Source organism: Vibrio sp. 99-70-13A1, from assembly GCF_013114625.1.
Taxonomy (GTDB): domain Bacteria; phylum Pseudomonadota; class Gammaproteobacteria; order Enterobacterales; family Vibrionaceae; genus Vibrio.
On the sequence record NZ_VTXD01000001.1, the window covers coordinates 1 to 57671 of the forward strand.

Here is a 57671-nt window from a genome sequence, read left to right on the forward strand (position 1 = left end):
CCATCAATCAATATTTAAATATAAACACAAACCCAAAGAACTACCTATAAAGTACTAGGCACTAATAACAATAGGCATCTTAGTATGACGAATAAAAAAGAATCTGGGGTAATGAACCTTACTCGAAGAAGTTTTATGAAAGCTTCTTCAGCAGTAGGGAGTGCAGCCGTTCTCGCAAGCGGTGTTAGCTTACCTTTTAAATCAAAGCCGGTTGCTGCTGCGGTTTCTGAAAATATTGAAGAAAAAGTCGTATGGAGTGCATGTACTGTTAACTGTGGCTCTCGTTGCCCATTACGTATGCATGTACAAAACGGTGAAATCAAATACGTTGAAACAGATAACACTGGTAACGATGTGTTCGGAGAAGATGTTCAAGTTCGAGCTTGTTTACGTGGACGTTCAATGCGTCGCAGAGTCTACAATCCAGATCGCTTAAAGTACCCAATGAAACGTATTGGTGCGCGTGGTGAAGGTAAATTTAAACGCATTACTTGGGAAGAAGCCTACGATGAAATTGGCGGCACAATGCAACGCCTCATCAAAGATTACGGTAACGACTCTATTTACCTTAATTACGGTACTGGCACTCTAGGTGGCACAGTTACAAAATCGTGGCCACCAGCTCAAACACTGATTGCGCGCCTGATGAACCTATCTGGTGGTTACCTAAATCATTATGGTGACTACTCTACCGCACAAATTGCGAAAGGCTTAAGCTACACATATGGTGGCTGGGCACTTAACAATTCATTCTCTGATCTAGCCAATACCAAGCTGAATATTCAATTTGGTAACAACCCAGCTGAAACTCGTATGTCTGGTGGCGGTTTAATCCATCACTATGTTGAGAGTAAGAACCTATCTAACGCTAAGACCATTATTATTGACCCGCGTTACACCGATACAGCCGGTGGGCGCGAGGATCAATGGATCCCAATTCGCCCTTCTACTGACGCGGCACTGGTTGCAGGTCTTGCACATGTAATGATCACTGAAGACTTAGTCGATCAACCTTTCCTTGATAAATACTGTGTGGGTTATGATGAGACAACGCTTCCAGCATCAGCACCTGAAAACAGTGACTACAAATCTTACATTCTTGGCAAAGATGAAGATGGTGTAGAAAAAACACCTGCATGGGCATCAAAAATCACTGGTATTCCAGTAGATACCATTATCAAGCTTGCTCGTGAAATGGGAACCAATAAGCCATGTGCGATACATCAAGGCTGGGGCTTACAGCGCACCGCTAATGGTGAACTAGCTTGTCGCGCAATTGCAATGCTATCTCTGCTTACGGGCTCTGTTGGTGTAGCGGGCGGTTCAACTGGTGCACGTGAAAGTGACATTAATATTCCATTTGTCCGCTTCCCTACTGTACCAAACCCAATTAAAACTTCGATTTCAATGTTCATGTGGACAGATGCTATTTATCGCCATGATGAAATGACAGAAACAACCGATGGTGTGCGTGGTGCTGAACGCCTAGCGAACCCAATCAAAATGATTTGGAACTACGCGGGTAACTGTTTGATTAACCAACATTCAGATATCAACCGTACTCACGATATCTTACAAGATGATAAAGCCTGTGAAATGATTGTGGTCATCGATAACCACATGACTTCTTCTGCAAAATACGCAGATATCATCCTTCCTGACTTAACAACATCGGAGCAAGATGATTGGTGTATGGATGGGAAAGCATCGAATGCTCCTTACTTCATCTATGCACAAAAAGCGATTGAGCCTCAATTTGAAGCGAAAAGCATCTATGAAATGTGTTCGCAACTGGCTAAACGTATGGGTGTAGAACAAGCCTTTACAGAGGGTCGTACGCAAGAAGAATGGGTTGAACATTTATACGCAGAAACGCGTAAGAAAGATCCATCGCTGCCGACCTTTGAAGAAATGAAAGACATCGGCATCTACAAGCGTCAATACAACCGAGATTACATCGCTTACGAAGATTTCCGTAAGGATCCACAAGCCAACCCTCTAAAAACTCCTAGCGGTAAGATTGAAATTTACTCAGAGCAATTAGCGGAAATCGCAAGTACTTGGAAGCTGAAAGAAGATGAGGTTATTCACCCACTTCCTATCTATGCGGATTCATTTGAAGGGCACAATGACCCACTGGCTGAGAAGTTCCCCCTTCAGCTTACTGGCTTCCACTTCAAGGCTCGATGTCACTCCACTTATGGCAACGTTGCTGAAATTAAAGCAGCCGCTCGCCAAGAAGTGTGGATTAACCCAATTGATGCGAATGAAAGAGGCATCAAAAACGGAGACATGGTCAGTATCTTCAACGACCGTGGAGAAGTACGTATCGCAGCGAAAGTAACACCACGAATTCTTCCTCGCGTGGTTGCGCTAGGTGAAGGTGCTTGGTATACGCCTGATGGTCAGAAAGTTGACCATGCAGGTTCAATTAACGTGCTGACAACTCAGCGACCAAGCCCACTTGCTAAGGGTAACCCTCAGCATACGAACCTAGTTCAAATCAAAGCGCTAAATAAAGCATAAGGTAGGTTGGAATGAAACAATACGGCTTTTACATTGATTCAAGTAAATGCACTGGTTGTAAAACCTGCCAGCTTGCTTGTAAAGATTACAAAGATTTAGATATAAAAACGAACTACCGCAGAGTATACGAATACGCAGGCGGTGGATTCACTCAAGATGGCGATACCTGGGTACAAAAAGATGTCTTTTCTTACTACCTGTCTATCGCTTGTAACCACTGCACTAACCCAGCATGTGTAAAAGTATGCCCTTCTGGCGCAATGCATAAGCGAGATGAAGACGGTTTAGTTGTGGTTGATGAGAGTGTTTGTATTGGTTGTCAGCATTGTAGCAATGCTTGCCCTTACGGCGCTCCACAATACAATGCGAAGAAAGGTCACATGACAAAATGTGATGGTTGCTACCAGCGTGTTTCTGAAGGGAAACAACCTATCTGTGTTGAATCTTGCCCTCTTCGAGCACTGGAATTTGGTGAAATCAATGAACTCCGTGAAAAATACGGCTCAGGTGCAGATGTTGCACCATTGCCTTCTTCAACTGAAACACTGCCAAACATAGTGATTAAGTTGAATAAAAACGCGAAACCAACTGGTGATACTAGCGGTCACTTAGCAAATCCTATGGAGGTGTAAGATGATTTTTCATGAGTGGTCTTTGATCTTCTTTACGGTATTGGCTCAAACAGCCGTGGGTGGTTACTTATTGATTAGTGCACGCGCGTTGGTGCTTGGGCATGATGAAGATAAGCTGAACAGCTTTAAAGTTCCAATGTTCATTTTATGGGCATTAATGGGGCTTGGTTTCATGTTCTCGACAACGCATCTTGGCTCTCCTTTGCGAGCCTTTAATGCTTTTAATCAACTAGGTACTGCTTGGCTATCTAACGAAGTATTCTTTGGCGCAGCTTTCTTTGCGGTTGGTGGTCTACAGTGGCTATTATCAGTATTGAAAAAAGGCGGCGTTGCAATCCAGAAAATTCTGATGGTTGCAGCAATGGTACTCGGTGCAATTTTCATGAATGCCATGATTAACGTGTACATGATCGATACCGTTCCAACTTGGAACAACATCTACACACCACTAAGCTTTGTAATGACAATAGTTGTCGGCGGTTTATTGCTGTCTCAATTTGTCATTGTTTTTGCTAGCGACAGCCGCTTCGCCCTAGATCATAATATTACTATGTTAGCTATCATCGCGATTGCAATTAGCCTAGTGGTTACTATGGGTAAAGCTAGCCTAATTGGGGATATCCAAACCTCTGCTGCGAAAGCTTCAGAATTAGTGGACGGTCTTGGCTGTTACCTAGGCATCCAAATTGCCCTGCTTATGACTAGCCTGTTGTTCTGGATTCTTCCAATGCTAAATAAAGCAAAGGTTAATCCTGTCAACCTTGGTTTTGCATTAGTTCTGTTCTTAGCTTCAGAACTAATTGGCCGTGGTTTGTTCTACAGCTTACATATGACAAGCGGTCTGTAATAAGCTAGTACAATCAGAACATTACAACCAAGACATTAAAGCTTGTGTGAATAGCAGAAAAATTAAAAAGCCCCTGAGCAACTTAAGTTCAGGGGCTTTTTTTAACTATTCAGCTTTGTTTAAAAACTCTAACCAGCGAATAATAAAACGAAACTACTTGATCACAACGGCAGGAATAAACATCTCTTTGATTCGATTAAGTGAGCTGTATGATCCAAAAATCGGCTTATTTTCAATGTGTCTTCTCAGCATATCAGCTGCAACAGTCACAATCACTTTTCGAGCATCTTGTCGGCTGTACTCTCTATGGAATTCAAGGATCTGCCCCCACTCTCCCGCTTCACTGGATAGAGCAACTGAAAAGCGCTTGCCTTCTAACTTACCAGTTACTAATGCCAGTTCAGTTGAACACTTTTCACGAGTTGCACCAGCTAATGCAAAGGTTGCTGCTAATGGATCAGTATAATCAATATCAGAACCTTTCGAATCTGCCATTATCCAAGAATGCCCGAAGCAACTTTCAATATTTTCATCCGACTGTAGCCAAGAACATAATGCCCCTTTTGTTGCCTGTTCAGACACAGAAAGCGTTTTATGCTTATCCACCATCAAATGCCCTAAATGCTCTAACATAGGTTCATCAACACTCACTACATTGGCTTCAAGTAATTTATAGACCATCTGCAGCAGTTTAACTCGCGTTTCTAAATCCGATTTAGGACCGAATAATTTCACTTCAATAAAAGGTAAATATGAGCGATAACCTAATTCGTACCCTTCTGGTAATTTCAGCTGATCCAGAACATCTGAAATTCCAGATTCAGATAAGCCAAACGTATAGATCTTGCTGCATTCAGAAGCCTGAACTTGAGGGTAACTACGAGATAAATCAGGAATAATTTGCGAAGTCACCATGCGCTTAAATTCACTCGGTACACCCGGAGTAAAATAAAAAGTAGCATCATTAATTTTCAGTTTAAAACCACAAGCTGTACCAATAGGGTTATCCACGACTTCAGAACTCGTAGGAAGCATCGCTTGCTTTAAGTTACTGTCTGGCATTGGCATACCACGTTCGGCATACATACTTTCTAGGCGAGATAACCACTCTGGAAATAGCACGAGTTTTTCATCTGCTGCCACTGCTGCTGCTGCTGCGCTCATATCATCCGTTGTTGGGCCTAACCCACCATTAACAATCACAACGTCATAGTTAAAGCTAAGCATCAATAACTCTTCGACCAAGGCATTCATTTGGTCGCCAACCGTTGAACGCTTCGCTAGAGCAAAGCCGTATTGATAGAACTCAGCAGACATCCAAGCTGCATTTGTATCTACAATGTCTCCATGAAGAACTTCTTCACCAGTGCTTAACATTGCAATTTTAATCATAATTAAATCCTTCGCCGCCTGATTTGGTCTATGGCTTATGTTAAAAAAGACCCTTGTAAAAAGTATAATAGGTCTGCTTTTTCATACAGTAAGACAACTATTTGTTAAATATAGTTTCTGAAATCAATCAATTTCTAGTTCCCATAAAACCGTATTTAATAGATAATTGTGAACCTGATCCATTATTAATATTCTCACGGAGAGCCTTGTGTCCAAATCACCAGTACTTAAGAAGGTAGCCGCTGCATTTACTATGCTAATGTCAGCCAACTCTGTTGCAAGCCAGTATGACTTCAGTCAACAAGTTGAACTTTCGTACGGTACTGAATGCTCACAAGAGTACTGCTTTAACGATAATATGTACACTTACAAGCCAAGCAAAAATTATGCCTTGAGTGAAAGCAGTGACCAATATGATCTATCAGCAGAAAAGCAACCTCTATATCTAACCGTTAGTGATGGGAAAGACTGGGATTACCTAATGGGTCAAACTTACACCATACTAGGTCTAAGTGTTGCGACTGTTGGTTTGATGACTCTTCTTCCTGAAAGTATTACTAAATGGGATGATGATCAGCGTGACCTGAGCAAGCTAGGTTCAAAGTGGAAAGATAACGTATCTTCTGGTCCTACATGGGACAGAGACGAACATTTTCTTAACTACGTGATGCACCCATATTTCGGCGGTGTTTACTACACAGCAGCAAGACACGCGGGTTACAACGAGTTTGAATCGTTCATGTATTCTTTCACTATGTCGACATTCTTCTGGGAATATGGCGTAGAAGCTTTTGCTGAAGTGCCATCATGGCAAGATATTTTCATCACACCGTTTTTCGGAGCAGTTGTAGGTGAACTGATGCTAGAAGCGGAACAAGACATTGTCGCTTCAGGTGGCGAAGTAATGGGTTCACAATCTATGGGTGACGTATCACTATTCTTCTTAAACCCTGTAGGTCACATTCATTACTGGGTAAGTGATGCTTGGGGTGGTGAAGCTGAAATGAGCTTCAATGCCGACCCATGGTGGAACAACCGTGACGCCGCTCAGTTTGCTTATGATGCTGGTGCAACTTACGATTCACAATTCGTTGGGATGAATTTTAAAGTTAGCTTTTAACTGATACAGTTCTAAAGCATAAAGCTTTGAAATCGAGCTATAAACGAAGCTTTAAAACAAAACATAGTTTTCGCAGCGGTTCTAAAAACCGAAAACGAACAACCCAACTTTCTAAAGCGGCTTTTTTGTGCCCTAAGTTTCATTCTGCAACTTCTAACCGTTTGTTAGATCCAAAAATTGACCCACGTCAAACATTGTTCAGCCTAACCTCCTACACTGAATACAAAGGGATTTTATCGTAGCTATTTCAACCTGTTAATTACGGTTATTAATACACATATTATTACAGTATGTTTGGGGGCAATTATGAACAGTACGTTTATCGCAAACTTTATAGGGAAAGCATCTCCCACCACAATTAAACAACTCGCGGCAATTACTCACGAAAATGATGGTAAATGGCTCATCAGTAAAGTTAACTTCATTGAAGATCAAGTTGCTGGTGTGATTAAAATTCAGTTGCCTTCCGCTAATGAATCGATTGTCAAAGAAGCTTTCAGCAACCATGCAGAACTAACCGTACAGTTTCTCGATTCAGACCACTCCGTTCATAGCCAAGATACTATTTTCCAACTTCGAGTCGACTCAAATGATCGCGCAGGTATTGTGAATGAAATAACGCACGTACTAGACAACCAAGGGATCAGTATCCTTGATATGGACTGTCAAAGGGTCTTCATTGCTGGGGGCGGAGGTGTAAGTTCAAGCTTGTTTACCGCGAAGATAGCTCTGAAGCTTCCTATGGAAGTTCAAATTTCTGATGTGGCGAATGAGTTAGAGACATTAAGTGAAGATACACGCGTCATTTTAGAAAGTTAATATCGACCAATTGCACCACGCATAAATACAAACGTTCTCATTGCTAGAGACGTTTGTATTTCATGTTACATCTAGTTTTCCCTTAACTCTCCCTGCCACCTCTATTCATTCACAACACCTCGACAAGCAACTGTAATATCTACTTTAAATATGCAACATGCTATATTTCTACAGGTTTATTTTTGTTAATATTTAGTTTTCGGATAGCTAATAATTTAGGTCTGCTTCATGCGCATACAAAAAAGTCACTGGCAACTTAATAAAATCTCAGCAGCGTTACTGGTTCTTGCCATTGCTGGCTGTAAAAGTGGTCATGAAGGAAGTGGTGATGACGGAACTCCTACTGATCCAGATCCAACAACTCCTGTTCAAGTTTCAATTCCAAGTACTGCTTCCTTTTCAGAGCCAACCTCAGGTTCAAACACAGAATCCATTACTGTTACGCTGTCAGAAGCGCTTAGTTCAGAGCTTAACCTCACAATATCAACCAGTGATATTACTGCGCGGTCTGAGGGGGCATTTAAGAACTTCGACTCTATTAGCGCACAAGTTATTACGATACCCGCAGGTTCGACATCCGCCTCTTTACCTTTGAACATTCTTCATAACAACCTGCACGAAGCCAACAAAACATTACAATATTCAATTAGCGCAGATAGTTCAGATGACTATGAGTTAAGCAATACTTTATCAACTGTGACTATTACCGACGCAGACGCTGAACCGACAGTAAGCTTTAGTCATAGCAATAAAGTGGTGTTAGAAGGCGATACAGCACAATCCAACATTGAGCTGAGCCATTATTCATACAAGGATATCACCGTCACTTTAGAACAAACGGGAATCGCAACGGATGATGACTACACCAGTAACTTAACCAGCCTGACAGTACAAATTAATGCTGAATCGTTATCTTCTCCTATCAGTATTACCGCTAAACAAGATGGGCTTAGTGAAGGTGGTGAAACGGTTATTTACAAGATGATTGCGAGCGGAAACGCAGTAATCGATACGAGTAGTGACACGTTATCTTTTTACATCCCAGGTGATAACCAAATCAATGATACGGGTTATGTAAACTACTTTGACGGTGCTAACTTCGATTCTCAAGTTGCCCCAACCTCATACCCAAATCAAGATGCTGAATATGGTTTAGACTCTGCTGATGGAACGAACCATGCTGACGGTCAACATGGCTTCAAGTTCACCAAATTAGATTACAGCGGCAACATTCTACCTAATAACGCCTCAGATTGGTCTTGTGTTCGAGATGAACGAACAGGTATGTATATTGAAGCTAAGCAGCAACCAATTGACTTACCAAACCAAAGTGTAATAGATCAATGGTTAGAAGATTACGCCGATGATCCTGATGCAAACCCATACCCTTATTCGACAGAGTCAGCTTACTGGCGCAGTTCGGCATATCTTTACACTTGGTATGATTCAGTTTCCACAACGAATGGCGGCTCTGCAGGTCATAAAAATGATGAGCTTCTAGCAGACGGTCCTATCTCTTCTGCGTGTGCATATTCCACTGTATCTGGTGGTGATCGTCGCTGTGATACAGAAGGTTACCTGGCAAACCTAAATAGTTTTGGTGTGTGTGGTATCAATAACTGGCGCTTACCTTCCCCGGCAGAAGCTCGTTCATTTATTAACTATAATGTGGGCACTATCGACCCAACAACGGTTGATTTCTTCTCATATATCAATAATGCAAACTCTGTTGATACGATTTACACACAATCAACTTCTGCTGGAGCCACTAGTAGTGCTTGGTGTATGAATACTCAAACAGGGCAAATGAAGCTTTGTAATAAAGGAACTTACCGAGGTGTGATCGCTGTTAGTGGAGTAGTAGAATAATGAAACTTAAATATTACGTTATTGCGGCACTGGCTGTTTCAAGCTCAAGCTATGCTCAGACTTGTGTTGAAAATCAGCCAGCTTCACAAAATGATGGTCAATTCATCGACCGCCAAGATGGAACGATTTTAGATATCGACACCAACCTCTTATGGGCAAAATGTAGCCTTGGTGAAACCTACACTGCTGAAACCAACTTATGCAGTGGCGTTCCAACAAGCTACACCACCTTTCAAGAGGCTTTAGTTGTGACGACTGATAGCGCATTAACAACAATTGGAGAGCAGAGCGGATTCCGACTGCCGAATATCAAAGAACTGGGTTCTATTGTTGATTATCGCTGTACCCAACCAGCCATTAATCTAAGTTACTTCCCTACGACTATTAATGCCCCTTATTGGACAAATACTCCTGACAATAATGGCATCAATAGCAATCATGACGGGCTAATCATTGACTTTACTGAAGCTCAAGAAGTGACAACAAATTCAAGTGGGATGACACTTATCCGCTTAGTGAAAGAACTGAACTAATCGGTGAGTCAAAACTAGGCTGGATATGTTGCAGCCAGTATATAAATCAAAAAGAGCAGCCTAATCGCTGCTCTTTTTATTTGTGACTGACTTATTTAGACTGGCGGAAACGAAAACAGCTAACTTAGCTTACTGACCACTGAGATAATGAACGTTTGAAATCTTCATATCCAAATTCATTCAATTTTTGGATGTCACCATTACTGCGTTCACAGTAGATAGACGGCATTTTCAAACCATTAAACCAGTTTAATTTCACCATGGTGTAACCTGCGCTATCAAGTAGGTGCAATCTTTGACCGATTTGTAGTGGCTGCTCGAAACTCGTTTCGCAGAACTGATCGCCAGCCAAACATGAGCATGAACCAATTACATATTCATGCTCGCCATTTTCAGACGCTTCCTGTACCGATGCTGGCTCATTATAGATAAGCGTATCTAGACGGTGTGCTTCAGTCGCTGAATCTACAATCGCCGTTTTCTTCACGTTCTCAACAATATCAACCACAGTCACGACTAAGTCTGTCGTCTTAGTAATGATCGCTTCACCCGGTTCCAGATACATCTGAACACCGTGTTTTTCAGAGAAAGCTTTAAGTGCAAGGCCCAGCTTTTCAATATTGTAACCAGGCCATGTGAAGAATACTCCACCGCCCATGCTCACCCAATCCAACTTATCTAGATGTTCACCAAACTGTTCTGAAATTGAATCCAGCAAGCTTATAAATGCATCCACGTCTTTGTTTTCGCAGTTCATGTGAAACATCACACCATTGATCTCATCGAAGATCTCAGGCTTGATGTGATCAGCTTGAACACCTAGTCGTGAATATTGGCGAGCTGGGTTAGCTAAATCTTGTCCTGCATAGCTAACACCAGGGTTTAAACGTAAACCTAATGAAGCTTTACCTTCAACAATATGGCGATAAGCTGCAAGCTGACTTTGCGAGTTAAAAATCATCTTGTCGCAAATATCAGCGACTTCTTTTACGTCATCTTCGCTGTAACCCACACTGTATGCGTGAGTCTCGCCACCGAAGGTTTCATGACCTAACTTAACTTCGTAAGGACCAGAACTGGTCGTTCCGTCTAAGTACGGTTTAATAATGTCAAACACACCCCAAGTAGAGAAACACTTAAGTGCCAATACAAGCTTTACACCTGAAATCTCTTTAAGCTGCTTAGCTTTCTCTAAGTTCGCAACTAACTTATCTTCGTTGATCATGAAGTACGGGGTTTTTAGTTCGTTTTTCATTTTATTTATACCTTGAGTTCAACACTCTAAAATCGAACAAAGCCGACGCTAATGCATCGGCTCAGAATTAAGCTTTGCTACCAATCATGTGACTTTGTATGTAATCCGCAATGCTTTAGCTTTGTCGCTAGAACTTCGTATCCATTCACCAAAGCAAATAGACACGATGAACTTAGCAATAAGGCAAAGAGCAAAAAATTACTTCAAAGTATTAATAACAGGTAAGCCTTCAGTTGGCTCAAGTTCTTGAACATGCCAATCTAGACCAATTTCAGGCATTGTTGCTAGGAACGGGTCTGGGTTTAGCTGTTCCATATTGAACACGCCTTTATCAGCCCACTCACCACGGAAGAACTGAAGTGCAGCTGTAATTGCTGGAACACCAGTAGTGTAAGAGATAGCTTGGTGCTCTACGTCTTCGTAAGCCACTTCGTGGTCTGCGTTATTATAGATAAATACGCTACGCTCTTTTCCATCTTTCTTACCTTGTACCCAAGTACCGATACACGTTAAACCAGTGTAACCCGGAGCTAGAGATGTTGGATCTGGTAGTAATGCTTTCAAAACATGTAGAGGCTGAACTACCGTTCCATCATGAAGAGTAAGAGGATCTGGGCTTAGAAGACCAATATCACGCATGCAGTTGAAGTAGTTTAGGTAAGCATCACCAAAGCCCATCCAGAATTCGATACGCTTAGCTGGGATGAATTCTTTCATTGAACGAACTTCATCATGCGCCATTGAGTACACTTTGTGAGAACCACAGTTAGGGAATTCAAACTCAAGCATACGAGAGTGACAAGGTACTTGTTTCCACTCTTCATTTTCCCAGTAGAAAGAATCGCCTTGGATCTCAAGCATATTCGTTTCTGGATCAAAGTTTGTCGCAAACTTCTTACCGTGGTCGCCAGCGTTTACGTCCATTACATCAATTGAGTCAATCTCATCGAACAAGTGCTTAACCGCATACGCTGCAAAGATTGATACCACACCAGGATCAAAACCAGCACCAAGAATACCTGTGATGCCCGCTTCAGCGAACTTCTCACGGTAACCCCATTGCCAATCGTAAGCTTGTGGGACTTGTTGACCTTCAGAACATAGATCAACCGCTACCGATGTATCTAAGTAAGATACTTTCGATTGGTAACACGCTTCCATGATTGCCATGTTGACCCAAGGAGGACCCGCGTTAATCACAAGATCTGGCTGAATTTCTTTAATCAAAGCAACAAGTTCATCAACATCGTCAGCATTCACTGAACGTGCTTCTAGTTTCTTAGTAGAATCTTTAAGGTTATTTTTGCCTTTGATTGATTCGATGATTTTTTCACATTTCGCAATTGTGCGAGATGCAATTGTAATATCACCCAGTACTTCGTTATTTTGTGCTGCTTTATGTGCAACAACCCAACCAACGCCGCCTGCACCAATTTGTAGAATTGCCATAGTATTAATTACCTTTGTTGTTCTGCTAGCTCAGCCGCTAGAGTATGAATTTTGTTAATTAAAGACTCAAAATCAGAAATCTTCAAACACGGGTTCAAGATAGTAAATTTCAACGCACTGTTGCCATCAACTACCGTTTCTCCAAGCACTGCGACACCACGAGTGAGCGCCTCCAATCTTAGAGTCTGATTAAGTTTGTCTAAATCCGTGACATTGTTTCCTGAATGATCGTTACTACCCACCGCTCTGAATAACACTGTAGAAAGTGCTGGTTCGGCTAATAGCTCAAAACCTTCATGGTCTTGAATAAGATCTGCGACCTGCAGTGTTTGCTCAAGGAGGTGATCATACATCTCCCCTAACTGCTTTGGTCCTACGCTTTGCATCGTCATAAAGACTTTCAATGCATCAAAACGTTTAGTTGTAGCAATTGACTTATCGACTAGGTTTGGCAACTCATCATGCTCACGATTCAAATAATCTGCATGATGAAGTAGATACTTGAAGTTAGTTTTATCTTTTAGCAGCACTGCGCCACAGCTGATTGTTTGATAGAAAAGCTTATGGAAGTCGACACTCACTGAATCCGCTTTTTCTATGCCTTTCAAGCGATCTTTATGGCTACTTAAGATAAGTGCGCCACCGTAAGCACTATCAACATGGAACCAAAGCTCTTGATGACTTGCGATTTCTGCAATTGCATCTAAATCATCAATCGCACCGTGGTCAGTTGTGCCAGCAGTACCAACTACCGCAAAAGGAATTAATCCTTCTTCTTTTAATTGACGGACTTCAGCTTCTAATAAATCAGCTTTAATTGTGCCATTTGCATTAGCATCAACACAGCGTACTGAATTTTCGCCCAATCCTAACAAAGATGCGGATTTTTGCACAGTGAAGTGAGACTTTTTAGAGCATAGAATACGTAATTTTTTTGCGTACTCTGGCAAGCCTTGTTTCTGAATAGAATGGTTACTCACTTTGTCTGCAATCCAATCACGGGCAAGTAACAAGCCCATTAGATTACTTTGAGTACCGCCGCTCGTGAATACACCATCAGATTGTTCACCCAATTCGTATTTCTCACACATCCAATCAACAACACGTTGCTCCACATACGTTGCTGAAGATGCTTGATCCCAAGAGTCCATAGATTGGTTTAGTGCTGCAATAATAGATTCAGCAGCCACAGAAGCCATCAAAGGCGGGGTATGCAAGTGAGCAATACAGTCAGGGTGCTGTACGAAAATAGAATTTTTAGCGATAAGATCTGCAGTATTCCCTACGACATCAACTAATGAACTTTGATTGTTATCAAGATCAACAGAACTGATTGCCGCTTCAAGCACTTTTGGATCAAGCCCTGAGTAAGGAGCATCGACTTGCTCAAACACTGACTTCATTGCTTGAGTTGTGTGGTTCATTACCTGTGCAAATTCATCGCTGCCGTTTACACCAGTCTGAATGAAATGTTTCTTCCATTCACTTCCTGATTCGGTGCTTTCTTGCAAAACACCACCGACAGCAAGAATGGCTTCTTCCATCACTCGCAATGCAAAATCTATTTGTTCAAACGAGATAATCATTGGTGGTAAGAAACGGATCACAGAGCCATCACGCCCACCTTTTTCAACCATTAAACCGCGTTCTAATGCCGCTCGCTGAATAGCTAATGTAAGTTCACCGTCTGATTTCGGCTCACTAAACTTATTCAGTTCACCATTTACTTGCTGAATCTCAACACCAAGCATTAAGCCTTTACCACGAACTTCAGCAATACAGTCCACGCGAGATTGGATTTTTTCCAATCCATGACGTAAATACTGACCAGCAATGTTCGCGTGCTCAACTAAGTTGTCTCGCTCTATAATTTCTAGTGCTTTTGCACCAGATACCATTGCCAGTTGGTTGCCACGGAATGTGCCTGTGTGTTCACCCGCTTTCCACGTATCAATGCTTTTATCGAACACAAGCAATGACATTGGAAGACCACCACCAATGGCTTTAGACAAGCATAAAATATCAGGATTAACCCCCGACTCTTCAAATGCAAATCGGTAACCTGTTTTACCAACACCGCATTGAATTTCGTCGAAAATTAATAAAATACCGTGTTCATCACAGATACGGCGTAGACCTTGTAACCATGACGCAGGGGCTGGAATTACTCCACCCTCACCTTGTACAGGTTCAACAATCATCGCAGCAGGCTTCATGATGCCCGACTCATCGTCGTTCAGCATGCGTTCAATATAACGAATGCTAGCTTTAGCTCCGGCTTCACCACCAATGCCAAATGGGCAACGAAGGTTGTATGGGAAAGGCATAAAGTGCACATCGGACATCAATCCGCTACGGCGCTCTTTAGTACCTAAATTGCCCATCATGCCCATAGTACCGTTGGTCATGCCGTGGTAAGCACCACGAAAAGCAAACATCGTATTACGACCAGTTGTCTGCTTCGCCAGTTTGATTGCGGCTTCAACAGCGTCGGCACCTGAAGGACCACAAAACTGAAGTACTGAGTTCTCCGAGAAGTCGCTAGGAAGAAACGCCTTTACCTTTTGGATAAAGTTTTCTTTAGCTTGTGTCGTAATATCAAGTGTTTGATATGGAAGGCCTGAATCCAATTGGTCTTTCAATGCTTGGTTAATTTCTGGGTGGTTGTAACCCAAAGAAAGCGTACCAGCGCCAGCAAGACAATCGAGAAAGATCTGACCACGAGTATCTTCGACCAATGCTCCGCATGCACGTTTAATGGCAATGGGAAGACGTCTTGGATACGAGCGTACATTAGATTCATTACGCTCCTGCTCCAACAAAATGGCATCAGGCGTTAAATCATAGGTTCCATCAACAATTGGAACCATAGTAGAAAAAGAGTTTGCGATAGTATGAGTATCGACTTCAAAAGCAGTTGTCATAGATTTACCTAGAACAGTTATCGCTCCATTCTCAACTACACGAGAATGAAGAATAGCAAAACGCGCGCATTAGCTAGAAGCTAATACGAAAAACTAATCACCGGATGGTGGATAAATTTTTAGCGAGTGTTCAAGGTTCAGTAATACTACTGTTTTGAAGGATCGGGCAGTTATGCAGCGCTGCCTGTGCTGGAAGTGTAAAGCTGATTAGCAATGTTGTTTTTAGTGAGTTCAATGTTGGGTTTCCCATTAGCATGGTGGCACTTCACCATAAGTATCCCGTCTATCAACTAAAGGCTTAGCTGATACCTACCCTACGCAATGTCACAATCAGCTTGAATGGTCACTACGCGTATCCCCCAGAAAGCGATGAACTTGCCCGAGATTGCGCAGGAAAATATCATAAATTGAAATGAACGATCAATACTTTTTAATAACAGGTTTATAAATACAAGTTACATGATGGTTATTTAACCAAAAATTAAAGGTCGTGATTGATCTTTAACCCTTTCATCTACCAACCTAATCACCAACTCAGAAGGTACCTACTACAAAATTTACTGGAGAGCGAAGTAAATGGAATCACTATGAGCGTCGTTAGCTCTCACTAGGTTTCTAAGATTTACTGAGCTTTTGAGCTTTTGAGCTTTTGAGCTTACAAAGAAAAACATGAAAATGGCGATGATGAATAGTGTAGATACAAAAAAACCTCGTCATTTCTGACGAGGTTTAATGTTTGGAGCGATACATCGGGTTCGAACCGATGACCTCAACCTTGGCAAGGTTGCGCTCTACCAACTGAGCTAGTATCGCATTTGCTACATTCGTTAAAACGTAGACTTTAATAGATGGTGCCCCGGGCCGGACTTGAACCGGCACAGCGCGAACGCCGAGGGATTTTAAATCCCTTGTGTCTACCAATTCCACCACCAGGGCACGCAATTCTTTATTGCGATGCCGATTACTGAAAAGTAAAACACCATCTTAATGTCGAAGCCAATCAACATTACAAATTTTGGAGCGATACATCGGGTTCGAACCGATGACCTCAACCTTGGCAAGGTTGCGCTCTACCAACTGAGCTAGTATCGCATATTATCTATCTTTCAAACAAAGAAGAAAGTGATAATGGAGGCGCCTCCCGGAGTCGAACCGAGGTCCACGGATTTGCAATCCGCTGCATAGCCACTCTGCCAAGGCGCCTTAGTAACTCCAATCAAACTGCTTAACGCCTTCCTCTTGGGTACGGGATGCATTTTACGGATTCGAGCGTTTGAGTCAACACTAATTTTATCATTTCGAATCGTTTGAACGGATTTTGTACTAAAGTGCTTGAATTAATGAGTTTACCCGTAGAAAAGCCTCTATACATAGCCACAAGATAGATGCAGATCACATTTTCTAATTACTGCTTGATAAACCTTTATTCCATAATAAAAAAGCGAGCCTAAGCTCGCTTTTCACTAATGATGTTTTTCGTCCAATAAATCGTCTTTGGCCGCCATTAAGTACTGTGCCATAGACCAATAAGTTAGGATAGTAGCGATATATAATGCCCCATACCCCACCCAAATCATCCAATCATCATGGCGCCAAATAAGCACCCATAATGCGAACATTTGAGAAACGGTTTTAACTTTACCAACCCAAGAAACTGCAACACTCGCTCGCTTTCCAATTTCAGCCATCCACTCACGTAAGGCTGAAATGATAATTTCGCGAGCAATCATAGTGACCGCAGGAATAGTTATCCAAATTGAGTGATAATGTTCAGTCACTAAAATAAGAGCCGTTGCGACCAATACTTTATCTGCTACTGGGTCAATAAACGCGCCAAAACGAGAGGTTTGCCCTAGCTTTCTAGCAAGCATGCCATCGAGCCAATCGGTAAAGCCCGCGACCCAGAAAACCATTGCAGCTGCAAATGGCGCCCACTCATAAGGGAGATAGAAAACAACAACAAATACTGGGATTAGAAATAATCTCAGTAACGACAAAATGTTCGGTATATTCAAACGCATATTATTAGGCTCTTATTCATTGCGCGTTTATGGTGCGGGATTTTTGCTATTGTTTCAATGCTTGATAAATGTTTTCTGCCAAAGAATGACTGATGCCCGGTACTTTGGCTATTTCTTCAACAGTTGCACGCTTCAATTCTTGTAAACCACCCATATTTTTCAGAAGTGCTTGTCGACGTTTAGGACCTACGCCTTCAATACCTTCCAAAGCACTTGTTTTACGCGTTTTTCCACGCTTGGCTCTATGACCTGCAATTGCATGGTTATGGCTTTCATCTCGGATGTGTTGAATTAAGTGTAAAGCTGGTGCATCACTTGGTAAATTAAACTCTTCTCCTTCTAGAGTGATCAGAGTTTCTAAACCAGGTTTACGTGTAACACCTTTTGCTATACCCATCATTCTTGGTCGTTTCGGCCAATCATCCCAATATCGTGAAATGATTTCATGAGCTCGATTAAGTTGCCCTTTACCACCATCAATAAAAATAATATCTGGAATTTTATCGACTTCTAGCTGCTTTGAGTATCGGCGCTCTAACGCTTGTCCCATCGCAGCATAATCATCACCTCCAGTAATGCCTGATATATTATAACGGCGATATTCTGGTTTAAACGGACCTTCTTGGTTAAACACAACACATGATGCGATAGTGCTTTCACCCATGGTATGGCTAATATCAAAACATTCCATACGTGTAATAGAATCCATACCCAGCACTTGACGCAGCTCTTTGAACCTTTGGTTAATCGTCATTTTATGATTAATCTTGGTTGTGATTGCCGTCAGAGCATTAGTATTAGAGAGTTTTAAATAACGCCCACGAGTCCCTGAAGGGTTGGTATGGAAATGAATTTTCCGACCTGCGACTTCTGTTAGCGCTTGTTGAAGAGGCTTCACATTATCGATAAGCCCATCATTAAGAATCAGACGAGTAGGTATGGTTCGGGACTCATTATGCGCCAGATAATATTGGCTTAAAAAGCTTTCAAACACTTCTTCTCGAACCGTATTGTTCGGTATTTTAGGGAAATGACTTCGGCTACCTAAAACCTTGCCTTGCCTGATCATCAAAATATGAATGCAAGCAATACCATTTTCTTGAGAAAAACCTAAAACATCCATATCTTCCATGGTGTCTTCAGAAACAAACTGCTGTTCTTGAACACGACGAATCGCTTGGATTTGATCTCGAAAAGTCGCTGCTTGTTCAAAACGAAGTTCGCGACTTGCCTTATCCATTTTCTCAATGAGATTTTCTAGAACTTGGCTGTCTTTACCTTGTAAAAACAAACGAACATAATTCACCAGCTCTGCGTATTCCTCATCAGAGATAATCGAACTGACACAAGGCGCAGCACATCGTCCAATTTGATACATCAAACATGGTCGGGTTCTATTTGCATAAACCGTGTCTTCGCACTGACGTACAGGAAAGATTTTTTGAATAAGGTGTAGCGTCTCTCGAACAGCCCCTGAGTCAGGGTACGGACCAAAATATTCCCCTTTCTTCTTTTTGGCTCCGCGATGCATAGACAACCTAGGGTGTTTATGGCCGCTAACAAAAATATAAGGGTAAGATTTATCATCACGGAGTAACACATTATATTTAGGCAAATATTGCTTAATGTAATTGTGTTCCAGAATGAGAGCTTCGGTTTCTGTATGAGTGACAGTGACATCAATTTTTGAAATGTGACTGACTAATGCGCGAGTCTTTTCACTATCTACTTTTTTACGAAAGTAACTGGAGAGGCGTTTCTTGAGGTCTTTAGCTTTTCCGACATAAATAACAACAGCCTCAGCGTTATACATTCGATAAACGCCAGGCTGTTCTGTTACTGTCTTAAGGAAAGAAACTGAGTCAAACGTTGTCACTACAAGGTCTCAGTATCTAGCATTCCATGTCTAATCGCTAAATGGGTAAGCTCTACATCACCACTGATGTCTAACTTACTGAACAGTCTATAACGGTAGCTATTCACTGTTTTAGGGCTTAGATTGAGTTGTTCTGAAATGTCCGTTACCTTTTGACCTTTTGTAATCATCATCATGATTTGAAGTTCACGTTCCGACAAGTCGGCAAACGGGTTTTCAGACGCAGGAGAAAATTGGCTAAGTGCCATCTGCTGCGCTATTTCTGGTGATATGTAGCGTTGACCACTATTCACGACGCGAATCGCATTCACCATTTCATCAGGACCAGCGCCTTTGGTTAGGTAACCAGCGGCTCCAGCTTGCATCACTTTAGTTGGAAACGGATTTTCCGTATGAACAGTTAAAACAATGATTTTAACATCAGGATTGAAGCGAAGGATTTTCTTCGTTGCTTCTAAACCGCCAATACCCGGCATGTTCATATCCATCAAAATGACGTCTGTATGATTATTACGACACCATTTTACTGCATCTTCACCGCTTTCAGCTTCCCCTGCTACGTTCATTCCACGGACGTCTTCAATAATACGTCGTATCCCTGTGCGAACCAGCTCGTGATCATCTACAAGGAAAACATTTATCAAACTTGTATCTCCACACTATTAATTGGCTCTGCAACCACCAGAGTGTTCTATTTAACTAAAACAAAAGTGGATCGCAGCATAGCTGTATATATTAACTTATTTTGTTATAAAAGCTTACTCTGAATATGTGCCCAAACGCAAACTTTAGCAAGAACTTATTTATAAATAAAAGCTCTATGAAGTAGCTTTTATGATAAGCAACTAGTTAATCATACAAACACTAAAATTACACAAGATCATGATATTTTCAATATCAATTTATGGAGTTTCGCATCTGATACAAGCTTCCTTGAAAGATTAAAAGGTCAGATCAATCAAAACAGTTCGCCTTAGAGTCTTGCAGAACTGTGTTATCAAAAGGCGAAATGATATTATCCAGCCGTCACTCTCCCATCAGGTTACAGCATTGAATATTCATGAAGGATTTGTACTCACCAGGCAAGCACGCGATTTCTCAGGTAAAACGCATATAGATCTCTGGCTAAGTACCCCCAATGGACCGACTCTGCTGACCATTCTCGAAGAAAAGCCAGTTTTCTTCATTGAACAAAGCGATATTGAAGACTGCCGAAAGTTAGCAGATGAAGAAAGCATACCTCTATCTATAAAAGAGATTGGCCTATCAACCTTCGAGCAAAAACCACTTGCAGCGTGTTATTTTTCATTAAATCGCTCAGCCATAGCCTTATCTCAACGCTTACATAATGAAGATATCATGACTTATGAGAGTGATATCCGCCTTGCTGATCGATACTTGATGGAGCGATTCATTAAAGGCAGCATTGAATTTACTGGAAAATTGGTCACAAAACCCAAGCATACCTGCTTCTCTGAAGTTCAGTGCCGTTCCGGTAGTTACTTACCTTCTTTGAGCATTGTTTCTTTAGATATTGAGTGCTCAGAAAAAGGAATACTCTATTCCGTGGGGTTAGATTGCCCAATGGATAGCCGAGTCATTATGATTGGTGACGCTCAACCATCTGAGACAATCATTCAATGGGTTAAAGATGAGAAAGCATTATTAGAAGCCATAGTCGATTGGTTTTCTACCTTTGACCCTGACGTCATCATTGGGTGGAATGTCATTGATTTCGATTTCCAACTTCTTCACAAACGTGCGGAATGGAACAACGTAAAACTCAAAATTGGTCGAGATAACCAGCCCAGCTTTTTTAGAACATCAGCACAAAGCCAGCAAGGGTTTATTACTATTCCCGGTAGAGTGGTTTTAGATGGTATTGATACACTCAAAACAGCGACTTACCATTTTCGATCTTGGTCCTTAGAATCCGTATCCCAAGAACTTCTTGGAGAAGGTAAAGACATTCATAATGTTCATGACCGCATGGCTGAAATTAACCGAATGTTTAAGCATGACAAACCTTCTCTTGCAAAATATAACCTGCAAGACTGTGTATTAGTAAATCGTATTTTCCAGCATACACATTTGCTCGATTTTGCCATTGAACGCACAAGGTTAACCGGTGTGGAACTTGATCGAGTGGGAGGATCTGTCGCCTCTTTCACTAATCTGTATCTGCCGCAAATACATCGTGCTGGGTATGTTGCACCTAACCTCACACCTGAAAACTGGATTGCCAGCCCTGGCGGTTATGTGATGGATTCGATTCCAAACCTATACGATTCTGTGTTGGTTCTCGACTTTAAAAGCCTCTACCCTTCCATTATTCGCTCTTTTCTAATTGACCCAATGGGACTTATCGAAGGCTTAAAGCTTGAAGTTGGCGCAGAAGAAGACCAAGCGGTACAAGGCTTTAGAGGTGGTCAATTTCATAGAGAAAAACATTTCCTCCCTCAAATGATCGAAGATCTTTGGGCTGCGCGCGATATCGCAAAGAAAAACAATGAGAAAGCTTTCTCTCAAGCCATAAAAATCATCATGAATTCCTTTTATGGTGTTTTAGGTTCATCAGGCTGTCGATTCTTTGATACTCGTTTAGCTTCATCTATCACTATGCGTGGGCACGAGATAATGAAGCAAACAAAAGTACTCATAGAGGAAAAAGGCTACCAAGTCATTTACGGTGATACTGACTCCACATTTGTTTCTTTGAATGGAAACTATAGCCAGCAGCAAGCAGACCAAATTGGCGAAAGTCTTATTAGCTATATTAATGAATGGTGGACTGCACATTTAAAAACGCAGTTCAACCTGGCGTCAATTTTAGAGTTGGAATATGAAACTCATTATCGAAAGTTTCTTATGCCAACCATTCGTGGTTCTGAGACGGGTTCTAAGAAACGTTATGCCGGTTTGATTGGAGAAATTGGTGACGAACGAATCATTTTTAAAGGATTAGAAAGTGCCCGAACAGATTGGACACCTCTTGCCCAGCAGTTTCAACAACACTTATATGAGATGATTTTCCATGACCAAGATCCTTCAGAGTATATTCGAAGCTTTGTCGATGCGACTGCCGCAGGTAAACATGACCATCTGCTCACCTACCAAAAAAGGTTGAGGCGCAAACTGCACGAATATCAAAAAAACATTCCACCTCAAGTGAGAGCAGCGCGAATGGCTGACGAGATAAACAGCCAATTGGGGCGACCACTGCAATATCAAAACAAAGGTCGAATTGAGTATTTAATAACCTTGAATGGTCCTGAACCAAAAGAGTATTTAAAACATGCTATTGATTATCAACATTACATTGATAAACAACTTAAACCTGTGGCTGACGCAATACTTCCATTTGTCGATCTAGATTTTGAAAGACTTAGCGGTCAACAATTAGGGTTATTCTAACATCAACGTCATGGCTAGGGTCTAGGGTCTAGGGGTTATGATAATGCTGCAAGTCATCGCCACCAGCCCACTAACTGGCGGTGGCTCTCATATGCTTACTGCTGCAATATTCTAAATACTTTTCTTTGCTAAGAGACTTACAAAAATACCAACCTTGCACCGAAACATCTGGTACCTCGGGAATGTAAGCAAGTTGTTCTTTGGTCTCTACCCCTTCCACTACGACTTTGAGATCAAGTTGATTTGCAATTGAGAGGATACTCGAAAAAACTTTCTCTCCTTTATCATTATTCAAAGCGAGTACAAACGATCTATCGATTTTGATGGCATCAATATTAAAGCGATTTAAGTAACTCAATGAAGAATAGCCCGTCCCAAAATCATCAATATAGATCTTTACTCCAAGGTTCTGCAGTCGATTAAAGGCAGCCGATAACTTCACTTCATCAACCAGTAATGTTTCTTCTGTGATTTCAATATGGATTTGCTTTGCTACCGGGGCAATCGAATGAACTATCTTTGTCATCACTTCTTCATCGACCAAAGATTTCGGGGTAATATTTATACTGACTGGGGTATATATACCCTTTTTGTTCCACTGATGGATATCTCTAACCACTTGTTTAAATACCCATAAATCTACATCCTTCATAAGCCCTGATTTTTCAAACCAAGGTAAAAATGAACCAGGATAAATAATATTCCCATTGTCATCTTTCGCTCTTATCAATGCTTCACAACCCACAACACTATCCGTTAAGTGCGAAATTTGTGGCTGATATTCAACGCAAAACTCTTTATTACTGATCACCTCCAAATGTTCTTCTACTTGAAGTGCATTTTTTTCCTCTTGCTGGCTTAAAAGAATCGGGTCATCAGTCAGCATTTCTGCTTCTTCTTGCCTACGCATATACGTTGTATCTAAAAATGGAAAATGAATCATTCTGTTTCCATATGAACGGTTTAGCCCTCTGACCGCAGGTAAGTAAATAATCGCCCCAAGAAAAACATTAAAGATTTGTAGGCAAACGGCAGCTAAATCTCCATCTGTTGCAATCCAAGCATTCATCAATACTGGGCTGTTAAATGGCACAGAAACGCTAGGGGAAGCCACCCACCCCGAAGAGATAGCGAATAAAGAAATACAAACATTGGTAATGGGTACAATTAAGAAAGGTAGAAATAATCTTGGATTAAAAATAATGGGTAATCCAAAAAGCAGTATTTCATTTACGTTGATTAGCCCTATTGGAATACTAGCCAAAGCTATAACACGCAATGCCCTTTGCTTAGAGAAGATAAGTAGCGCAAGAACTAAAGACAGAGTTGATCCGCTTCCACCAATGAATACAAAAGCGCCCATGAACGACAAATTCATAGGGTAAGGACCTTCTCCCCCTGCTAGCGTTGTTGAAAAGTTAAGGTCACTTGCTTGTTGGAGAAGATCGACCAAAGGTAAAAGTGCGTAGTAACCATGAACACCAACAAACCACAAAACAGAGTTCAGGGCTGCGAATAGCACACCAAATGAATAGGGTTCATTGGCATAATCTAATGAAACGCCAGACAACAAGTGGGTTGAAGACATTAAATCAAAAACCATACTGTTGAACCAAATCACAATCCCACCAGTAATCAGTGCTGGTAGAAGTAAATTAAGTGATTCTTTAACTATTTTTCCGCCGCTATTGGACCGGGTTATCTTCAAACTATTAAATGTAACGAGATAGGCAAGTAAAGGGATTGAATAAAGAGGCGTTAGGATCGCGATAATGATATTGAAGGTAAGCAGTGTATCTTCATCAGGTAAGATAACCCCAACAGAGACAAGATAAACAATGGATAGCAGTGCCATTGGTGGACGTGGAAGCTTCCACTGCATCGCCAATACATAAGATAAAGCAGCAGTCATCAAATATGGGAAAAGTGCTGCTATCGAGTCATGGAACTCGTAAAAAATGGTTATCCATTCCGTTCTCCTTCCATAGATGAACTCACCTATGCTGCCAAAGAACAAAGCAAAGGAAGACAACATCAGGCAAGGTAATAACCAAATCATGCCTTCACGTAAGGCTTGAAGGGAAGGCAATAAATGCTTAGTGACGATGCTATCTAAGCTTATTCCTGCTGAAAAAGCCTTCTTTCCAATCAGACGCATGCAATTCCCTTTGTTTATTAACCTTTCTAAAAGTTAGCACATAGAAAGCACTTGTCATGTCTTGTTGGTATCAGTTTCTAAAGTAAATTTATTTAACCTATTCTAAATTCCGTTTTTTTATATTGATTAACAAGCCACTCACCAAACCCATCGAGAATACCAATCACTGATCGTTTGGGAATAACTCGCCCAGAAAGTAAGATCTCAAGCCTATCCACTTCTATTTTTTTATTTGGGTGGTATTTTAAGAATTGTTGCCCGCATTCAATTGGATTCTCATACCAATTTCGATCCCGATACATAATGAGTGAATAACTCGCCCGCAACAATTTTTTCGCAATAACAACTTGAGCAAGTGCTTGCTGTTCAGGTGATGCTGAACGAGCAATTTTATTTCGGTAGACGGCTAACCAATCTTCAACATCCATATTCCAGTGCTTTGCAATTTCCCAACTGGTTTCAAAATCTCCAAAACAATCAGACAAATCTTCACCATGAACACACACAGCGCAGTGCTTGAGCATGAAGCCCCAAGTAAAGATACTCTCAAGGTCAACGATATCTCTCACGAACGCAGTTTTTATAGAGACTTGGGTAACTTGCGGGAAGCTCTTTTGGAAACGCCATTTAATGGTATTCAATAATGTTGTTTTGTTGTCATCAAAACTGCGGTGAGTGACGACCACAACATCAAGGTTCGACTTACCTGCTTGAGCGGTTTTTCTTGCTACGCTGCCGTAAATATACACACTATGTAAATTGGCTCCTAAGCCACCTTTTAAGAATGTGACAAGATCTTTTACAACAGGTTGAAATTCCGGCTGAAACGGCTGTTTAGGGTTGATGACAGGTAGCGGCATAGGTGCTTCAATCAATAAAATAGAGATAAATGGTAGAACTCTATGATCGCTTAGGTGACTTTATGGATCAAGCTATTCCTATTTATTGCTTCACCTTGATATAATCAGCAGATAGACCCAATAAGGACAAACACAAAATGCCTAGAGCAAGTGAAATTAAAAAAGGTTTTGCTATCAAAGTAGAAAGCAAAACAGTGATCGTTAAAGATATCGAAGTAACAACACCGGGCGGCCGCGGCGGCCAAAAGATTTACCGTTTCCGTGGTAACGATGTAGCAACGGGCGTTAAAACTGAAGTTCGCCACAAGGCTGACGAAATCGTTGATACTATTGATGTTACCAAACGCCAAGTTGTATTTTCTTATGTTGACGGTGACGAGTACATCTTCATGGACAACGAAGATTACACGCAATTCATCTTCAATGGTGAAAGCATCTCTGATGAACTACTATTCATCAATGAAGATACCCAAGGCATTCTTGCTGTTTTAATTGATGGGAATGCAGTAACACTGGAATTGCCATCAACAGTAGAGCTTGTGATTGAAGAAACAGACCCTTCAATTAAAGGTGCTTCTGCTTCTGCTCGTACTAAACCAGCAAAATTATCTACTGGACTAACTGTTCAAGTACCTGAGTACATTGCAACAGGCGATAAAGTTGTAGTAAACACAACCGACCGCAAATACATGAACCGAGCAAGCTAGGAATAACATGACTGAATTATTGTCTTACGACGACGCTATTGATACTGCTTACGATATCTTTTTAGAAATGGCTCCAGATAACTTAGAACCTGCAGATGTGATTCTATTCACCGCTCAGTTTGAAGATCGCGGCGCTGCAGAACTTGTTGAAACAGGTGACGACTGGGCAGAGCATGTAGGTTTTGACGTAGACAAAGAAGTATACGCAGAAGTGCGTATCGGTCTTGTAAATGAAGATGATGACGTGCTTGATGATGTATTTGCTCGCATGCTGATCAGCCGTGATCCTGAACATAAGTTCTGTCACATGCTTTGGAAGCGTGACTGATTCATTAAAGAACATCAGCTTTTTTGGCAGAAGCACTTTTAAGAAGTGGTATTGTTTATAAATAATCCTACTTTAATAAACGAATACTGCTTCAATAAGCGACTTCGACCTCAAACACTAACCTTGGTATCACTAGGTTAGTGTTTGCTTACACCAATTCCGTTACTTATTCACTCTAGTTCCCCACTCTATTATGACTAAAGCAAAAACAGATACATTATCTAAAGGCTATGCCTGTGTAGGGCTCGTCAATCCAAAAACACCTGAAAATGTTGGTTCCGTTATGAGAGCTGCAGGCTGTTATGGTGCGAACTCTGTCTTCTACACGGGTACTCGTTACGACCACGCTAGGCAGTTTCATACCGACACTAAAGAAAAGCACTTAGAGCTTCCTTTGATTGGAGTCGATGATCTTAAAAGCATCATTCCTGTAGGCTGTGTGCCCATTGCTGTGGATCTAATCGAAGGTGCGAAGCCTTTACCTGATTACAAGCATCCGCCTCGAGCCTTCTATATTTTCGGTCCAGAGGATGGGACTCTAAAAAAAGAAATTACCGATTTTTGCCAAGAAACCATTTACGTTCCAACAAATGGTTGCATGAATTTAGCAGCAGCTGTGAATGTCATTCTGTATGACCGCATGGCGAAAGGTGACAACTTTTCAAACCATATCAAAGTGACTTAATCCTGCAGAAGTGCTGCATACCGTGATAAATAAAAACTAGATAGGCATAAAAAAACCTGCTCAACGGCAGGTTTTTAAATTCTTATCTATAAGTCACTTGTGCAATAGAGTTACTGCGTAGCTAAGCTACTTGAAAGTAAGCTATTTGCAAATAAGCTACTTGCGAGTTCTTGGCTGAGCTGGTTTCGCTGGGCGACCATTATTCAGCTTAGGCTTGCTTCTGTTTGCTTGAGGCTTACCTTTATTAGCTTGTGGTGCTGAACCAGAATCTGGCGTAGTTGTGCCACGTGTTGCTGGCTTCTTACGCTTAGTTTGATTACTACGACCTTTCGGTGCATTCGCTCGCTCTTCGTGGCGCTTAACTGCGCGACGAATTTTTTGGCTACGAGAGCGCTCACGCTTACGAGACGTATTTGATGGGTCAAGATCCAACAGTGTCTCTTTTTCTGGCTGAAGCTCTACAAGCTCACGTAAGTAGTTTACTTCTGTAAGGTCCAGCTCTTTCCAACCGCCACGAGGCAATTTCTTGTCTAAGTAAATATCACCGTAACGAACACGCTTCAAACGGCTTACTGTCGTTTCTTGTGATTCCCAAAGACGACGAACTTCACGGTTACGACCTTCGTTAATCGCTACGTAGAAAGTGTGGTTCATACCTTCACCACCCGCGTACACAACATCTTCAAAACGAGCCATGCCGTCTTCTAGTTTTACACCACGAGTAACGTTTTTAACTTTCTGTTCGTTCACTTCACCAAATACACGAACCAAATATTCACGCTCAACTTGGCGGCTTGGGTGCATTAGACGGTTAGCAAGTTCGCCATCCGTTGTGAATAGAAGTAGACCTGAAGTGTTCGCATCAAGACGACCAACCGAGATCCAACGAGAACCTTTAATTTTAGGTAGGCGATCAAATACAGTTCGGCGACCTTCTGGGTCATGGCGGGTACAAAGCTCACCTTCTGGTTTGTAGTAAGCAAGTACACGGCAAACCACTTCTTCAGAAGCTTTACCAGTAATAGTGTGACCATCGATACGGATCACTGAGTTCTCGTCTTCTAGACGCTCACCCAGTTTCGCAACTTGACCGTTAACACTTACACGACCAGATTTGATTAAACCTTCTAGCTCACGACGAGAGCCGTGACCAGCTCGCGCTAAAACCTTCTGTAATTTTTCGCTCATTTACTCTTTTCTACCTAATTGTCGTCTTCACAGACGTCGAATGAATTTTTCGCGACCAAATCGCGGTCGCGTATTATCGCAAATAACCTAAAAGAAAGCACTCGTTATTTACTCTAGCTGATTTGCTATTTCATTACAGATTGTTAATCAGTCACGCTATTACTCAAACGGCGTTGGATCACCGGCCCCACGACGTAACACGACGGCATCGTCGTCACTGAAGTCAATAACTGTCGTTGGTTGTTCACCTAAAAAACCGCCGTTCAGAATAACATCAACTGCATGCTCAAGGCTGTCGCGAATTTCTTCCGGATCCGATTCTGTTGTCTCATTTCCCGGCAGAATTAGTGACGTCGACATCAATGGCTCACCCATCGCCTCTAGCAAGTCGAGGGCAATCTTATTGTCAGGAACACGGATGCCGATAGTTTTACGTTTAGCATTCATCAAACGCTTTGGCACTTCTTTAGTCGCTTTGAAAATAAACGTATAGGCACCTGGCGTGTGTGCTTTCAGTAAGCGAAAAGCAACGTTATCTACTCGCGCATACAGTGATAATTCAGAGAGGTCACGACATAACAAGGTGAAGTTGTGCTTGTCGTCGATTCGACGAATTTTACAAATACGTTCAAGTGCTTGTTTATTTTCAAGTTGGCAACCTAACGCGTAACCAGAGTCGGTTGGATAAACCACAACACCGCCACTACGAATAATAGCAACAGCTTGAGTAATTAAGCGTGCTTGTGGGTTGTCTGGGTGTACATAAAAAAACTGGCTCATTTTGGTTCCTCATTATCGAGTCTCTCGACTCTATCATCAGAAGGAGCTGGTTCATCCTGTGAAGTTTCCGACGAAACAGGATGAAACTCCCAATCTTTCCATACTTCTTCTACCCCAGCAGGCAGCCAGAGATTTCGCCCTAACTCCATCCAAGGAGATGGATAGTGGAAATCACTGCCTTGAGAAGCTAATAGTTTGTATTGTATAGCATAGTCGCCAAGCTTGCGTCTTTCTTGTTGAGCTTGTTGAGGTTGCGCTACTTCCATAGCATCTCCATTAGCTTCAACAAAAGCCGTTAGTAGCCGCTTTTCCCACTTTGCCGTTAAACCATAACGACCAGGGTGAGCCAAAACAGCTTGACCACCAGCAGCATGAATCGCGGTAACCGCATCTTTCATTGAACACCACGTTGGTGGAACATAGCCTGGATTGTTACGCGTTAAGAATTTCTTAAACACTTGCTGCATGGTTTTTGCGTAGCCATTTTCTACAAGCCATTTAGCGAAATGAGCACGAGTGATTGGTGCATCACCTGCGATTTCTTTCACTTCTTCTAGTACACCCTCTCTTGTGGCTTTTTCTAAACGAGATGCGATCATCTCTGCTCGCCCGACTCGATGCTGCTTTTGCTGTTCAATCAGCGCTTTGAGCTCAAGTGATTCAGGGTCAACATTCAAACCAACAATATGAATATCCATATTTTGCCAAACAGTCGAAATCTCAATGCCATTTATCAATTGAATAGGTAACTGATTAGCTTCGATATACTCACGCGCGACGGAAAGACCATCGGTGGTGTCATGATCTGTGATTGCTAACACTTCAATATTAAAACCCAAAGCGCGATCAATTAGCTCTGGTGGGGTTAGCCTACCATCGGATGCGGTAGTATGACTGTGGAGGTCAATTCTCATATATATTTTCTATGCTCTGTATTTTTCATGCATCGTGAACTTATTCACCTAGTACACTTATTTTTTAATCTCAATACCTTTAACTTCAGATTTGAAATCATTTCTTTAAAGTTTAAGACAAACAGCCCTTTTGGGCTTGACTTTAAAACAACAAACTAGTTAACTAGTACACAAATACGAAGTATCCATATTAAGGTTCTCCATGTTACAAGAATTTAACCAAGACCAGAAAGATAAAGTTTTAGAACTTTCTTCAGCAGAAGCAAGTTCAGAGCTTAATTGGTGGCGCACTTGGACAAGTTCTTGGTGGGCCAACGTGTACTTCTAATTAAACAGTTTGTTTATAAAAAAGTTATCACTAAGCCCGCTTTCATAGCGGGCTTTTTAATTTGTCGAACATCTCACATTCAACTGACTAACAAATCAACGAATTGACCATATTCTAGATTGGGCGAACGGTATCTTTATGCGACTATGTACGGCAGGAAATTTAAAGAATCATAAAGGAGGTCTTGTGAACAAGGCCATTGAAATCAAAAAGCTTGGAACCATTGAAGTCATCAATACTTCTGTTCCTTACTCGCAAGACCCGACCAGTGTTTTCCACACTTTATGTGAAAACAAAACAGACAGTTTACTGCTGGAATCTGCTGAGATTGAGTCTAAACAAAACTTAACTAGCCTACTCCTTATTGACTCTGCCGTTCGTATCGTATGCCGTGGGCATGAAGTTACTTTTCAAGCGCTCACTAATAACGGTCAAGCACTGATTGAGCACCTAAGCCAAAACGTTAAAACAGAGATCAAATCTGACCTTACGGACGACGTATTAACGCTGACTTTTGTCGAGCCAAGCAACGAATTAGACGAAGACTCACGTTTAAGAGAAGCGTCTTCATTCGATGCACTGCGTTTGGTTCAACACAGCTTTGAGCAAGACGCGGATAACAAGCACGCGTTATTCATGGCTGGCCTATTCGCTTACGACATCGTGGCGAACTTTGAACCGCTAGGTAATGCTGAAGCAACCAACAACTGCCCTGATTTTGTATTCTACGTTGCTGAGACACTATTGCGTTTCGACCACCAACAGAACGAAGGCCTGCTTCACGCAAGCTTATTTATTCAAGATGAAAGCATCAAAGCACAATTAACTGAACGTTTAGCCGATATTCAGACTCAATGTCAGTCACTGAAAGCCATCACAGAAGTAACGCCACTCGACAATGTTGACGCGGTACCAAGCGTTTCAGATGAAGACTTCTGCCAAACAGTTCGTGATTTAAAAGAGTACGTAGTAAAAGGCGATGTCTTCCAAGTCGTACCTTCACGTCGCTTCACACTACCTTGCCCTGCTCCATTAGCGGCTTACAAAGAACTCAAGCAAAGTAACCCGAGCCCTTACATGTTCTATATGCAAGATGAGCTGTTTACGTTGTTTGGTGCTTCTCCAGAAAGCGCGCTGAAATACGAAACTGAAACCAACCAAATCGAGATTTACCCAATTGCTGGTACTCGTCGTCGTGGTAAGCGCCCAGACGGTCAAATCGATTTCGACCTAGACAGCCGTATCGAGCTTGAGCTGCGTACAGACAAGAAAGAAAACGCGGAGCACATGATGCTGGTTGACCTAGCACGTAACGATGTGGCGCGTATTGCAGAAGCAGGCACTCGCCACGTGGCAGATTTGCTAAAAGTTGACCGCTACAGCCATGTGATGCACTTGGTTTCTCGTGTTGTTGGTCAACTACGTGAAGACTTAGATGCTCTGCACGCTTACCAAGCTTGTATGAATATGGGAACGCTAACGGGCGCACCAAAAATCCGCGCAATGCAGCTTATCCGTGACGTAGAAAAAACGCGTCGTGGTAGCTACGGCGGTGCAGTCGGTTACCTAACCGGCGAAGGTACTTTAGATACTTGTATCGTAATTCGCTCTGCTTACGTTGAAGATGGCGTGGCACAAGTACAAGCAGGCGCAGGCGTAGTATTCGATTCAGACCCACAAGCAGAAGCAGATGAAACTCGCGGCAAAGCACAAGCGGTGATCTCTGCGATTCAAGCTGCACATACCAAGAGCTTGTCGCCAAACACACTCGCATCAAACAAGAAGGAGTCGTAATCATGGCTGATATTGTATTCATCGATAACTTCGACTCGTTCACATACAACCTTGTAGACCAGTTTCGTTCATTAGGTCACAGCGTGAAAATTTACCGTAACAACATTCCTGCAAAAGTAGTTGAAGCGGCGATCAACGAATTGGATAACCCTGTTGCACTGCTTTCGCCAGGCCCTGGCGCTCCTGCCGACGCGGGTTGCATGCCAGAGTTGATTCAGCTTTTAAAAGGCAAAGTGCCAATGATTGGAATTTGCTTAGGTCACCAAGCGATTGTTGAAGCCTATGGCGGTACCGTTGCAGGCGCAGGCGAAATCATTCATGGTAAGGTGTCGATGATGGAACACCAAAACCATGCGACTTACCAAGGCTTACCTTCACCACTGGCTATTGCTCGCTACCACTCTTTGGTGGCAACGCATGTATCCGATAGCCTAACAGTGACCGCTGAAGTCGATGATTTAGTGATGTCTGTGGTTCAAGAACAAGACAAAGTGTGTGGATTCCAATTCCACCCAGAATCAATTATGACAACCTACGGTGCAACGCTTCTAGCGAACGCTATCGAATGGGCTCTTGAGAAACCTCTTCATCTAGAGAAAAACTCTACTCTTGATAAAAAGACTAACTAGGAAACGATCATGGAACAGATTAATAAGCTTTACGAACAACAGTCTCTTACTCAAGAAGAAAGCCAACAATTATTTGATGTCATCATCAAGGGCGAACTAGACCCAATCCTGATGGCATCTGCACTTACTGCACTGAAAATCAAAGGTGAAACGCCAGATGAAATCGCAGGTGCGGCAAAAGCACTGCTTGCGAATGCGAACCCGTTCCCACGTCCTGATTACGATTTCGCTGACATCGTAGGTACAGGTGGCGACGGTCATGACACCATCAACATTTCTACAACTTCTGCATTTGTAGCAGCAGCGTGTGGCTTAAAAATAGCTAAGCACGGCAACCGTAGCGTATCGAGCAAATCAGGCTCTTCTGACCTACTGGATTCGTTTGGTATTAACCTAGCGATGACGGCAGAAGACACACGTACTGCAGTCGATGAGCTCGGCGTAGCATTCCTATTTGCTCCGCAATATCACGGTGGTGTACGTCACGCGATGCCTGTTCGTCAGACAATGAAAACGCGCACGATCTTCAATATTCTTGGTCCACTGATTAACCCTGCTCGCCCTAACATCGAGTTAATGGGTGTTTACAGCAAAGAGCTAGTACGCCCTATCGCAGAAACCATGCTGCAAATGGGTATGAAGCGTGCTGCGGTTGTTCACGGTAGCGGCCTTGATGAAGTGGCTATTCATGGCGAGACCATCGTTGCTGAAATCAAAGATGGCGCCATTCACGAATACACAGTGACACCCGCAGACTTTGGTTTGAACACTCACCCTCTTGAAGCAATCAAGGGCGGCGAGCCAGAAGAGAACAAAGCCATCACAACGGATATCCTGACGGGTAAAGGCACAGATGCTCAAGTTGGCGCAGTAGCAGTCAACGTTGCTCTACTGATGCGTCTATTTGGTCACGAAGATCTAAAAGCCAACGCACAGCAAGCGATTGACGCAATGAATTCTGGCAAAGCGTACGAGCTTGTACGAAAGCTTGCTGCACACGCCTAACGAACGACGGAGTTGAGACAAAGAACATGACACAGACTACCGATAAACTGTCGACCCACGTTTCAGTCAAAGAAGCTGAAATGGCGGAAGTATTAGCAAAAATCGTTCGTGACAAATACCAATGGGTTGCAGCGCGTAAACAAACTCAGCCACTAGACGAGTTTAAAACGGCGTTAGCCGCAACTGACCGAAGCTTTTATGATGCTCTGAGCGGCGAACAAACGGTTTTCATAACTGAATGTAAAAAGGCATCTCCTTCAAAAGGTTTGATCCGTGACGAGTTTGATTTGGATTACATTGCGTCGGTTTACAACAACCACGCCAACGCGATTTCAGTGCTGACAGACGAGAAGTATTTCCAAGGTGATTTTGAGTTTTTACCCAAGGTTCGCAGCATTGCTAAACAGCCTATTCTGTGTAAAGACTTCATGGTTGATACCTACCAAGTTTACCTAGCTCGTCACTACTCGGCTGATGCAATCTTATTAATGCTATCGGTATTGGATGACGAAGAGTACCAAGCGCTTGCTGAAGTTGCTCACTCGCTAAACATGGGTGTACTTACCGAAGTCAGTAACGAAGAAGAGCTTCACCGCGCTGTCGCTTTAAAAGCAAAAGTGATCGGTATTAATAACCGTAACCTACGTGACCTTTCGACTGATTTGAACCGTACTAAAGAGTTGGCTCCGCTGATTCGCGAACTGACTCCAGAAGCGATTGTCATTTCAGAGTCTGGCATCTACAACCACCAGCAAGTACGTGACCTTTCAACATTTGCAGACGGCTTCCTTATCGGCAGCTCTCTCATGGCTGAAAAGAACCTTGAACTCGCGGTACGTAAAGTAACACTCGGTGAAAACAAGGTTTGTGGTCTAACCCACCCAGACGATGCAGCGAAAGCGTATCAAGCTGGTGCCGTATTCGGTGGTTTGATTTTCGTTGAAGCGTCTAAGCGTCATGTGGATATTGAAGCGGCTCGTTTAACTATGAGCGGCGCGCCTTTGAACTACGTAGGTGTGTTCCAAAACCATAGCGTTACTGACGTGGCGAAAACGGTTTCTGAGCTAGGTTTGTTTGCGGTACAACTGCACGGTGATGAGACTCAAGCATTTGTAGATGAGTTAAAACAATCTCTACCTGAAAGCGTTGAGATTTGGAAAGCTTACGGTGTGGCTTCTGATGATGAAAACGGTGCTAAAAGCGCGCTACCAGAATTACTAAAAAGCAACGTGACTCGTCACCTGCTAGATACTAAAGTAGGTTCTCAAACAGGTGGTACAGGTCAAGTGTTCGATTGGAGCCTAATCAACAACCAAAGCGCAATCATGTTGGCAGGTGGTCTAAACCCAGAAAATGCTAACCAAGCGGCTAAGTTGGGTTGCTTAGGATTAGACCTAAACTCTGGTGTCGAGTCTTCTCCAGGTAAAAAAGACGCAGATAAACTGCAACGCGCCTTTGCTGCGATTCGTAATTACTAGTCTGGCCTCTAGAACTTAAATCTGGAACCCAGAGCTTAGAAACCAGAACTAGAAAGCGGAAACTAAAAACATATTTGTGGGCTTTGCCTTAGCGAAGCTCAAACAAGATTAAATGACTTGGTGTGAATACACATCGATAGAATTGAAGGAATAACACAATGGCTAAACTCGATGCCTACTTCGGTGAATACGGTGGTCAATACGTACCGCAGATCCTAGTGCCAGCACTAGACCAACTAGAACAAGCATTTATTGATGCACAAGCCGATCCTGAGTTCCGCAGCGAATTCATGACGCTTTTGCAAGAGTACGCAGGTCGCCCAACGGCACTAACACTGGCTCGTAACCTAACAAAAGGTACAAAAACCAAACTGTACCTAAAGCGTGAAGACTTGCTTCACGGCGGCGCACACAAGACAAACCAAGTACTTGGTCAAGCACTGCTTGCAAAACGTATGGGCAAGCACGAAATCATCGCTGAAACTGGCGCAGGTCAACACGGCGTTGCCACCGCTCTAGCGTGTGCACTACTAGGCCTTAAGTGTCGCGTTTACATGGGTGCAAAAGACGTTGAACGTCAAAGCCCGAACGTATTCCGTATGAAGCTAATGGGCGCAGAGGTTATCCCTGTTCATTCTGGTTCTTCTACGTTAAAAGACGCGTGTAACGAAGCACTTCGTGACTGGTCTGCAACTTATGAAGACGCGCACTACCTGCTGGGTACAGCAGCTGGTCCTCACCCATTCCCAACGATCGTTCGTGATTTCCAACGCATGATTGGTGAAGAAACAAAGAACCAAATCCTAGCTCGTGAAGGTCGCCTTCCTGATGCGGTTATCGCTTGTGTTGGCGGTGGTTCAAACGCTATCGGGATGTTCGCGGATTTCATTGAAGAAGAGTCTGTTCGCCTAATTGGTGTTGAACCAGCGGGTAAAGGTATTGATACCGACCAACATGGCGCGCCACTTAAACATGGTAAAACGGGTATCTTTTTTGGTATGAAAGCACCACTGATGCAAGATGAGAACGGCCAAGTAGAAGAGTCTTACTCTGTTTCTGCAGGTCTAGATTTCCCATCAGTTGGTCCGCAGCACGCTCACTTAAATGCAATTGGCCGTGCTGAATACGACAACGTAACCGATGACGAAGCGCTAGAAGCATTCCAATTGATTGCACGCAAAGAAGGTATTATTGCAGCGCTAGAGTCATCTCATGCTTTGGCTCATGCAGTTAAAATGGCTCACGATGACCCAGAGAAAGAGCAGCTATTAGTGGTTAACCTATCTGGTCGTGGTGATAAAGATATTTTCTCGGTACACGATATTCTTAAAGAGAAAGGAGCATTATAATGGATCGCTATCAATCACTCTTCACTCGCTTAGCTGAAAAGAATCAGGGCGCATTTGTACCATTCGTAACGGTTGGCGATCCTAACCCTGAGCAGTCACTTAAGATCATGGAAACCCTAGTTGAAGCAGGTGCTGATGCACTTGAGCTTGGTATTCCATTCTCAGATCCGCTTGCAGATGGTCCAACAATCCAAGGCGCAAACATCCGAGCTTTAGATTCTAAAGTAACGCCAGACGTATGTTTTGATCTAATTGGTCAAATCCGCGCTAAATACCCAGAGCTACCAATCGGCTTACTAATGTACGCAAACTTGGTGTACGCACGTGGTATCGAGAACTTCTACGAGCGCTGTTCAAATGCTGGTATTGATTCTGTTTTGATTGCAGACGTACCAACGAATGAAAGCCAAGAGTTCGTTGCGGCAGCTGAGAAATTTGGTATTCACCCTATCTTTATTGCCCCACCAACAGCCAGTGATGAAACACTTCAATCTGTGTCTGAACTAGGTGGCGGTTACACATACCTACTTTCGCGTTCTGGTGTAACGGGTGCAGAAACCAAGGCAAACATGCCTGTGACTGCCCTACTTGACCGTTTGAACAAGTTTGATGCTCCACCAGCACTGCTTGGGTTCGGTATCTCTGCTCCTGAGCAAGTAAAAGAAGCCATTCAAGCTGGCGCTGCCGGTGCTATCTCTGGCTCCGCTGTTGTGAAGATCATCGAAACACACGTAGAGCAACCAGAACAGATGCTTACAGAGCTAGCTAACTTCGTTTCTCCAATGAAAGCTGCAACTCAAAAGTAACAATTCAGCCCTAATTTCTTTGTAATAAAGACGTTAGGGCTTTCATTTTTTTCTTTATATCTACTCTAAACTCCCTCAAGTACTCACCTCTAAATGTTAATAAGACGCTACAACAAACCCTGCTCCCAACATTCACAAGCAGAACGCTTGCATCGCTAGCATTAGCAAATTTTATAAATGGAAACACTTGCGCAAATAGCAAACGTTTGCTCCGGTATGAAAATCAAACGATCGATCAATAAACATAAACTATTAATATCCATTCATCTAAGCTCATATTGCTAAATGTAAAATATCCGTGTAAAACTTACCGCGAAATTTTTATCCATTGGTACAGCGTACATTAGTGGGTAATTCTAGGAATTTATCATTTAGTAGCACAGAGGTTATGGAAGTGTTAAAACAAAAGAATTTATTAAGCAACATCGGCGTACAAGTCGTTATTGCAATGATCATTGGTACTGTAGTCGGTGCAATGATGGGTGAAAGCGCAACAATGTTTGCTCCACTAGGCGCAATCTTCATCAATTTGATCAAGATGCTGGTTATTCCTCTTGTTGCCGTAGCACTAATTTCAGGTGCAGCTGGTCTTGGCAATAGCTCTTCTGCAGGTAAAGTTGGTGTAACAACACTTGCTTACTTCGCACTAACTTCAGCATTAGCGGTTGCACTTGCATTGATCATGGGTGAGATTTTCGAACCAGGTCGTGGTATCGATGTTTCAGGTGTTGAAGGCATGTTCTCTTCTGAGTACGCATCTAAAGGTGAGCTTCCTACGTTCTGGGCAACCATTACTGGAATGATCCCAACCAACGTTTTCCAATCATTGAATGAAGCAAACATTCTGCAAATTCTCGTTTTCTGCTTATTCTTTGGTATCGCTATTTCTAAGCAAGCAAAAGAGAAACGTGACCCAATCATCAACGGCGTAAACGCAATTGTTGATGCGATGGTTTGGATGATCAACAAAGTGATGATCATTGCACCACTTGGCGTATTTGGTCTAATGGCTGAAGCAGTTGGTACGTTTGGCTTTGGCGCACTAATGGTTGTGTTCAAACTATTCGTTGTATACGTTGTAGCAATTTTAGTGTTTGGTTTTGTCGCATACCCGCTAATGATTCAAATCTTCACTAAGACTTCTGCAAAGAAATTCTTAACAGTAATGAAGAAGCCACAGGCAGTTGCACTCTCTACTGCATCTTCAATGGCAACACTTCCAGTGACTATGGAAGCCGTTGAGAAAGAACTGGGGGTTCGTAACTCTACGGCTTCATTTGTTTTGCCTCTTGGTGCAACTATCAACATGTCAGGTAACGCGATCTACTACGGTCTTGTTGCTATCTTCTTCGCACAGCTGTTCAACATTGACCTTTCAATGGGTGCATACATTGCAATCATTATTACATCTACGCTAGGTGCTGTTGGCCAAGCTGGTGTTCCAGGTCCTTCTTTCTTAGTTGTTGCGGTATTACTTGCTGCTGGCATTCCAATTGAAGGTTTACCACTATTGTTCGCTCTTGACCGTATCTTCGATATGATTCGTACAGCATTGAACATTACTGGCGATGCAGCTTGTGCAGTAATCGTTGATTCTTTAATTAAAGATGAAGAAAAAGCAGTGGAGCTGAGCAAGCAGCAAGCTTAATTCAGTTTTCAATCTAATAAAAAACCGCCTTTAAATAGTCACTTAAAGGCGGTTTTTTTATTCAAGGCGAGAAAGGTAATCGAGTTACATGAGTTAGCAAATTTTCACGTAATGAGTATCTTCTACTTACTGCCATATTAATTAATTAAACCAAACGCACGAGGCAGAGCCAAACTAATTTCAGGAATAAAAGTAATGGCCAACAAGGTGACGATCAATACGGCACAAAACGGCATGATACTTCTTATAACATGTTCAATCTTGGACCCACTGACACTACAACCAACAAATAGTGCAGTACCAACTGGTGGGGTTGCAATGCCAATACATAAGTTGAATATAATCATCATTGCAAAATGAATTGGGTGCATACCCAAATGCTCAGCAATAGGCATAAAGATAGGGGTAAAGATCAGTACGGCTGGCGTAAGATCCATAAACATACCAACAACCAGCAAAATCAAATTCATCAGAATAAAGATGATAATAGGATTATCTGAGATAGATAGCATCCAGTCACTGATCATCGTTGGCAGACCAGTAAAGGCCATTGCCCATGACATGATGGTTGAAGCACCAATCAAGAACAGCATAATGCCAGTGACCTGAACGGTTTCTCTACAAATTATCGGAAAGTGTGACCACTTAAGCGTTCGATAACAGAGTGACAAGGTAAAAGAGTATAAAACCGCTATACATGCGCCTTCTGTTGCTGTGAATACGCCGCCAATAATGCCGCCAATAACAACAAAAATAAGCCCTAAACTTGGCGTTGCTTTCCAAACCGTATCAACGATATCTCTCACTGTGAGACCATCATTAGCACTTGTTTTGTAGCCTTTCTTTTTAGCAATAAAGTAAGCAACAGCCATGCAGCTTAAACCCATTAAAATACCGGGTACATAACCTGCGATAAACAATGCCGCAACGGATGTTCCACCCGATACCACAGAAAATACAATGAGTGAATTACTAGGCGGGATCAGTAAACCTGCTGGGCACGATGCGACATTGACGGCTGTTGCCAAGTTTTTATCATAACCTTCTTTTTCTAATTCAGGACCTAAGGTTTTGCCAACCGCAGCGGCAGCAGCAACGGCTGAACCCGAAACGGCACCAAACATCATATTAGCAAAGATGTTAACGTGTAAAAGTGAACCCGGGATCCAACCAACCATAAGCTTTGCAAGGTTGATAAGCCGACCAGCGATACCACCCACATTCATTATATTCCCGGCAAGGATAAAGAAAGGGATAGCTAATAAACTAAAGCTATCGATACCAGTAAAGATTTTTTGACCCGCAGTGATACTTGCGACTTCAAAAGGTAAGATAAAATACATGATGGTCAAAGATGACATTGCAATGGCAATGGCAATCGGCATGCTTATCGCGATCATGAATAAAAAAAGGCCTAACAGCCAAACACCAATGGACAAGTCCATAATATAAAGTCCTTTTAATACTTATTTTTTGTTAGGTTCACAAAAAAGATCAATCGTATTTATTACTAAATAAACAAGAATAATGACGGCTGAAATAGGTAAGATTGAATAAACCGTAGACATCGGTAATTGCAATGCTGGTGATAGTTGTTGTGTGGTTCTTCCCATAAGCGCAATGCCACCTTGAAGCATGGCTAAAAAGACAAATGCGCCAGAAATTACATTGATGAGTAGATGTAATGCTACGTGTGCTTTTCCCTTAAGATAACCATCCAATAACGTTATTGCTAAGTGCCCTTTTATACCGAATAAGTAACTTGCTCCTAATAAGCCAAGCCAAACCATCGCATAACGAGCAAGTTCATCAGTCCAGTTACTTGGATCGTTCAGCACATAACGACTAAAAACTTGCCATGTGACGGTAACTACAAGCAGCATTAATGCAAAAGAAGAGACAAAGAGAATCAACCTATCAAGTAGGTTTCTGAAAGTTGTTAACATGGAGTGATACCTCAAAAATTTTGCCCTAGCAGAGCCAAGGCAAAATTATATTTTTACTAATGCTAATTAAAGCGTTTCAATTTTCTCAATGAATACCGCTAATTTAGGATCTTTTTTCGCTTCATCAATCATAGGTTTAACAGCGGCACGGAAAGGGGCTTTGTCTACTTCAACAAACGTTACGCCTTCTTTCATTCCTTTCTCTTTGTTCATGTTATCTGTTGCGTCCCAGATTTTGATCTGCTCTTCAAGAGACTCTGCTGCTGATTCTTTTAAGATTTTCTGCTCTGAGGCTGTTAATGAATTCCATTTATATTCTGAAATGATGATCACATCAGGTGTCATCATATGCTGATCCATAGAGTAAAATTTAGCCACTTCACTGTGTTTCATTTCAACCAAGCTAGAAATGTTATTTTCAGCACCATCAATTACGCCTTGTTGCAGTGCAGTGTAAACCTCATTGAATGGTACAGGTGTCGCTTTACCACCTAATAGGTTAACCATTTCCATCATAGTTGGAGAACCTGGAACTCGAACCTTCATGCCAGCTAGATCGGCAGGCGAGTTAATCGCTTTTTTAGAGTAGAAACTACGTGTACCTGAATCATAAAATGTGAGACCAATGAAACCTTTACCTTCGCTTGAAAGCAACATCTCTTGTGCTGCTTCACTGCGCATGAAGGTTCTCATGTGTGGAACATCGCGGAATAAGAAAGGCAGTGCATTAACTTTAAACGTTGGTTCAAAAGACTCTGCTAGTCCACCATTGATTTTAGCCATATCAATCGCGCCGGTGACCACTTGCTCAGCTTGATCACGCTCAGAACCTAGTTGGCCGTTTGGAAAAATTTTAATAGTAAGGTCACCATTCGATTTTTCTTTCACTTTATCAGCCATGATCACCATGCCTTGGTGAGCAGCGCTTTCTAGTGACATTGCGTGACCTAAGGTCAAAGTTTTCGCTTGAGCGCCAAATGCCATAAGAATTGAAGCAGCTGCAATCGTCAGTAGGTGTTTTTTCATGTTCTTCTCCAGAATCCATTTTTGTAAGAGGTACAGTCTTTTGTATGTCACGATTTAGCCAAGCAGAACCTGTAGGTTTATGTCTTTTCTGCTCATAACGCTTACGTTTCATTACAGTATTCTTACCCACTTCAACTTTGTATTACAATATGATTTATTTTTTATGTGGTCTGAGGCTCACAAATTCGTCGGAGAGTAAGTTTGATTGTGATATCAATCATATTCGATATAAATCGCCACCAACAAGTACGCAAAACGATCTAATAGATAGAAAAAACGACAATTACGCTCATTTGACAACCACACCAAGCGCACCCTTATTATCATGCACATTAATTTAATTTGTGTTATTTCAAGACTTAAAACCAAAAATTTCGACCAAACAAACAGGAAAATGGTCACTTACACAAACTTAATTTTGTTACATTTTTCAAAGTTATGTACAGGAGAAAAAATGATTAGAAAGCTGATTAGACAGTGGAGCCAAGCTCTAAAGATTAGTTTTGACTCGAGCAAAAACAAAAAAATCCGAGAGCAAAACTGCCCTCGGATTTAAAATTTCATCTTAAAAGTCAACATACCCATGATTCAGAATGTTGTTGATTTTGTATCTCTAGACCCAAATGCCGTTTACTGATTAAGAAATAAGTATCTACAGACTAAATTTACTGGTGATCTAAAACATGTAAACAAGCTAAACCATGAACATAAGCTTGGTGCTATAAATCACTGCCGTAAATATCAAAAGTGAAGTACTTCGCTGCAATTTTATCGTAAGTACCATTTGCACGAATTTCTTCAATCGCTTGGTTAAATTGCTTTGCTAATTTTTTGTCTTGTAACCTCAAGGCTAAAGCGGTCCCTTCTCCGATGTAGGCTTTATCGGTCACTGCTTTTCCTTTAAATTCGAAATTTTCGCCTTCTTTCTTATCTAAAAACGCCAATGACAGCTGATCTGAATTACCGAAAGTTGCATCTAAACGACCATTTTGCAAATCCAAGTAGACCTCATCTTGCCCTGTATAGCGCTTGATATTAGCAACTTCTCCAAACTTATCAGTGACATAGCGATCATGGATAGTACCTTGCTGTACACCAATGGTTTTTCCGTCTAAGCCTGATTTATCAATCTCAAAAGATGCTTTTTTAGATGCCACGAAAACTGCTGGAGTTTGGTAATACTTATTCGTGAACAGCACTTTTCGTTTACGCTCTTCCGTAATACGCATTGAAGCCATAATCACATCCGACTTTCTTGCCAGTAAGCTAGGGATTAACGAATCCCAACTTTGTGCAACCCAAGTACACTCTAAACTTGCTTGCTTACACAGTGCGTCTGCGATTTCGATATCAAACCCTACAGGTGTCCCTGCGCTATTTTTGTAATTGAATGGAGGGTAAGTAAAATCAGAAGCCAACCTCACTTCTTTAGCTTGTACTGCTGAACATAACAAAGCGGTGGCACATGCGAATCCTAATGCTATTTTTTTCATTTTTATCTTCCTAGTTGATGCGTTTACGATAAGTAATGTTTATGCCGTCTGTAAAGCAGATTGCGAATATTGAGTCAGTGACGTGATGACTTCTTTCATGCTTTGTTCACTGCCGATACTGATTCGAACACAATGACGTAGTGCTGGTTCATGGTGTTGGTTGCGAGTAACAATGCCATCACTCAATAACACATTGAATAAATCGTGATTTTCATTCACTCGTAACAGCACAAAGTTAGTCGCAGATGGGTAAACCTCTTCAATAATATCGAACTGGCTCAGTGTTTGTGCAAACTCATTTCGCGTATTAATCAGCTCTGCTGTTTTAGCTTTCATCAGTTTCAGTCCTTGCTCTGATAACGCTTTCAATACAATTTCAGCTGAACAATCAGGCATTGGGTACGGAGGAATTAATTTAGCTACATAACTCATCACTTCTTCACTAGATAAAATGAATCCACAACGAACAGCCGCTAAACCAAATGCTTTAGAGAGCGTTCGAACCACAACCAGATTTGGGTAATCAGCAATAAGGTCTACAACAGACGAACTCAACTCAAATTCGATATATGCTTCATCGACCACAACCAACGCTGAATTTTTTGTCCCCTCAAGAATTTGAACCAGATCAGCTCTAGGGATTGCATTGCCTGTTGGATTATTCGGTGAACATAAAAACACAATATTCGTAGATTTTGCCTGAGCGATTATTTCAGAAGCGTTCAAATTGAAATCGGCTTTCAGAGGTACATCTATCGTTTCGATGGCTAATGCATCCGCGCAAAACTCGTACATGGCGTAAGTCGGAGAGCTAATTAAGATTTTATCTTTACCTGGCTGACAGAAAGCTCTTATCAATAAATCTATCGCTTCATCGGCTCCTCTTACCGCCACAGTTTCAGCATCTGTTTCACAATAGTTTTTGTAAGCAGTCGCAATGTCATGCGGCAGAAAATCTGGGTAGCGATTATAATTAGCTTTCTCAGAATTATTGGCGATCTCGTTAGAATCAAAACTCAGTGGGGCTTCTAATTCATTAGCATTCAGCCATATTCGCCCATTACCACCAATTCTTCTAGCCGACTGATAAGGTATTAATTTTTTTACCGACTCTGGCACTAAACTCTCTATCAAACTTGTCAAATCACTTACCTTTCCACTTAATTACAAAAAAGAAAACTCGCATTAATAGTCAAACAATTCGCAAATTAAGAATATTGAATCAATATTATTGCTTAACTATCTACATTCAAACAAATGACCATTGAAAAAAGAATCGAAATAATTACATAATAGCCATGAGTTATTTTCATAGCTTGTGGTGAGATTGGTGAAATACAGAACTAGAATTATGATGAATAAAGGACTAAAGCTATGAGTGGAAACCTACCTTCAACTAAAACACTGCAAGCCTTTTTATCTACGGCTCGGCATTTAAATTTCACTCATGCAGCTAACGAACTAAACCTCACCCAAGGTGCGGTAAGTCGGCAAATACTTTCTTTGGAAGAATCTGTAGGCTGTGAACTGTTTTATCGCCATGCTCGTGGCTTATCTTTAACGCCTAAAGGTGAGCTTCTCGTGCCATTAATTCAAGACACGATTCAGCAACTGCAATCTGCATTAAGCCAAATTGCCACATCTCCTTCGAAAATCAGGTTAAATGCACCTAGTTGTATCACTTCGTGGCTATTACCAAAGCTTTTATCCTTCCAACAGCATTATCCAGATATCGATGTCGAGCTCACTTCTACAATTAAACATGTATTTGAACCGACGTTTGATCCCTTTGATGCTGTCATTACTTACGGTAAAAAGCCCAAGCAAAACTCAATTATCAGTCAGCTACTTTTTAATGAACAATTGACACCTGTGTGTAACCCTCAGGTTATCGATCCAAGCCATAAAGCAACCAAGTCCAACTATTTCATTAAGCCATTTAAGCTGAGCGAGTACACTTGGTTACATGCTAATAGTGAGCAAAGCGACTGGAAACTTTGGTTAGAGTTCATTGGTAGTAAAGAACTTGCTGGTAAGAAAAATCAACAGTTCGCAACTTTAGACCAATCAATGAACGCGGCAATACAAGGGTTTGGTATTGCGATTGGCGATATCACATTAGCCGATCAAGATGTGCAATTAGGTCGATTAGCAAGAGTCAGCCAAGACACCGTTTTTTCTGGGAATGGGTATTTTTTTCTTCAACCTAAAAGCCGTCAAAACACTTCTCTTACCACCTTAATCGAGTGGTTATTAAAATCTGATATTGAATAGGCTTCCATATCAACTTTAAGATTAGAACTGGATTCCCATAAAAAGAAAATACGAGGGGAGCGCCAGTTTTTTATATGCAAATTAATTGTCATATTCGTAATCAATATCGTTTTCAAAGTGCATTATTTATATTTTACTTCCACCCATAAATATAACTATCTAAATACCTTATCGTTTTTATCGGTCGTTATGATCAGTTCCAGTCAGCACATATTTTGGCACTTTGTTTGCTTTATTGTCTGTAACAGTTTTAGTACGGACATTCGCCACTAATACACTTACGGCGAGCACATGGAGGATCGGCTATGACTCTTGAAAGACACACATATTACGGCTTAATTCACCACGGAATTAAAACCCTATTGATGGATAGAATTGGGCACTTTACAGAGCGCGAGTACCATGAATATCTTGATTTAACGACAGGCAAGTCAACATGCTTTGCAATGAGTGAACAAGAATTAGAAAGTACGCTTGATGACCTGAAAAGCGAAGGCTATTTAGAAGATATCAAAAACCTCATCCCTCGGTATCAGACTAGCCCACTTCGTTAAGATCCCGTATCGGACAAAAAACTTAATTCCAATTGTCTCGGGCTATTTAGCATCGAGACAGTTTTCGTTAGACTGTCAGCAACTCAACTACATGGATATTCATTTCCAATGAAGCAAATTCTTGATTTCATTCCTCTTATTATTTTCTTTGCCTTGTATAAGATGTATGACATCTACACAGCGACTGGCGCTTTAATTGTTGCATCAGCCATCCAGGTTATTCTTACGTACTTTATCTATAAAAAAGTAGAAAAAATGCAGGTCATCACCTTCTTAATGGTGGCGGTATTTGGTGGCATGACTATTTTCTTACATGATGACAACTTCATTAAGTGGAAGGTCACTATTGTGTATTCTCTTTTTGCGATTGGTTTGACCGTAAGTCACTTAATGGGTAAGTCTGCGATTAAAGGTATGCTAGGCAAAGAGATCACCCTACCCGATTCAGTTTGGAGCAAGATCAACTGGGCTTGGACTTGCTTTTTTACGGCTTGTGCCATTCTGAATGTTTACGTCGCTTTTAACCTTCCTCTCGATGTTTGGGTTAACTTTAAGGTGTTCGGCTTACTGGCTGCGACCTTTGGGTTTACCTTATTAACTGGGGGATATATCTACAAGAACCTTCCAAAAGAGAAACAGCAAGAGTTAACAGATAAAAATTCAGACGATAACTAATGTTTCAAAGTGACACCTAAAGTCACCTTTTTGATATAATCGACCTAATTAATCTATACAGCGGCCAATAGCTTTCATGTTATTGGCCGCTTGCTTATTTGTTGTTCTGGGAAATCCTTATAATGAGTCAAACTATTGATGCGCCGAAGGGCCAATTACTTTTACGTACTCTTGCTATGCCAGCAGACACCAATGCAAATGGTGATATTTTTGGCGGTTGGATCATGTCTCAACTCGATCTCGCTGGCGGTATACTTGCGAAGGAAATTTCGGGTGGCAGAATCGTTACCGTCTCGGTTTCAAGTATCACATTTAAAAAACCAGTTCGTGTGGGTGATGTGGTTTGTTGCTATGGGGAATGTACCAAAATCGGAAGAACATCAATGAGCATTGACCTAGAAGTTTGGGTTAAGCCAGTAAAAGAGCACGGCATTGAGGATCGCTTTATGGTCTGTGACGCTACGTTTAACTATGTGGCTGTTGATACCGAAGGCAAGCCTAGAGCCGTTAATCCAGCGTAAAGTTACTTAATTCAGCGTGAAGTTACTTAATCTAGCTTAAGACTACTTAATTATCCCTAAGGCGACTTCATTCTGTCATCGGATTATTTAATCCTGCAATTAAAGTAACTGCTAGCTAATCACTTCTGTGACGAACACTTTCTGTTGTTCAATCCTACGTATTTTTGTTCCGCCTTTGGCTACGATTCAACTAGCCAAAGGTGGCTATAACTCACCACTCGTTTCGTACAGTTTCACACTTTATTGAATTTCCCCCTTTTATTCCTTTTCAGTTCGCGTAAATTAGCGACATGCAGTTTCTATCACCCGTAGTGAATCTCAATAAGGATATCCCATATGTGGTACGTAATTTTTTCTCAGGATGTTGAGAATTCTTTAGAAAAGCGACTCAGTGTTCGCCCGCAACATTTAGCTAGACTACAAGAATTACAAGACGAAGGTCGCCTGTTAACAGCGGGTCCTATGCCAGCTATTGATTCTGACAACCCAGGTGAAGCTGGATTTACTGGCTCAACTGTCATTGCAGAGTTCAACTCATTAGAAGATGCGCAAGCATGGGCAGACTCAGACCCTTACATTGAAGCGGGTGTTTACCAAAACGTCATTGTTAAACCATTTAAAAAAGTATTCTAACGTGAAGAAGTGGATTTTAAGTACCTTAGCTTTAACGGCATTATTATCGGGTTGTAGCTCTAATAACGCTGATGAACAGCGTCAGCTAGAAATGATGGCTCAACATCGTGCTGGTGTACTCTCTGCAGGTTTGCCGATTGAGTATGGACCTCTATCTGTGATGCGAGTGCTGGCTAAGAAAAACGTCATAGAAATCATGATGATTTACAATCAAGATGAACAAGGTGCCAAACCTGTTTCAGACGTTTTAGCCATGAGCATTAACAGCTACTGCACCAGTTCAGATATACGTGCCAACATTGACATGGGCTTGATGTACAACATCAAAATACGCAATACCCGTGGTCAACTGGTCGTTGAGCAACTGATCAATAAAGAGACTTGTGCAAGTAAGTAACTAAGACGATCAGAAACTGAGTAATTAAGTAGATAAGACGATAAAAAGTTACAGAACTTTTTACTGAACACAAAAACGCCAGCTTAGTGCTGGCGTTTATTTTTTCAGGTAAGTTTTAGCTTATGTCTAGATATTCAAAGGAGCCTGAAGTTCTAGAAAGCAAACTCTCAGTTAATGAATTTTTTTAAGCTTCAGCCCACTCTTTACGAAGTGTTTTCGTTGCTGAGACTAGGTTTGCTAATGCAGCTTCCGTTTCCGCCCAATTACGAGTTTTAAGACCACAATCTGGGTTAGCCCATAAACGCTCAGCTGGAATCTTCTCTGCCGCTTTTTTCAACAGGTCAATAATCCATTCTTCTGAAGGGATATTTGGTGAGTGAATATCGTAAACACCAGGACCAATTTCATTCGGGTAGTTAAACTCTTCAAATGCTTTCAATAGTTCCATATTTGAGCGAGATGTTTCGATCGTGATGACATCTGCATCTAAATCAGCCACTGAATCAATGATCTCGTTAAATTCGCTGTAACACATGTGAGTATGAATTTGAGTTTCTGGTTTTGCACTTGCTGCTGAAATCTTAAAAGCGTCAACCGCCCATTCTAAATACTCAGCATGATCGCCTTTCTTAAGCGGTAAACCTTCACGAATCGCGGGCTCATCAATTTGAATAATATTAATACCCGCATCTTGTAAGTCGGACACTTCATCACGTAAAGCAAATGCCAGTTGATTTGCTATTTCTTTACGAGAAATATCTTCACGTGGGAATGTCCAGCACAGAATCGTCACAGGGCCCGTTAACATGCCTTTCATCTGCTTAGTCGTTAGAGATTGAGCATACGTTGACCACTCTACGGTCATTGGTTTTTCACGCTCAATATCTGCGACAACAATAGCAGGCTTAACGCAGCGAGAACCGTAGCTTTGTACCCAACCAAACTTAGTTGTTTGGAAACCCGCTAGGTTTTCAGCAAAGTATTCAACCATGTCATTTCGTTCAGCTTCACCATGTACCAGTACATCTAAATCCAGCGCTTCTTGACGTTTAACCGCGTCTGCAATGTGGCCTTTCAATGCTGTATTGTATTCAGCTTCAGTCAGTTGCCCTGTTTTGTATGCACTACGCTGAACTCGAATTTCACCCGTTTGTGGGAATGAACCAATAGTGGTCGTTGGAAGTAGTGGTAAACCTAACACCTTCGATTGGTGCGCTGCACGCACAGAATAAGGTTCGCTTCGTAGCGCTAACGCTTTAGTGATTGTATTTAAGCGAGACTGAACTTGCGGCTTATTCACATGCGTTGCACTTTTACGAGCCACGATAGGTTGGCTGTAGGTCTCACACGCTAAAATTGCGTTGTGGTCGCCATCTAATGCTGCACCTAGCAAACTCACTTCTGTGACTTTCTGTTTTGCAAAAGCAAACCAACTTTTTACTTCTTCACTTAACGTTTCTTCTAATTCTAGATCGACTGGGCTATGCAGCAGTGAACACGAACTTGCCACCCACAGTTTGTCACCTAGCTTCTTTTTGATTGGTTGAAGGTTAGCGAGTTGCGTTGCAAGATCTGCTCGCCATACATTACGACCATTGATAGCACCAGCAGATAAAACCCAACCTTTAGGCAGTCTATTCACGACTTCATCCAATTGTTCTGGCGCGGCCGACAAGTCAATGTGAAGACCATCAACGGGAAGTTCTACAATTTTATCTAGCGTGTCGGTAACAGAGTCAAAGTAAGTAGTAAGAAGAAGTTTTACATCGCTTTGCAGCACTTGGTAAGCCAACTTAAATGAATCTGCCCATGATTTTTCCAGCTCAAGAGAAAGGATTGGCTCATCTATTTGCACCCATTCCACTCCGAGCTTTGATAACTTAGCCAGAATTGCTTGGTAAGCCGTCAGTAAGCGAGGAAGTAGTGTTAGACGATCAAAACCTTCTTCCACTTCTTTACCAAGGTAAAGGTAAGATAATGGTCCCAATAGAACAGGTTTCACTTTATAACCCGCTTTAACCGCTTCATTTACTTCATCAAATAACTGAGGCCAGCTGACTTCAAATGAATCATCTTTGCTGAATTCTGGCACGATGTAATGGTAGTTAGTATTGAACCACTTAGTCATATCAGATGCCGCTGTGCCTTCACTCTTTGAGCCATGGTTACCACCACAACAAGTGGATTGTTCTTGTGATTGACCACGACCAACTCTGAAAAGTGTATCTAAATCAGGAAAGTCTTTTTCATCTTCTGAGCCACCAGCATGACGCTTTGGTACATGCCCCAACAATAAAGTGGTGGTTAATACATGGTCGTACCATGCGAAGTCACCCGCAGTTGCAAAGCTTAAGTTTGCGTCTGCTTGAACCTTCCAGTTACGGTTTCTTAACTCACTGCCTAGTTCTTTTAGCTCTGATTGGTCGATTTCACCACGCCAGTATTTCTCTAGCGCAAATTTTAATTCTCTTTTTTCGCCAATACGTGGGTAGCCTAAAATATGCGTTGTCGTTGTCATGAGCCTGTTCCTTATTCAATTTTTAGTAATTTGGTCAGACTGCTATTTCATGCTGAATGCTTGATAAGGCGTCTGGATGGCTAAACTATCTCTTGAATAGAGTTCTTGAACAATCTCCAAATATTCATCTTGTTTATTATAAAATTTCATGTTGAACGGTTCATTTATGAATTAAACGAATTTTATTTAGCCGTCTAGACGTTTACTTATTTTATGAAACAAAGTAGGGTGTGATCATTAACAAACATTATATTGGCTTAGGGAAAATGAGGAATACTCATGATAGAGCTCAAACATCTGCGAACTTTAACTACGTTACGTGACAGTGGATCGTTAACCGCAACGGCAACATCACTGCATTTAACTCAGTCTGCACTTTCTCATCAACTCAAAGACTTAGAGGCTCGTATTGGTGGGCAGTTATTTCTTCGTAAAACCCGCCCAGTAAAGTTCACCTCTGAAGGTCAAATTCTTCTTAGGTTAGCTGACGAAGTGTTACCAAAACTGGCAAAAGCAGAGAATGAATTAGCAAGTTTGAAGGAAGATGTGAATGGTCGCTTACACATGGCCATTGAATGCCACTCTTGTTTCCAATGGCTAATGCCTGCTTTGAAAGAATACCAAGTAGCTTGGCCAAGTGTGACGCTGGATTTCTCTTCCGGTTTCGGATTTGAACCGCTACCAGCGCTGATGGCTGGTGAATTAGATTTGGTGATCACATCAGATATTCAACCGAGATCAGAAGTACATTACGAGCCTTTATTCGATTTTGAAATGCGATTAATCACAGCAACTAACTCTCCTTTAGCAGACAAAGATTGCATTGAACCGGAAGATTTAGCCGACGTGACTATGCTCTCTTACCCCGTTCAAAAACAAAGACTGGATGTAGTAAAGCACTTCTTACAACCTGCTGGCGTTGAACCAAAAAAATGGAAGCAAGCCGATAATACTTTGATGCTTGTACAAATGGTGTCTGCTGGATTAGGAGCTTCTGCTTTACCTAACTGGGCTATCAGTGAGTTTTCTAGACAAGGGCTAATAACAAGTAAACCATTAGGGAAAGGCTTATCCCGACGACTTTTTGCTGCGGTTCGTAATTCAGAAAAAGATAAACGTTATCTACAGGCTTTCTTTAGTACCGCTCGCCAACAAAGCAAAAGCCATTTAGATGGCATTAAAGTCGTATAACGACAAGGTAAATAACAGAAGAACACATTTGATACCGCATAAAAAATGTAAAAAGCCGCAGACTTACTAATAAGTCTGCGGCTTTATTATCTGTCGATACATTATCTACAAACGAAGAACTTGCTAGACATAGATAGAAAGAAAGATAGATAGATAGCGACTACATTGAGCCGTTAACGATCGTAAGATTTAAATTGATTCGTAAGTGGATCATATTGGTAACCCAAAATATCCAGCTTACCCACCACATTTTCAACATCCATTTCATACATGCTGACTAAATCTTCAAAACTATCACACTCTAAACGAAGCTTTTCGTTCACAATTCCTAGCAGAATAATATTGTCTAAATTTCTCACGTTACTTAAATCCATGCCGTACTCCTTACGAACACAATAATGGTTTAAGTTTAGAACGCGAAGTGCAACCTTGCTCATTAGAAGATCACAGTTTTACAGTTAAAAAACAGATGATTTGTCCGCTTACTTAAAGTGAAATAAAGATCACTTAAGCCTTAAATTACCCATGTTGGTGCTAAGACAATCACCGCCCCTAGTAGCATAAATAAACTAATAGACAGTTGGGCTTTTACGGGTGGCTTTGTAAAAAACAGATGCCAACACCACACTACAATGGCTGAAATCAATAATGCAAAACCAAACAACAAGTCAGTGGTAATGAGTTCTAATTCAACCTCAGGCATTGAATACACATTCAGAACCGTCACTAACACCAATAACATGCTGCTCAACACACCAGCGACAGGCAAAATAGTATGAAATGCTTGCAAACGCGTTCGCGCTATCGTCAATAATAAATGTGCGAATGCCGTACCCAGCAAAGCGACTAAGACAACGGTAGCAATCACCGCAGGTAAGCTAGCTTGAGCAGCAGCTTGTATCCCAACGAACGATAACGCTAAACCACATGCCAAATACAGGACCCAAGTTGGTCCTTGGTCTCGTGTCTTTTTAGTCTGAACCTGTGAGAAAAAGTAAAAAATAGAGAACACAACAAGAAAGGCTTCAATTCTAAGAGACGCTACCGCCAACCAAAGTACACCGATTGAAGGCAACATTTTATGAACGCGACCTCTTTGACCCGGGCAAATATCGCCTTTTACAAGCACTAAGGTAAGAATTAATTGTGCACCTAACAACATAGGTGCGAATTGCATTAAGAGAGATTCAATCATTAGTCATTCATTACAAATACGATTATTTGTGCAGATAATAACAAATACTCAAAAAAACACTCACTAAGAATGACCAAAAATCCTTACTTATCGACTCCACCGTAATTATCCGCTCCAAGGTAAGCAATATTTCAGCAAATCAGACTCATTTAACATCCCTTTATAATGCTCAGAATCGTTAATCAATACCCATGGAAATTTTACCCCCTCTTCAATTAGCCTAGGGATTTCATCTAAGGTTCTATCGATATTGATTACCGAGAAATCGACAGACATGATTTGATTAATCGGCTTACTCCAGATCTTCGCTTCTTTAGCTGATTCTAGATCCGTCCCCATACTGGGTGTCATATGTAAGTTCACCATTTGCTGATCCAACAAACCTACGCATTTACTGTCAACAGTAACTGGAAGCATTTTAACCCCATCTCTTTTCAAATGCTGGACAGCCAATGATAACGGGTCTCCTGGGCTCATTTTCGGTGGTGCGTTACGAAATAAAGAGAGGATTGACTTAGTATCGACCTGTGTTTTTGCCATTTCTTCAAAAGGACCTATGCCCTCTTGAGCACCGTATAACTCCAACAGTTCGTTTAGGGCTCTAGGTTTATCGAATAAATAACCTTGAATATAATCCACATTGGCTAATTGCATGATGCGCAATTCTTCTGGTTTTTCAATGCCTTCCGCTACTACTTCCACACCTAACGTATGCGCCAGTTTAGTGACCATCTCAATGATATTTTGTTTACAGGTACTTTCATGAATATCAATGATCAGTTCTCGATCAATTTTTAATTTATTGAACTTACTTTCACTTAAATATGAAATCGAAGAATATCCAGAACCAAAGTCATCAATAGCAACACTGAGCCCTAACTCTCGAATTCGTTCAACGGCACAATCTTGTTCTTGCTTACTAAAAAACTGACCACTTTCCGTTAGTTCAATGGTGATCAAATCTGGGCGCTCTGTATTCGCACAAACCAATTTCGCCGTTTCCACCAAAGCTTTTTGCGTGCTGTCTTTCGTTCTTAACGAGCAATTCAAAGTTAGCCCTACATCCTCTCCAAAAATACGACGAAGTTCATCATGATCAGAGAGTGCTTTCATTGCTATGGATCTATCAAGGTCAACAACCAACCCTAATTCCTCGGCTATTTCGACCATGACTTGTGTATTAAATGATTCACCATCAACACAAGGAAAACGACACAATGCTTCAAACATCATAACCTTTCCAGTTTGTGCATGAACAATAGGCTGGTAGTGAACATTGAGTTGATGTTTTTTTATTGCATTCTGAACAATAATTTCCAGTTGTTGCTTCTTCACCATTTCCTTATGTGTATTACTGTGGAAGTAATTTATCGACTTTCCTCCAAACTCTTTAGCACCGATCATTGCCTGTACTGCGTGGGACAAAAGTCTCGCCGGTTTTTGAGCATCAACATCTAGAATTGAAGCCCCAACTTGCCCTCTAGAAATAGCCGCATATAGCCTTTCACTCGCGACTGTTTTAAGCCCTAGAAAGTAATATCGAACTGCATTATTAAGAGATTGAACAAACTGTTTTTGATCGGATATTACGAATTCAATACATGCTATATAAGTGCCGCTTCCAGCATACCCAGTTATTCTAGAGCCGCGATTATGAGACAAAATATCGGAGAAGATTTTTTGGTCATCAAAAATCCATTCTTGATCAAACTGAGGTTTAATACCCAACACGAGTATTCCTGTATCTTGCTCTTTAGATTCCAGTAAAGCTTCAAGCTGGCTTAACACTCTTTCTTTTGTTGGTAGCTGAGTCAGTAAATCAATACCGCCTAAGTTTTTTTCTGCTATAGAAGATAAGCTTTCAGATAGATTAGTAGTCAAAGCTACGTAATATACTTTCCCTTCTGATGGCTCAACTCTCTGAATTGTCATATTTTGCGGATAGACAGCGCCAACATTATTCTTAGCTAACATGACCCCAGACCAAGAACCCTGCTCGTTTAATGCCGTCCACATTTTCTTATAAAATTGGTTTGAGTGCTTACCTGCATTAAAAATGGATGTTCTTAGCCCGACAAGTGAAGAGCACTCATAGCCAGACTGTTTTTCATAATATTGGTTACAAGCGATAATTCGAGTGTCTTTATCAGTAACAACAATACCGTATTGTGAACTTTCAAAAATGGCACCAAAAATATTGGCAATTTCATTACTGGAAGTAAAAGCAAATAAGGGACGAATTGTACCTTTTAGGCAATTAGGAGATCCAAGCTCCATATATATTTCAGCATAAGTCAGCGTGCCATTTTCAGTAGATAAGCAACAACTAACAAACTGTCCCTCACCTGAATGCATGGCACTTTTCATCGCTTGTTTTAATTTATTCTGGTATCTAATCGTCATCAAATTAATCACGTCAGAATAATTTTTGATAATATTATTAGGTTTAAGTAATTGATTTAATGAGGTGAAATCACATACAAACTCTTTACTAACAAGGTTCAAATCCCAATCAAAGAGGGCATGCGGAGACACGTTTCGGGTGGTTTCCACGGGGATTACGGTACTAAAAGCTTGGGCAGCGTCCATATAAACCTCATTGCACACGGGATGTATATTAACAATAGTTCATATTTAACTCGCTTTCTAAGCTAAAATTTAACCACAAGAAAGTCAGTAAAGTTTTCAGGGGTATGTTCCACTAGCTAGTCTTACCACATACCGCTATAATTCCCGCCTCAAAAATCAGAGGTTGAAATATGTACAGCGATATCACTCCTATTCATGAACACAAAAAATACTGGGCCGAGTGCTACGGAATTGCACCCTTTTTGCCTACCAGTAGAAAGGAAATGGATGCTCTTGGATGGGATAGCTGTGACATTATCATTGTAACTGGCGATGCTTACGTTGATCACCCGAGCTTTGGTATGGCTATCATTGGTCGCTTACTTGAAGCACAAGGTTTTAGAGTCGGTATTATTGCTCAGCCGAAATGGGACACCAAAGATGCCTTCATGAAGTTAGGTAAACCAAACCTATTCTTCGGTATCACAGCGGGTAACATGGATTCCATGATCAACCGCTACACCTCTGATCGCAAATTACGTCATGACGATGCTTACACGCCAAATAACGAAGGTGGCAAACGTCCTGACCGCGCAACTCTGGTTTATTCTCAACGTTGTCGTGAAGCTTATAAAGGCATTCCTATTGTTCTTGGTGGTATTGAGGCGAGCTTGCGCCGTGTAGCTCACTACGATTACTGGTCAGACAAAGTTCGCCGTTCAGTCTTGTTCGATGCAAAAGCAGACATTCTTTTATTTGGTAACGCTGAGCGTGCTCTAGTAGAAGTTGCACACCGTATTGCCGATGGCGAAGACATGTCTACGCTAACCAATATTCGTGGTACTGCAATCAATCTGCCAGCCGCACCTGAAGGCTTCAAGATCATTGACTCTTCTCGTATCGAAAAACCAAATAAAGCCTATGTGCCGGTTAACCCATACGAAGTTGAAACTCAGTGCGATACCAAGAAAGATGAGAAAGAAGAAGTAAAGGCGCAGCCTATTTCGATTCGCCCTTCTCGCCATGACGCAAAAACTACTGCGGTTCGTATCCCTGGTTACGAAAAGCTAAATAACGACCGTATTCTTTACGCGCATGCGAGCCGTATTCTGCACTTAGAAACAAACCCTTATTCTGGTCGTGCTCTTATTCAGCGCCATGGTGACCGTGAGCTTTGGGTTAACCAAGCACCAATCCCTCTTACAACTGAAGAGATGGATTATGTTTTTGGTTTGTCTTATGCACGCGTACCGCACCCTATGTACGGAAAAGCGAAGATTCCTGCATACGACATGATCAAAACTTCAGTGAACATCATGCGTGGTTGTTTTGGTGGCTGTTCTTTC

The 57671-nt window shown here is 41.6% G+C and carries 48 protein-coding genes, 4 tRNA genes and 1 other annotated feature (1 of these 53 running past the window's edge); of the genes, 27 read left to right on the forward strand and 25 right to left on the reverse strand.

The window, feature by feature from the left end; translation table 11 throughout:
- Positions 1-84 precede the first annotated feature (84 nt).
- The 3 genes from F0226_RS00005 to F0226_RS00015 are packed head-to-tail and all read left to right on the forward strand — an operon-like array spanning position 85 to position 4005.
- The gene (locus F0226_RS00005) at positions 85-2526 is read left to right on the forward strand and encodes a DmsA/YnfE/YnfF family dimethyl sulfoxide reductase (protein WP_171733702.1); all 2442 of its coding nucleotides are present in this window, start codon (positions 85-87) and stop codon (positions 2524-2526) included.
- Positions 2527-2537: 11 nt separating this feature from the next.
- Positions 2538-3158, forward strand: a complete 621-nt coding sequence (locus tag F0226_RS00010; protein WP_171733703.1) for a DMSO/selenate family reductase complex B subunit — start codon at positions 2538-2540, stop codon at positions 3156-3158.
- Position 3159: 1 nt separating this feature from the next.
- Positions 3160-4005, forward strand: coding sequence for a DmsC/YnfH family molybdoenzyme membrane anchor subunit (locus F0226_RS00015; RefSeq protein ID WP_171733704.1), 846 nt, complete (start codon positions 3160-3162; stop codon positions 4003-4005).
- Positions 4006-4158: 153 nt separating this feature from the next.
- On the opposite strand, the gene F0226_RS00020 is transcribed toward F0226_RS00015, so the two are convergent.
- Positions 4159-5397, reverse strand: a complete 1239-nt coding sequence (locus tag F0226_RS00020) for a CinA family nicotinamide mononucleotide deamidase-related protein (RefSeq protein ID WP_171733705.1) — start codon at positions 5395-5397, stop codon at positions 4159-4161.
- A gap of 208 nt (positions 5398-5605) precedes the next feature.
- Here F0226_RS00020 and F0226_RS00025 point away from each other — a divergent pair, with 208 nt between their 5' ends.
- The 4 genes from F0226_RS00025 to F0226_RS00040 all read left to right on the forward strand — a co-directional run bounded on the left by F0226_RS00025 (position 5606) and on the right by F0226_RS00040 (position 9738).
- On the forward strand, positions 5606-6517 hold the full coding sequence (locus F0226_RS00025) for a DUF3943 domain-containing protein (protein WP_171733706.1): 912 nt from the start codon (positions 5606-5608) through the stop codon (positions 6515-6517).
- 306 nt (positions 6518-6823) lie between these two features.
- Positions 6824-7336: an ACT domain-containing protein gene (locus F0226_RS00030; protein ID WP_171733707.1), complete on the forward strand. Its 513-nt coding sequence runs from the start codon at positions 6824-6826 to the stop codon at positions 7334-7336.
- Between the two features lie 228 nt (positions 7337-7564).
- Entirely contained in the window at positions 7565-9205 is a 1641-nt protein-coding gene (locus tag F0226_RS00035; RefSeq protein ID WP_171733708.1) for a DUF1566 domain-containing protein, read from the forward strand.
- Positions 9205-9738 (forward strand): DUF1566 domain-containing protein, encoded by a 534-nt coding sequence (locus F0226_RS00040; protein ID WP_171733709.1) that lies wholly within the window; start codon positions 9205-9207, stop codon positions 9736-9738. The genes F0226_RS00035 and F0226_RS00040 overlap by 1 nt, the downstream gene beginning before the upstream one ends.
- A 124-nt stretch (positions 9739-9862) precedes the next feature.
- Here the strand turns inward: F0226_RS00040 and nspC are convergent, their stop codons facing one another.
- The 10 genes from nspC to uvrY form a co-directional block, all read right to left on the reverse strand.
- Positions 9863-10993 (reverse strand): carboxynorspermidine decarboxylase, encoded by a 1131-nt coding sequence (gene nspC / locus F0226_RS00045; RefSeq protein ID WP_171733710.1) that lies wholly within the window; start codon positions 10991-10993, stop codon positions 9863-9865.
- A 198-nt stretch (positions 10994-11191) separates the two neighbouring features.
- Positions 11192-12442, reverse strand: a complete 1251-nt coding sequence (locus F0226_RS00050) for a carboxynorspermidine synthase (protein ID WP_171733711.1) — start codon at positions 12440-12442, stop codon at positions 11192-11194.
- Positions 12443-12450: 8 nt separating this feature from the next.
- Positions 12451-15366 carry a pyridoxal phosphate-dependent class III aminotransferase gene (locus tag F0226_RS00055; protein ID WP_171733712.1) on the reverse strand — a complete coding sequence of 972 codons (2916 nt, stop codon included), beginning with the start codon at positions 15364-15366 and terminating at the stop codon, positions 12451-12453.
- A gap of 737 nt (positions 15367-16103) precedes the next feature.
- A tRNA-Gly gene (locus F0226_RS00060) sits at positions 16104-16179 on the reverse strand.
- A gap of 36 nt (positions 16180-16215) precedes the next feature.
- A tRNA-Leu gene (locus F0226_RS00065) sits at positions 16216-16302 on the reverse strand.
- Positions 16303-16382: 80 nt separating this feature from the next.
- A tRNA-Gly gene (locus F0226_RS00070) sits at positions 16383-16458 on the reverse strand.
- Between the two features lie 37 nt (positions 16459-16495).
- Positions 16496-16569 (reverse strand) — tRNA-Cys (locus F0226_RS00075).
- Positions 16570-16829: 260 nt separating this feature from the next.
- Complete coding sequence (gene pgsA / locus F0226_RS00080) at positions 16830-17387, reverse strand: CDP-diacylglycerol--glycerol-3-phosphate 3-phosphatidyltransferase (protein WP_171733713.1); 558 nt, start codon at positions 17385-17387, stop codon at positions 16830-16832.
- Between the two features lie 46 nt (positions 17388-17433).
- On the reverse strand, positions 17434-19263 hold the full coding sequence (uvrC, locus tag F0226_RS00085; protein WP_171733714.1) for an excinuclease ABC subunit UvrC: 1830 nt from the start codon (positions 19261-19263) through the stop codon (positions 17434-17436).
- Positions 19263-19907: a UvrY/SirA/GacA family response regulator transcription factor gene (gene uvrY, locus F0226_RS00090; protein WP_171733715.1), complete on the reverse strand. Its 645-nt coding sequence runs from the start codon at positions 19905-19907 to the stop codon at positions 19263-19265. Before uvrY ends, uvrC begins: the two co-directional genes overlap by 1 nt.
- Positions 19908-20313: 406 nt before the next feature.
- Between uvrY and F0226_RS00095 the strand changes: the two genes are divergently transcribed.
- On the forward strand, positions 20314-22677 hold the full coding sequence (locus tag F0226_RS00095) for a DNA polymerase II (protein ID WP_171733716.1): 2364 nt from the start codon (positions 20314-20316) through the stop codon (positions 22675-22677).
- A gap of 70 nt (positions 22678-22747) precedes the next feature.
- Here the strand turns inward: F0226_RS00095 and F0226_RS00100 are convergent, their stop codons facing one another.
- Positions 22748-24835: an EAL domain-containing protein gene (locus tag F0226_RS00100; RefSeq protein ID WP_171733717.1), complete on the reverse strand. Its 2088-nt coding sequence runs from the start codon at positions 24833-24835 to the stop codon at positions 22748-22750.
- Positions 24836-24927: 92 nt separating this feature from the next.
- On the reverse strand, positions 24928-25695 hold the full coding sequence (locus tag F0226_RS00105) for a nucleotidyltransferase domain-containing protein (protein ID WP_171733718.1): 768 nt from the start codon (positions 25693-25695) through the stop codon (positions 24928-24930).
- A 137-nt stretch (positions 25696-25832) separates the two neighbouring features.
- Between F0226_RS00105 and yeiP the strand changes: the two genes are divergently transcribed.
- The 3 genes from yeiP (at position 25833) to F0226_RS00120 (ending at position 27415) form a co-directional block, all read left to right on the forward strand.
- The gene (yeiP, locus tag F0226_RS00110; protein WP_171733719.1) at positions 25833-26402 is read left to right on the forward strand and encodes an elongation factor P-like protein YeiP; all 570 of its coding nucleotides are present in this window, start codon (positions 25833-25835) and stop codon (positions 26400-26402) included.
- 7 nt (positions 26403-26409) lie between these two features.
- On the forward strand, positions 26410-26730 hold the full coding sequence (locus tag F0226_RS00115) for an HI1450 family dsDNA-mimic protein (protein ID WP_137372551.1): 321 nt from the start codon (positions 26410-26412) through the stop codon (positions 26728-26730).
- A gap of 193 nt (positions 26731-26923) precedes the next feature.
- Entirely contained in the window at positions 26924-27415 is a 492-nt protein-coding gene (locus F0226_RS00120) for an RNA methyltransferase (RefSeq protein WP_137372550.1), read from the forward strand.
- 156 nt (positions 27416-27571) lie between these two features.
- On the opposite strand, the gene rluB is transcribed toward F0226_RS00120, so the two are convergent.
- The 3 genes from rluB to F0226_RS00135 form a co-directional block, all read right to left on the reverse strand.
- Positions 27572-28603 carry a 23S rRNA pseudouridine(2605) synthase RluB gene (gene rluB, locus F0226_RS00125; protein ID WP_171733720.1) on the reverse strand — a complete coding sequence of 344 codons (1032 nt, stop codon included), beginning with the start codon at positions 28601-28603 and terminating at the stop codon, positions 27572-27574.
- Positions 28604-28762: 159 nt separating this feature from the next.
- Positions 28763-29383, reverse strand: a complete 621-nt coding sequence (locus F0226_RS00130; protein ID WP_171733721.1) for an L-threonylcarbamoyladenylate synthase — start codon at positions 29381-29383, stop codon at positions 28763-28765.
- Positions 29380-30297, reverse strand: a complete 918-nt coding sequence (locus tag F0226_RS00135) for a PHP domain-containing protein (protein WP_253820705.1) — start codon at positions 30295-30297, stop codon at positions 29380-29382. The genes F0226_RS00130 and F0226_RS00135 overlap by 4 nt, the downstream gene beginning before the upstream one ends.
- A gap of 202 nt (positions 30298-30499) precedes the next feature.
- Between F0226_RS00135 and F0226_RS00140 the strand changes: the two genes are divergently transcribed.
- The 8 genes from F0226_RS00140 (at position 30500) to F0226_RS00175 (ending at position 39334) form a co-directional block, all read left to right on the forward strand.
- Positions 30500-30625 carry a Trp operon leader peptide gene (locus tag F0226_RS00140; protein ID WP_171733722.1) on the forward strand — a complete coding sequence of 42 codons (126 nt, stop codon included), beginning with the start codon at positions 30500-30502 and terminating at the stop codon, positions 30623-30625.
- Positions 30572-30686, forward strand: a sequence feature (Trp leader region). (Overlaps the previous gene by 54 nt.)
- Before the next feature lie 125 nt (positions 30687-30811).
- Entirely contained in the window at positions 30812-32419 is a 1608-nt protein-coding gene (locus tag F0226_RS00145) for an anthranilate synthase component 1 (RefSeq protein WP_171733723.1), read from the forward strand.
- 2 nt (positions 32420-32421) lie between these two features.
- On the forward strand, positions 32422-33048 hold the full coding sequence (locus tag F0226_RS00150; RefSeq protein WP_171733724.1) for an aminodeoxychorismate/anthranilate synthase component II: 627 nt from the start codon (positions 32422-32424) through the stop codon (positions 33046-33048).
- Between the two features lie 9 nt (positions 33049-33057).
- Positions 33058-34053: an anthranilate phosphoribosyltransferase gene (gene trpD / locus F0226_RS00155; RefSeq protein WP_171733725.1), complete on the forward strand. Its 996-nt coding sequence runs from the start codon at positions 33058-33060 to the stop codon at positions 34051-34053.
- A gap of 26 nt (positions 34054-34079) precedes the next feature.
- Positions 34080-35531, forward strand: a complete 1452-nt coding sequence (gene trpCF, locus F0226_RS00160; protein ID WP_171733726.1) for a bifunctional indole-3-glycerol-phosphate synthase TrpC/phosphoribosylanthranilate isomerase TrpF — start codon at positions 34080-34082, stop codon at positions 35529-35531.
- A gap of 158 nt (positions 35532-35689) precedes the next feature.
- Complete coding sequence (gene trpB / locus F0226_RS00165; protein WP_171733727.1) at positions 35690-36880, forward strand: tryptophan synthase subunit beta; 1191 nt, start codon at positions 35690-35692, stop codon at positions 36878-36880.
- Positions 36880-37686: a tryptophan synthase subunit alpha gene (gene trpA, locus F0226_RS00170; RefSeq protein ID WP_171733728.1), complete on the forward strand. Its 807-nt coding sequence runs from the start codon at positions 36880-36882 to the stop codon at positions 37684-37686. The genes trpB and trpA overlap by 1 nt, the downstream gene beginning before the upstream one ends.
- Before the next feature lie 388 nt (positions 37687-38074).
- Positions 38075-39334 (forward strand): dicarboxylate/amino acid:cation symporter, encoded by a 1260-nt coding sequence (locus tag F0226_RS00175; protein ID WP_171733729.1) that lies wholly within the window; start codon positions 38075-38077, stop codon positions 39332-39334.
- 137 nt (positions 39335-39471) lie between these two features.
- On the opposite strand, the gene F0226_RS00180 is transcribed toward F0226_RS00175, so the two are convergent.
- The 5 genes from F0226_RS00180 to hisC form a co-directional block, all read right to left on the reverse strand.
- Entirely contained in the window at positions 39472-40779 is a 1308-nt protein-coding gene (locus F0226_RS00180) for a TRAP transporter large permease (RefSeq protein WP_171733730.1), read from the reverse strand.
- Between the two features lie 21 nt (positions 40780-40800).
- On the reverse strand, positions 40801-41280 hold the full coding sequence (locus F0226_RS00185) for a TRAP transporter small permease (RefSeq protein WP_171733731.1): 480 nt from the start codon (positions 41278-41280) through the stop codon (positions 40801-40803).
- Positions 41281-41346: 66 nt separating this feature from the next.
- Positions 41347-42306, reverse strand: a complete 960-nt coding sequence (locus tag F0226_RS00190; protein ID WP_171733732.1) for a TRAP transporter substrate-binding protein — start codon at positions 42304-42306, stop codon at positions 41347-41349.
- Positions 42307-43025: 719 nt separating this feature from the next.
- Positions 43026-43799 carry an ABC transporter substrate-binding protein gene (locus tag F0226_RS00195; RefSeq protein WP_171733733.1) on the reverse strand — a complete coding sequence of 258 codons (774 nt, stop codon included), beginning with the start codon at positions 43797-43799 and terminating at the stop codon, positions 43026-43028.
- A gap of 39 nt (positions 43800-43838) precedes the next feature.
- Entirely contained in the window at positions 43839-44942 is a 1104-nt protein-coding gene (gene hisC, locus F0226_RS00200; RefSeq protein WP_171733734.1) for a histidinol-phosphate transaminase, read from the reverse strand.
- 231 nt (positions 44943-45173) lie between these two features.
- On the opposite strand from hisC, the gene F0226_RS00205 reads away from it, so the two are divergent.
- The 6 genes from F0226_RS00205 (at position 45174) to F0226_RS00230 (ending at position 48853) form a co-directional block, all read left to right on the forward strand.
- A complete protein-coding gene (locus tag F0226_RS00205) occupies positions 45174-46073 on the forward strand; it encodes a LysR family transcriptional regulator (protein ID WP_171733735.1) in 900 nt (299 codons plus the stop codon).
- A 305-nt stretch (positions 46074-46378) separates the two neighbouring features.
- Positions 46379-46627, forward strand: a complete 249-nt coding sequence (locus tag F0226_RS00210) for a hypothetical protein (protein ID WP_171733736.1) — start codon at positions 46379-46381, stop codon at positions 46625-46627.
- Between the two features lie 108 nt (positions 46628-46735).
- A complete protein-coding gene (locus F0226_RS00215; RefSeq protein WP_171733737.1) occupies positions 46736-47302 on the forward strand; it encodes a septation protein A in 567 nt (188 codons plus the stop codon).
- A gap of 122 nt (positions 47303-47424) precedes the next feature.
- Positions 47425-47823, forward strand: coding sequence for an acyl-CoA thioester hydrolase YciA (yciA, locus tag F0226_RS00220; protein ID WP_171733738.1), 399 nt, complete (start codon positions 47425-47427; stop codon positions 47821-47823).
- A 336-nt stretch (positions 47824-48159) separates the two neighbouring features.
- Entirely contained in the window at positions 48160-48456 is a 297-nt protein-coding gene (locus F0226_RS00225; protein WP_171733739.1) for a YciI family protein, read from the forward strand.
- A 1-nt stretch (position 48457) separates the two neighbouring features.
- A complete protein-coding gene (locus F0226_RS00230; RefSeq protein WP_171733740.1) occupies positions 48458-48853 on the forward strand; it encodes a type II secretion system pilot lipoprotein GspS-beta in 396 nt (131 codons plus the stop codon).
- A 184-nt stretch (positions 48854-49037) separates the two neighbouring features.
- Here F0226_RS00230 and metE read toward each other — a convergent pair whose 3' ends face one another.
- A complete protein-coding gene (gene metE / locus F0226_RS00235) occupies positions 49038-51371 on the reverse strand; it encodes a 5-methyltetrahydropteroyltriglutamate--homocysteine S-methyltransferase (protein ID WP_171733741.1) in 2334 nt (777 codons plus the stop codon).
- Between the two features lie 279 nt (positions 51372-51650).
- Between metE and F0226_RS00240 the strand changes: the two genes are divergently transcribed.
- Complete coding sequence (locus tag F0226_RS00240) at positions 51651-52562, forward strand: LysR substrate-binding domain-containing protein (RefSeq protein ID WP_171733742.1); 912 nt, start codon at positions 51651-51653, stop codon at positions 52560-52562.
- Positions 52563-52735: 173 nt separating this feature from the next.
- Here the strand turns inward: F0226_RS00240 and F0226_RS00245 are convergent, their stop codons facing one another.
- The 3 genes from F0226_RS00245 to F0226_RS00255 form a co-directional block, all read right to left on the reverse strand.
- The gene (locus F0226_RS00245) at positions 52736-52936 is read right to left on the reverse strand and encodes a DUF4250 domain-containing protein (RefSeq protein WP_171733743.1); all 201 of its coding nucleotides are present in this window, start codon (positions 52934-52936) and stop codon (positions 52736-52738) included.
- A gap of 140 nt (positions 52937-53076) precedes the next feature.
- Complete coding sequence (locus F0226_RS00250; RefSeq protein WP_171733744.1) at positions 53077-53757, reverse strand: hypothetical protein; 681 nt, start codon at positions 53755-53757, stop codon at positions 53077-53079.
- Between the two features lie 105 nt (positions 53758-53862).
- Positions 53863-56346, reverse strand: a complete 2484-nt coding sequence (locus F0226_RS00255) for an EAL domain-containing protein (RefSeq protein WP_171733745.1) — start codon at positions 56344-56346, stop codon at positions 53863-53865.
- A gap of 170 nt (positions 56347-56516) precedes the next feature.
- Between F0226_RS00255 and F0226_RS00260 the strand changes: the two genes are divergently transcribed.
- Positions 56517-57671, forward strand: partial view of a YgiQ family radical SAM protein gene (locus tag F0226_RS00260; RefSeq protein WP_171733746.1) — the start only. Its footprint extends 1263 nt past the window's final position; only the first 1155 of its 2418 coding nucleotides appear in the window; it begins with the start codon at positions 56517-56519; the stop codon falls past the right edge of the window.

Coding starts and splice junctions, on each gene's coding strand:
- F0226_RS00005 (WP_171733702.1), top strand. CDS start 85: ATGACGAATAAAAAAGAATCTGGGGTAATGAACCTTACTCGAAGAAGT.
- F0226_RS00010 (WP_171733703.1), top strand. CDS start 2,538: ATGAAACAATACGGCTTTTACATTGATTCAAGTAAATGCACTGGTTGT.
- F0226_RS00015 (WP_171733704.1), top strand. CDS start 3,160: ATGATTTTTCATGAGTGGTCTTTGATCTTCTTTACGGTATTGGCTCAA.
- F0226_RS00020 (WP_171733705.1), bottom strand. CDS start 5,397: ATGATTAAAATTGCAATGTTAAGCACTGGTGAAGAAGTTCTTCATGGA.
- F0226_RS00030 (WP_171733707.1), top strand. CDS start 6,824: ATGAACAGTACGTTTATCGCAAACTTTATAGGGAAAGCATCTCCCACC.
- F0226_RS00035 (WP_171733708.1), top strand. CDS start 7,565: ATGCGCATACAAAAAAGTCACTGGCAACTTAATAAAATCTCAGCAGCG.
- F0226_RS00040 (WP_171733709.1), top strand. CDS start 9,205: ATGAAACTTAAATATTACGTTATTGCGGCACTGGCTGTTTCAAGCTCA.
- nspC (WP_171733710.1), bottom strand. CDS start 10,993: ATGAAAAACGAACTAAAAACCCCGTACTTCATGATCAACGAAGATAAG.
- F0226_RS00050 (WP_171733711.1), bottom strand. CDS start 12,442: ATGGCAATTCTACAAATTGGTGCAGGCGGCGTTGGTTGGGTTGTTGCA.
- F0226_RS00055 (WP_171733712.1), bottom strand. CDS start 15,366: ATGACAACTGCTTTTGAAGTCGATACTCATACTATCGCAAACTCTTTT.
- pgsA (WP_171733713.1), bottom strand. CDS start 17,387: ATGCGTTTGAATATACCGAACATTTTGTCGTTACTGAGATTATTTCTA.
- F0226_RS00100 (WP_171733717.1), bottom strand. CDS start 24,835: ATGCGTCTGATTGGAAAGAAGGCTTTTTCAGCAGGAATAAGCTTAGAT.
- F0226_RS00105 (WP_171733718.1), bottom strand. CDS start 25,695: ATGCCGCTACCTGTCATCAACCCTAAACAGCCGTTTCAGCCGGAATTT.
- yeiP (WP_171733719.1), top strand. CDS start 25,833: ATGCCTAGAGCAAGTGAAATTAAAAAAGGTTTTGCTATCAAAGTAGAA.
- F0226_RS00115 (WP_137372551.1), top strand. CDS start 26,410: ATGACTGAATTATTGTCTTACGACGACGCTATTGATACTGCTTACGAT.
- F0226_RS00120 (WP_137372550.1), top strand. CDS start 26,924: ATGACTAAAGCAAAAACAGATACATTATCTAAAGGCTATGCCTGTGTA.
- rluB (WP_171733720.1), bottom strand. CDS start 28,603: ATGAGCGAAAAATTACAGAAGGTTTTAGCGCGAGCTGGTCACGGCTCT.
- F0226_RS00130 (WP_171733721.1), bottom strand. CDS start 29,383: ATGAGCCAGTTTTTTTATGTACACCCAGACAACCCACAAGCACGCTTA.
- F0226_RS00135 (WP_253820705.1), bottom strand. CDS start 30,297: ATGAGAATTGACCTCCACAGTCATACTACCGCATCCGATGGTAGGCTA.
- F0226_RS00140 (WP_171733722.1), top strand. CDS start 30,500: ATGTTACAAGAATTTAACCAAGACCAGAAAGATAAAGTTTTAGAACTT.
- F0226_RS00150 (WP_171733724.1), top strand. CDS start 32,422: ATGGCTGATATTGTATTCATCGATAACTTCGACTCGTTCACATACAAC.
- trpD (WP_171733725.1), top strand. CDS start 33,058: ATGGAACAGATTAATAAGCTTTACGAACAACAGTCTCTTACTCAAGAA.
- trpCF (WP_171733726.1), top strand. CDS start 34,080: ATGACACAGACTACCGATAAACTGTCGACCCACGTTTCAGTCAAAGAA.
- trpB (WP_171733727.1), top strand. CDS start 35,690: ATGGCTAAACTCGATGCCTACTTCGGTGAATACGGTGGTCAATACGTA.
- trpA (WP_171733728.1), top strand. CDS start 36,880: ATGGATCGCTATCAATCACTCTTCACTCGCTTAGCTGAAAAGAATCAG.
- F0226_RS00175 (WP_171733729.1), top strand. CDS start 38,075: ATGGAAGTGTTAAAACAAAAGAATTTATTAAGCAACATCGGCGTACAA.
- F0226_RS00180 (WP_171733730.1), bottom strand. CDS start 40,779: ATGGACTTGTCCATTGGTGTTTGGCTGTTAGGCCTTTTTTTATTCATG.
- F0226_RS00185 (WP_171733731.1), bottom strand. CDS start 41,280: ATGTTAACAACTTTCAGAAACCTACTTGATAGGTTGATTCTCTTTGTC.
- F0226_RS00190 (WP_171733732.1), bottom strand. CDS start 42,306: ATGAAAAAACACCTACTGACGATTGCAGCTGCTTCAATTCTTATGGCA.
- F0226_RS00195 (WP_171733733.1), bottom strand. CDS start 43,799: ATGAAAAAAATAGCATTAGGATTCGCATGTGCCACCGCTTTGTTATGT.
- F0226_RS00205 (WP_171733735.1), top strand. CDS start 45,174: ATGAGTGGAAACCTACCTTCAACTAAAACACTGCAAGCCTTTTTATCT.
- F0226_RS00210 (WP_171733736.1), top strand. CDS start 46,379: ATGACTCTTGAAAGACACACATATTACGGCTTAATTCACCACGGAATT.
- F0226_RS00215 (WP_171733737.1), top strand. CDS start 46,736: ATGAAGCAAATTCTTGATTTCATTCCTCTTATTATTTTCTTTGCCTTG.
- yciA (WP_171733738.1), top strand. CDS start 47,425: ATGAGTCAAACTATTGATGCGCCGAAGGGCCAATTACTTTTACGTACT.
- F0226_RS00225 (WP_171733739.1), top strand. CDS start 48,160: ATGTGGTACGTAATTTTTTCTCAGGATGTTGAGAATTCTTTAGAAAAG.
- metE (WP_171733741.1), bottom strand. CDS start 51,371: ATGACAACGACAACGCATATTTTAGGCTACCCACGTATTGGCGAAAAA.
- F0226_RS00240 (WP_171733742.1), top strand. CDS start 51,651: ATGATAGAGCTCAAACATCTGCGAACTTTAACTACGTTACGTGACAGT.
- F0226_RS00245 (WP_171733743.1), bottom strand. CDS start 52,936: ATGGATTTAAGTAACGTGAGAAATTTAGACAATATTATTCTGCTAGGA.
- F0226_RS00250 (WP_171733744.1), bottom strand. CDS start 53,757: ATGATTGAATCTCTCTTAATGCAATTCGCACCTATGTTGTTAGGTGCA.
- F0226_RS00255 (WP_171733745.1), bottom strand. CDS start 56,346: ATGGACGCTGCCCAAGCTTTTAGTACCGTAATCCCCGTGGAAACCACC.